The sequence below is a fragment of the Nocardia carnea NBRC 14403 genome, from assembly GCF_000308515.1.
GTDB lineage: Bacteria > Actinomycetota > Actinomycetes > Mycobacteriales > Mycobacteriaceae > Nocardia > Nocardia carnea.
On sequence record NZ_BAFV01000126.1, the window covers coordinates 113217 to 165161 of the forward strand.

57 protein-coding genes and 3 pseudogenes (1 of these 60 cut by a window edge) are annotated in these 51945 nt (G+C 66.0%); 27 read left to right on the forward strand and 33 right to left on the reverse strand.

What is annotated here, in order from left to right:
• The 3 genes from ON22_RS38335 to ON22_RS34035 form a co-directional block, all read left to right on the forward strand.
• On the forward strand, positions 1 to 190 hold the 3' portion of the coding sequence (locus ON22_RS38335; RefSeq protein WP_231508760.1) for a tyrosine-type recombinase/integrase. 113 nt of this gene lie to the left of the window's left edge; only the last 190 of its 303 coding nucleotides appear in the window; its start codon lies off the left edge, out of view; its stop codon occupies positions 188 to 190.
• A complete protein-coding gene (locus ON22_RS34030) occupies positions 187 to 2613 on the forward strand; it encodes a tyrosine-type recombinase/integrase (protein WP_033247105.1) in 2427 nt (808 codons plus the stop codon). Before ON22_RS38335 ends, ON22_RS34030 begins: the two co-directional genes overlap by 4 nt.
• Before the next feature lie 225 nt (positions 2614 to 2838).
• Positions 2839 to 3990, forward strand: a complete 1152-nt coding sequence (locus ON22_RS34035) for an acetyl-CoA C-acetyltransferase (protein WP_033247104.1) — start codon at positions 2839 to 2841, stop codon at positions 3988 to 3990.
• A gap of 71 nt (positions 3991 to 4061) precedes the next feature.
• On the opposite strand, the gene ON22_RS34040 is transcribed toward ON22_RS34035, so the two are convergent.
• Complete coding sequence (locus ON22_RS34040) at positions 4062 to 5225, reverse strand: steroid 3-ketoacyl-CoA thiolase (RefSeq protein ID WP_033247103.1); 1164 nt, start codon at positions 5223 to 5225, stop codon at positions 4062 to 4064.
• Between the two features lie 245 nt (positions 5226 to 5470).
• Here ON22_RS34040 and ON22_RS34045 point away from each other — a divergent pair, with 245 nt between their 5' ends.
• The 5 genes from ON22_RS34045 (at position 5471) to ON22_RS34065 (ending at position 8566) form a co-directional block, all read left to right on the forward strand.
• Complete coding sequence (locus ON22_RS34045) at positions 5471 to 5830, forward strand: ArsR/SmtB family transcription factor (protein ID WP_033247189.1); 360 nt, start codon at positions 5471 to 5473, stop codon at positions 5828 to 5830.
• Between the two features lie 156 nt (positions 5831 to 5986).
• The gene (locus ON22_RS34050) at positions 5987 to 6841 is read left to right on the forward strand and encodes a hypothetical protein (RefSeq protein WP_156052422.1); all 855 of its coding nucleotides are present in this window, start codon (positions 5987 to 5989) and stop codon (positions 6839 to 6841) included.
• A 120-nt stretch (positions 6842 to 6961) separates the two neighbouring features.
• Positions 6962 to 7189 carry a hypothetical protein gene (locus tag ON22_RS34055; protein ID WP_033247102.1) on the forward strand — a complete coding sequence of 76 codons (228 nt, stop codon included), beginning with the start codon at positions 6962 to 6964 and terminating at the stop codon, positions 7187 to 7189.
• Positions 7190 to 7392: 203 nt separating this feature from the next.
• Positions 7393 to 8196 carry an alpha/beta fold hydrolase gene (locus tag ON22_RS34060; protein WP_033247101.1) on the forward strand — a complete coding sequence of 268 codons (804 nt, stop codon included), beginning with the start codon at positions 7393 to 7395 and terminating at the stop codon, positions 8194 to 8196.
• Between the two features lie 25 nt (positions 8197 to 8221).
• Positions 8222 to 8566, forward strand: a complete 345-nt coding sequence (locus ON22_RS34065; protein WP_043740998.1) for a zinc ribbon domain-containing protein YjdM — start codon at positions 8222 to 8224, stop codon at positions 8564 to 8566.
• 172 nt (positions 8567 to 8738) lie between these two features.
• On the opposite strand, the gene ON22_RS34070 is transcribed toward ON22_RS34065, so the two are convergent.
• The 5 genes from ON22_RS34070 to ON22_RS34090 all read right to left on the reverse strand — a co-directional run bounded on the left by ON22_RS34070 (position 8739) and on the right by ON22_RS34090 (position 13508).
• Entirely contained in the window at positions 8739 to 9101 is a 363-nt protein-coding gene (locus ON22_RS34070; RefSeq protein WP_033247100.1) for a YybH family protein, read from the reverse strand.
• 74 nt (positions 9102 to 9175) lie between these two features.
• The gene (locus ON22_RS34075; RefSeq protein ID WP_033247099.1) at positions 9176 to 9556 is read right to left on the reverse strand and encodes a DUF5313 family protein; all 381 of its coding nucleotides are present in this window, start codon (positions 9554 to 9556) and stop codon (positions 9176 to 9178) included.
• Positions 9553 to 11193: a SulP family inorganic anion transporter gene (locus tag ON22_RS34080; protein WP_051158456.1), complete on the reverse strand. Its 1641-nt coding sequence runs from the start codon at positions 11191 to 11193 to the stop codon at positions 9553 to 9555. The genes ON22_RS34075 and ON22_RS34080 overlap by 4 nt, the downstream gene beginning before the upstream one ends.
• Positions 11194 to 11195: 2 nt before the next feature.
• The gene (locus ON22_RS34085; protein WP_255218575.1) at positions 11196 to 13082 is read right to left on the reverse strand and encodes a phosphoenolpyruvate carboxykinase (GTP); all 1887 of its coding nucleotides are present in this window, start codon (positions 13080 to 13082) and stop codon (positions 11196 to 11198) included.
• 93 nt (positions 13083 to 13175) lie between these two features.
• A complete protein-coding gene (locus ON22_RS34090; protein ID WP_033247098.1) occupies positions 13176 to 13508 on the reverse strand; it encodes an ArsR/SmtB family transcription factor in 333 nt (110 codons plus the stop codon).
• Between the two features lie 184 nt (positions 13509 to 13692).
• On the opposite strand from ON22_RS34090, the gene ON22_RS34095 reads away from it, so the two are divergent.
• A complete protein-coding gene (locus ON22_RS34095; RefSeq protein ID WP_033247097.1) occupies positions 13693 to 14361 on the forward strand; it encodes a PAS and ANTAR domain-containing protein in 669 nt (222 codons plus the stop codon).
• A gap of 169 nt (positions 14362 to 14530) precedes the next feature.
• On the opposite strand, the gene ON22_RS34100 is transcribed toward ON22_RS34095, so the two are convergent.
• Positions 14531 to 15142, reverse strand: coding sequence for a TetR/AcrR family transcriptional regulator (locus ON22_RS34100; protein WP_033247096.1), 612 nt, complete (start codon positions 15140 to 15142; stop codon positions 14531 to 14533).
• A gap of 112 nt (positions 15143 to 15254) precedes the next feature.
• Here ON22_RS34100 and ON22_RS34105 point away from each other — a divergent pair, with 112 nt between their 5' ends.
• Complete coding sequence (locus ON22_RS34105; protein WP_033247095.1) at positions 15255 to 16271, forward strand: NADPH:quinone oxidoreductase family protein; 1017 nt, start codon at positions 15255 to 15257, stop codon at positions 16269 to 16271.
• 29 nt (positions 16272 to 16300) lie between these two features.
• Positions 16301 to 16979: pseudogene (locus ON22_RS38340) on the forward strand (helix-turn-helix domain-containing protein); the annotation flags it as partial.
• A gap of 41 nt (positions 16980 to 17020) precedes the next feature.
• Here ON22_RS38340 and ON22_RS34115 read toward each other — a convergent pair.
• Positions 17021 to 17275 carry a hypothetical protein gene (locus tag ON22_RS34115; RefSeq protein WP_051158445.1) on the reverse strand — a complete coding sequence of 85 codons (255 nt, stop codon included), beginning with the start codon at positions 17273 to 17275 and terminating at the stop codon, positions 17021 to 17023.
• Between the two features lie 171 nt (positions 17276 to 17446).
• On the opposite strand from ON22_RS34115, the pseudogene ON22_RS38345 reads away from it, so the two are divergent.
• Positions 17447 to 17764 (forward strand): annotated as a pseudogene (locus ON22_RS38345) (cysteine hydrolase family protein); the annotation flags it as partial.
• On the opposite strand, the gene ON22_RS38350 reads toward ON22_RS38345, so the two are convergent.
• Positions 17700 to 18044, reverse strand: a complete 345-nt coding sequence (locus tag ON22_RS38350) for a transposase (protein ID WP_231508771.1) — start codon at positions 18042 to 18044, stop codon at positions 17700 to 17702. The pseudogene ON22_RS38345 and the gene ON22_RS38350 sit on opposite strands and share 65 nt — an antisense overlap.
• 383 nt (positions 18045 to 18427) lie before the next feature.
• Here ON22_RS38350 and ON22_RS34120 point away from each other — a divergent pair, with 383 nt between their 5' ends.
• Positions 18428 to 18985, forward strand: coding sequence for a hypothetical protein (locus ON22_RS34120; RefSeq protein WP_156052421.1), 558 nt, complete (start codon positions 18428 to 18430; stop codon positions 18983 to 18985).
• 31 nt (positions 18986 to 19016) lie between these two features.
• Here the strand turns inward: ON22_RS34120 and ON22_RS34125 are convergent, their stop codons facing one another.
• From ON22_RS34125 to ON22_RS34135, 3 genes are all read right to left on the reverse strand, one after another.
• Positions 19017 to 19403, reverse strand: coding sequence for a hypothetical protein (locus ON22_RS34125; protein ID WP_033247093.1), 387 nt, complete (start codon positions 19401 to 19403; stop codon positions 19017 to 19019).
• A 318-nt stretch (positions 19404 to 19721) separates the two neighbouring features.
• Complete coding sequence (locus ON22_RS34130) at positions 19722 to 20051, reverse strand: hypothetical protein (RefSeq protein WP_033247092.1); 330 nt, start codon at positions 20049 to 20051, stop codon at positions 19722 to 19724.
• 29 nt (positions 20052 to 20080) lie between these two features.
• Positions 20081 to 20917: an SDR family NAD(P)-dependent oxidoreductase gene (locus tag ON22_RS34135; RefSeq protein ID WP_033247091.1), complete on the reverse strand. Its 837-nt coding sequence runs from the start codon at positions 20915 to 20917 to the stop codon at positions 20081 to 20083.
• Positions 20918 to 21248: 331 nt separating this feature from the next.
• On the opposite strand from ON22_RS34135, the gene purD reads away from it, so the two are divergent.
• The gene (purD, locus tag ON22_RS34140) at positions 21249 to 22493 is read left to right on the forward strand and encodes a phosphoribosylamine--glycine ligase (RefSeq protein ID WP_033247090.1); all 1245 of its coding nucleotides are present in this window, start codon (positions 21249 to 21251) and stop codon (positions 22491 to 22493) included.
• Positions 22494 to 22854: 361 nt separating this feature from the next.
• On the opposite strand, the gene ON22_RS34145 is transcribed toward purD, so the two are convergent.
• From ON22_RS34145 to ON22_RS34185, 9 genes are read right to left on the reverse strand one after another with little or no spacing between them, the layout of a single operon-like run.
• Positions 22855 to 23466 (reverse strand): 3'-5' exonuclease, encoded by a 612-nt coding sequence (locus ON22_RS34145; RefSeq protein ID WP_051158446.1) that lies wholly within the window; start codon positions 23464 to 23466, stop codon positions 22855 to 22857.
• 4 nt (positions 23467 to 23470) lie between these two features.
• Positions 23471 to 24454: a UDP-glucose 4-epimerase GalE gene (gene galE / locus ON22_RS34150; RefSeq protein ID WP_033247089.1), complete on the reverse strand. Its 984-nt coding sequence runs from the start codon at positions 24452 to 24454 to the stop codon at positions 23471 to 23473.
• A 27-nt stretch (positions 24455 to 24481) separates the two neighbouring features.
• Positions 24482 to 25288, reverse strand: coding sequence for a class I SAM-dependent methyltransferase (locus ON22_RS35155; protein WP_051158447.1), 807 nt, complete (start codon positions 25286 to 25288; stop codon positions 24482 to 24484).
• A complete protein-coding gene (locus ON22_RS34160) occupies positions 25285 to 26472 on the reverse strand; it encodes a metal-dependent hydrolase family protein (RefSeq protein WP_033247088.1) in 1188 nt (395 codons plus the stop codon). The genes ON22_RS35155 and ON22_RS34160 overlap by 4 nt, the downstream gene beginning before the upstream one ends.
• A complete protein-coding gene (locus ON22_RS34165; RefSeq protein WP_033247087.1) occupies positions 26469 to 26810 on the reverse strand; it encodes a cupin domain-containing protein in 342 nt (113 codons plus the stop codon). Before ON22_RS34165 ends, ON22_RS34160 begins: the two co-directional genes overlap by 4 nt.
• Positions 26803 to 27963, reverse strand: a complete 1161-nt coding sequence (locus tag ON22_RS34170) for a nucleotidyltransferase domain-containing protein (RefSeq protein ID WP_033247086.1) — start codon at positions 27961 to 27963, stop codon at positions 26803 to 26805. Before ON22_RS34170 ends, ON22_RS34165 begins: the two co-directional genes overlap by 8 nt.
• On the reverse strand, positions 27960 to 28823 hold the full coding sequence (locus tag ON22_RS35160; RefSeq protein WP_081596043.1) for an NAD(P)-dependent oxidoreductase: 864 nt from the start codon (positions 28821 to 28823) through the stop codon (positions 27960 to 27962). The genes ON22_RS34170 and ON22_RS35160 overlap by 4 nt, the downstream gene beginning before the upstream one ends.
• Entirely contained in the window at positions 28816 to 29565 is a 750-nt protein-coding gene (locus ON22_RS34180; RefSeq protein WP_051158449.1) for a ferredoxin, read from the reverse strand. The genes ON22_RS35160 and ON22_RS34180 overlap by 8 nt, the downstream gene beginning before the upstream one ends.
• Positions 29550 to 30734, reverse strand: a complete 1185-nt coding sequence (locus ON22_RS34185; protein WP_051743140.1) for a cytochrome P450 — start codon at positions 30732 to 30734, stop codon at positions 29550 to 29552. Before ON22_RS34185 ends, ON22_RS34180 begins: the two co-directional genes overlap by 16 nt.
• A 200-nt stretch (positions 30735 to 30934) precedes the next feature.
• Between ON22_RS34185 and ON22_RS34190 the strand changes: the two genes are divergently transcribed.
• Together ON22_RS34190 and ON22_RS34195 are read left to right on the forward strand one after the other, a co-directional pair.
• Complete coding sequence (locus tag ON22_RS34190) at positions 30935 to 32050, forward strand: helix-turn-helix transcriptional regulator (protein WP_033247085.1); 1116 nt, start codon at positions 30935 to 30937, stop codon at positions 32048 to 32050.
• Between the two features lie 17 nt (positions 32051 to 32067).
• Positions 32068 to 32643, forward strand: coding sequence for an HD domain-containing protein (locus tag ON22_RS34195; protein WP_033247084.1), 576 nt, complete (start codon positions 32068 to 32070; stop codon positions 32641 to 32643).
• Between the two features lie 30 nt (positions 32644 to 32673).
• Here ON22_RS34195 and ON22_RS34200 read toward each other — a convergent pair whose 3' ends face one another.
• Positions 32674 to 32862 carry a hypothetical protein gene (locus tag ON22_RS34200; protein WP_033247083.1) on the reverse strand — a complete coding sequence of 63 codons (189 nt, stop codon included), beginning with the start codon at positions 32860 to 32862 and terminating at the stop codon, positions 32674 to 32676.
• Between the two features lie 98 nt (positions 32863 to 32960).
• Here ON22_RS34200 and ON22_RS37155 point away from each other — a divergent pair, with 98 nt between their 5' ends.
• Complete coding sequence (locus ON22_RS37155; protein WP_156052420.1) at positions 32961 to 33125, forward strand: hypothetical protein; 165 nt, start codon at positions 32961 to 32963, stop codon at positions 33123 to 33125.
• 62 nt (positions 33126 to 33187) lie between these two features.
• Here ON22_RS37155 and ON22_RS34205 read toward each other — a convergent pair whose 3' ends face one another.
• On the reverse strand, positions 33188 to 33517 hold the full coding sequence (locus tag ON22_RS34205; protein WP_033247082.1) for a hypothetical protein: 330 nt from the start codon (positions 33515 to 33517) through the stop codon (positions 33188 to 33190).
• A 109-nt stretch (positions 33518 to 33626) separates the two neighbouring features.
• Here ON22_RS34205 and ON22_RS35165 point away from each other — a divergent pair, with 109 nt between their 5' ends.
• On the forward strand, positions 33627 to 34739 hold the full coding sequence (locus ON22_RS35165) for a hypothetical protein (RefSeq protein WP_156052419.1): 1113 nt from the start codon (positions 33627 to 33629) through the stop codon (positions 34737 to 34739).
• Between the two features lie 407 nt (positions 34740 to 35146).
• Here the strand turns inward: ON22_RS35165 and ON22_RS34220 are convergent, their stop codons facing one another.
• Together ON22_RS34220 and ON22_RS34225 are read right to left on the reverse strand one after the other, a co-directional pair.
• On the reverse strand, positions 35147 to 35446 hold the full coding sequence (locus tag ON22_RS34220; RefSeq protein WP_156052418.1) for a hypothetical protein: 300 nt from the start codon (positions 35444 to 35446) through the stop codon (positions 35147 to 35149).
• Positions 35447 to 35549: 103 nt separating this feature from the next.
• On the reverse strand, positions 35550 to 36797 hold the full coding sequence (locus ON22_RS34225) for a hypothetical protein (RefSeq protein ID WP_156052417.1): 1248 nt from the start codon (positions 36795 to 36797) through the stop codon (positions 35550 to 35552).
• A gap of 398 nt (positions 36798 to 37195) precedes the next feature.
• Between ON22_RS34225 and ON22_RS35170 the strand changes: the two genes are divergently transcribed.
• Together ON22_RS35170 and ON22_RS34235 are read left to right on the forward strand one after the other, a co-directional pair.
• Positions 37196 to 37813: a DUF6088 family protein gene (locus tag ON22_RS35170; RefSeq protein ID WP_156052416.1), complete on the forward strand. Its 618-nt coding sequence runs from the start codon at positions 37196 to 37198 to the stop codon at positions 37811 to 37813.
• Positions 37813 to 38829, forward strand: coding sequence for a nucleotidyl transferase AbiEii/AbiGii toxin family protein (locus tag ON22_RS34235; protein WP_033247078.1), 1017 nt, complete (start codon positions 37813 to 37815; stop codon positions 38827 to 38829). The genes ON22_RS35170 and ON22_RS34235 overlap by 1 nt, the downstream gene beginning before the upstream one ends.
• 102 nt (positions 38830 to 38931) lie before the next feature.
• Here ON22_RS34235 and ON22_RS34240 read toward each other — a convergent pair whose 3' ends face one another.
• The gene (locus ON22_RS34240; RefSeq protein ID WP_157170464.1) at positions 38932 to 40176 is read right to left on the reverse strand and encodes a DUF1173 family protein; all 1245 of its coding nucleotides are present in this window, start codon (positions 40174 to 40176) and stop codon (positions 38932 to 38934) included.
• Between the two features lie 382 nt (positions 40177 to 40558).
• Between ON22_RS34240 and ON22_RS34245 the strand changes: the two genes are divergently transcribed.
• Positions 40559 to 41518, forward strand: a complete 960-nt coding sequence (locus tag ON22_RS34245; protein WP_156052415.1) for a hypothetical protein — start codon at positions 40559 to 40561, stop codon at positions 41516 to 41518.
• 69 nt (positions 41519 to 41587) lie between these two features.
• Here the strand turns inward: ON22_RS34245 and ON22_RS34250 are convergent, their stop codons facing one another.
• Complete coding sequence (locus tag ON22_RS34250; protein WP_231508770.1) at positions 41588 to 42163, reverse strand: P-loop nucleotide/nucleoside kinase family protein; 576 nt, start codon at positions 42161 to 42163, stop codon at positions 41588 to 41590.
• An 11-nt stretch (positions 42164 to 42174) separates the two neighbouring features.
• On the opposite strand from ON22_RS34250, the gene ON22_RS35175 reads away from it, so the two are divergent.
• Positions 42175 to 43515: a tetratricopeptide repeat protein gene (locus tag ON22_RS35175; protein WP_156052414.1), complete on the forward strand. Its 1341-nt coding sequence runs from the start codon at positions 42175 to 42177 to the stop codon at positions 43513 to 43515.
• A 507-nt stretch (positions 43516 to 44022) separates the two neighbouring features.
• Here the strand turns inward: ON22_RS35175 and ON22_RS34260 are convergent.
• The 3 genes from ON22_RS34260 to ON22_RS34270 all read right to left on the reverse strand — a co-directional run bounded on the left by ON22_RS34260 (position 44023) and on the right by ON22_RS34270 (position 46279).
• On the reverse strand, positions 44023 to 44907 hold the full coding sequence (locus ON22_RS34260; protein ID WP_156052413.1) for a hypothetical protein: 885 nt from the start codon (positions 44905 to 44907) through the stop codon (positions 44023 to 44025).
• A 15-nt stretch (positions 44908 to 44922) separates the two neighbouring features.
• Positions 44923 to 45468 carry a hypothetical protein gene (locus tag ON22_RS34265; protein WP_033247074.1) on the reverse strand — a complete coding sequence of 182 codons (546 nt, stop codon included), beginning with the start codon at positions 45466 to 45468 and terminating at the stop codon, positions 44923 to 44925.
• A gap of 427 nt (positions 45469 to 45895) precedes the next feature.
• Positions 45896 to 46279: a hypothetical protein gene (locus ON22_RS34270; RefSeq protein ID WP_156052412.1), complete on the reverse strand. Its 384-nt coding sequence runs from the start codon at positions 46277 to 46279 to the stop codon at positions 45896 to 45898.
• Positions 46280 to 46523: 244 nt separating this feature from the next.
• Between ON22_RS34270 and ON22_RS34275 the strand changes: the two genes are divergently transcribed.
• From ON22_RS34275 to ON22_RS36225, 3 genes are all read left to right on the forward strand, one after another.
• A complete protein-coding gene (locus ON22_RS34275; RefSeq protein ID WP_033247072.1) occupies positions 46524 to 47216 on the forward strand; it encodes a hypothetical protein in 693 nt (230 codons plus the stop codon).
• A gap of 100 nt (positions 47217 to 47316) precedes the next feature.
• Positions 47317 to 47733, forward strand: a complete 417-nt coding sequence (locus ON22_RS34280) for a hypothetical protein (RefSeq protein ID WP_156052411.1) — start codon at positions 47317 to 47319, stop codon at positions 47731 to 47733.
• A 550-nt stretch (positions 47734 to 48283) separates the two neighbouring features.
• Entirely contained in the window at positions 48284 to 48574 is a 291-nt protein-coding gene (locus ON22_RS36225; protein WP_033247070.1) for a hypothetical protein, read from the forward strand.
• Here the strand turns inward: ON22_RS36225 and ON22_RS37745 are convergent.
• Together ON22_RS37745 and ON22_RS34295 are read right to left on the reverse strand one after the other, a co-directional pair.
• Positions 48513 to 49778 (reverse strand): pentapeptide repeat-containing protein, encoded by a 1266-nt coding sequence (locus ON22_RS37745; RefSeq protein WP_051158454.1) that lies wholly within the window; start codon positions 49776 to 49778, stop codon positions 48513 to 48515. The two genes, ON22_RS36225 and ON22_RS37745, sit on opposite strands and share 62 nt — an antisense overlap.
• The gene (locus tag ON22_RS34295) at positions 49775 to 50320 is read right to left on the reverse strand and encodes an RNA polymerase sigma factor (RefSeq protein WP_255218576.1); all 546 of its coding nucleotides are present in this window, start codon (positions 50318 to 50320) and stop codon (positions 49775 to 49777) included. The genes ON22_RS37745 and ON22_RS34295 overlap by 4 nt, the downstream gene beginning before the upstream one ends.
• On the opposite strand from ON22_RS34295, the gene ON22_RS38355 reads away from it, so the two are divergent.
• Positions 50258 to 50593, forward strand: coding sequence for a hypothetical protein (locus ON22_RS38355; protein ID WP_231508774.1), 336 nt, complete (start codon positions 50258 to 50260; stop codon positions 50591 to 50593). The genes ON22_RS34295 and ON22_RS38355 overlap by 63 nt on opposite strands.
• 634 nt (positions 50594 to 51227) lie before the next feature.
• Here ON22_RS38355 and ON22_RS34300 read toward each other — a convergent pair.
• On the reverse strand, positions 51228 to 51515 hold the full coding sequence (locus ON22_RS34300) for a hypothetical protein (RefSeq protein ID WP_033247068.1): 288 nt from the start codon (positions 51513 to 51515) through the stop codon (positions 51228 to 51230).
• A gap of 85 nt (positions 51516 to 51600) precedes the next feature.
• Here ON22_RS34300 and ON22_RS34305 point away from each other — a divergent pair.
• A pseudogene (locus ON22_RS34305) lies at positions 51601 to 51945 on the forward strand (hypothetical protein); the annotation flags it as partial.

Below are 51945 nucleotides of genomic sequence, written 5' to 3' on the forward strand. Positions count from 1 at the left end.
TCATCAGCACCTGTCAACCACTGCCGATGTGTATCTCGTCGAAGACGAGGCCGCAGTGATCCAGCGCGTGCACGACCATCTCGTCGAACGCGAGCAGTACCCGGCCCAGCGCGCTGTTATGCCCGCTGCGGACTATGACGCTGGGGATCTTGCCATTCTGTTCGGCTCTGGGCGGTGGGTGGCGCGATGACGATTACGGCGAAGGATGTGCAGGCCGGCGGGGAGCGCACCCGCATCAAGCTCAGGCGTTATGACGACCTGGCTGACACCGTCGTGGCTGGTGGTGGCCGCGACCTTTTGCCGGTTGACGCTGTCGTCGATCTGGTCCGTGCGTTGCCGATGCAGGGAAACGATGCGTACCGGATCGGAACTCGGATCCGGACATCCCGCGCGATCCTCGACTGGCTGGCCTCTCATCCCGGTGATGGCTGGCAGGGTCGGTGGATCTCGTCGGGAGCCGACCACGATTCGGACTGGCTCGATCAGCTCGGCGATCCTGGGGATTCCCGGTCGCCGAAAACCCGGCGGGAAGCCCAGAGATCTGGGCTTTCCGCTCTGTTGGCGTGCCGGATCTTCTTCCCGAGCTACCGATTCTTGAGCACATTTCGATCGCCGGGAATGTTGGTGTGGATCCGTGCGACGACACAACCGGCGTTGTTCAACGCGTTGGATGCACGTGGGCACGAGCTTGGGATCGGGGCCGATCGGCGCAGGACCGCCATCTGTCACATCACCAAGATCGTCACGCATACCGGTCGCGATGTGGATCAACTGACCGGAGAGGATTTGCTCGGTTTCCGTGCGTGGCATTTGCGAGAAAACGATTCGATCGACGGTCTGACCGTGGCGTGGACGCTGCTGCGTGGCATTGCGGATCTCGGTGAGGCTGCGACGCTGGCCGAGGCGTTGCGGATCGGACAGCGGCCGACGCGCGAGCTGGTCGACTCATACGGAGTTCGCAGCACCAATGTCCGTGAGGTACTGGTTCGATATCTCGATGAACGCCGCCCAGCCATGGATTACAACAGCCTGTGCAACATGACTTCCACGCTGGTGAAGCTTTTCTGGTGCGATATCGAGAGACATCACCCCGGCATCGATTCACTGGATCTTCCCGATGAGATTGCCGACGGCTGGAAACAGCGGATGCGTACCGTGCCGCTGAAGAGTGGTCGCCCGCGTTCTGACAACTCGTATTTCGGTGCCTTGAATACTGTGCGGTGCTTCTACCTCGATCTGCAGGAATGGGCTCGACAAGATCCGTCGTGGGCGCAGTGGGCATTTCCGAGCCCGGTACGCCGGCGCGACACCGCGGGCTACGGCAAGTCAGTCCAGAGGACCTCGGCTGCGATGCATCAGCGGGTCCGTGAGCGCCTGCCCCACCTTCCTCTGCTGGTCGATACCGCCGAACGCCACAAGACCGACCAGGAGGCTCTACTCGCCGCGACCAAAGCCGCACCGGTCGGTGCGGTATTCGAACATGCAGGCAAACGGTATCGGCGGGTAGTGCCCAAGAGCCGGCTCACCGGCGTCTACCGCGAGGTGCCGCTGCCCAATCGGGCTACGGATATGACCTCCGGCCTCGTTATCGACGTCGACAAGACCGAGCACGATGCGTTCTGGGCGTGGGCGGTCATCGAAACGTTGCGCCACACCGGGATCAGGCTCGAAGAGTTGATGGAACTGACACATCTCGGACTGGTCTCCTATCAGCTTCCCGCCACAGGCGAGATCGTGCCCATGCTTCAGATAGTCCCATCCAAAGGCAACGAGGAGCGACTTCTGCTGGTCAGCCCCGAACTCGCCGATGTCCTGGCCGCGATCATCAGCCGCCTCCGCGCCCGCAATGGCGGAGTCGTTCCGCTGACGGCGCGATACGACCCTCACGAGAAGATCACCAGCCCGCCTTTGCCCTATCTCTTCCAGCACCGCCAGGGATTTCAATGGAAAGTACCGGGTAACAAAGTGTTCCAGAATTGGCTGACGGCCGCATTGGAGCGTACTGGACTCACCGACGCTACCGGTCAGCCGCTGCATTGTACGCCGCACGATTTTCGACGGATGTTCGCTACCGGCGCCGTCCAAGGCGGGCTGCCCATACACATTTTGGCACGAATACTCGGCCATAAAAGTATTAGTACCACGCAAGCCTATGCCGCGGTCTTCGACGAAGATTTGGTCAATTCCTATCGCGCATTTCTGCGCAGCCGCCGTGCGGTGCGGCCCGAGGCCGAGTACCGGGAGCCCACCGAGCACGAGTGGCAAGAATTCCAGCAGCACTTCGAATTGCGCAAGCTGGAACTCGGCACCTGCGGGCGCCCATACAACGTCCCGTGCAGCCATGAGCACGCATGTATCAGGTGTCCGAGCCTGCGAGTGGACCTCCGGTCCCGCAACCGGCTCGCGGACATCATCGGTAACCTGCGCGATCGCATCACCGAAGCGCAATCCTATGGCTGGACCGGTGAGGTTGAAGGCCTGCGCGTAAGCCTCAATGCCGCGGCCGCCAAACTGGCCAGCCTGGACCGGATGCGTGACCGTACAGGCCGCACCGCCTCACTCACCGACCTCGGTATGCCCATCATCACCGAAGGGCAGCGGATCGGCCGGTAGCCCGGGTCCCGGACGGAACATCCACGAGACAAGGTCACGCAAAGAGCCACCACGGATAGTGACCAATTTGTAGTTCTGTTCACCGGGGCCAGTAGGAGCAGTACCTGTGCAGGTGTCGAGGCGCCGGAAATCGACGGTTCGATCGGAGCAGCCGATACCATCCTGGTAGCAACCAAGCATTTGCTTGATTGGCAGGCTCGAAAGCGCCGGATATGGGAGTGCTCTGTGGGACAGGCTTATGTTGTGGACGCGGTCCGTACCGCGGTCGGTCGCCGAGGTGGCGCCTTGTCCGGGGTTCATCCGGCCGATCTGGGTGCTGAGGTGATCACCGCGGTGGTGGACCGCGCGGGTATCGACCCGGCGTTGATCGATGACGTGGTGTTCGGTTGTGTGGATGCGATTGGTCCTCAGGCAGGCAATATTGCTCGTACTGCGTGGCTGGCGGCGGGGTATCCCGAGCAGGTTCCGGGGGTGACTGTGGATCGGCAGTGTGGGTCCAGTCAGCAGGCGATTCATTTCGCCGCGCAGGCGATCATGAGTGGCACTGCGGATCTGGTGATCGCCGGCGGAGTGCAGAACATGAGCATGATTCCGATTGCCGCGGCGATGGCGGTGGGGGAGCAATTCGGTCATTCGACCCCGTTCGCGGGGTCGCAGCGGTGGCGGGATCGTTACGGCGATCAGGAGGTTTCCCAGTTCCGTGGTGCGGAGTTGATCGCCCGGGAATGGGGTATCAGCCGGGAGGAGATGGAGGGTTGGGCCCTGCGCAGTCATGAACGTGCGGCCGCTTCCATCGAGCGGGGTGCTTTCGTCGACGAGATCGTCGCTGTCGGCGGTTTCGCGGTCGATGAATGCCCGCGCCGGACCAGTCTGGAGAAAATGGCGCAGTTACCACCTTTGGTGGAGGGCGGTCGCCTGACCGCTGCCCTGGCGAGTCAGATCTGCGATGGCGCGGCGGCGACATTGCTGGCTTCTCGAACGGCGGTCGAAACCCATCGTCTTCGCCCCCGCGCCCGTATCCATCATCTTTCCGCTCGCGGTGCCGATCCGATTTTCATGCTGAGCGCGCCTATTCCGGCCACGCGATACGCATTGGAGAAGGCGGGTATGGATATCGCGGACATCGACGTGATCGAGATCAACGAAGCCTTCGCGCCGGTGGTGCTGTCCTGGATTCGGGAGATCGGCGCTGATCCGGGCAAGGTCAATGTCAACGGCGGCGCCATCGCTCTCGGGCATCCGCTCGGGGCGACCGGCGCCAAATTGTTCACCACGATGCTCGGTGAACTCGAACGTGGCGGCGGACGCTACGGATTGCAGACCATCTGCGAAGGAGGCGGCACCGCGAACGTCACCATCATCGAGCGCCTCGGCTGACCACTGGGTCAGAGTGCATATCGCGCCCGCGGGCGGCGGGCGCGATATGCGTCGGATTCGGCGGATGTGGGTTAGATTCGTTCGATGATGGTGGCTGTGGCCATGGCCCCGCCGTTACACATGGTGATCAGGGCTGTGGAGGCGTCGCGGCGTTCGAGTTCGTGCAGGGCGGTGGCGATCAGCCGTGATCCGGAGCTGCCGACCGGGTGTCCGAGGGCGATGGCGCCGCCGTTGACATTGACCCTGGCCATATCCGGGTCGTGGACCTGCGCCCAGGACAGCACGACCGAGGCGAATGCTTCGTTGATCTCGAAAAGGTCGAGGTCGCCGATCTTCATGCCGGCTTTTCGGAGCACCTCGGTGGTGGCTTGAACGGGGCCGTCGAGGTGGAAATACGGTTCGGCGCCGACGAGGACCTGTGACACGATCCGCGCGCGTGGTGTGAGTCCGAGCGCGTGTGCGCGAGCGGAATCGGCCAGCAGTATCGCGGCGGCGCCATCGGAGATCTGCGATGCGGTTCCGGCCGTGTGGATTCCGCCCTCGATCACCGGTGTGAGTCGCGCCAGCGAGTCGCTGGTGGTGTCGCGCAGTCCTTGGTCACGGTCGACGACCTGGTTTTGCCCGGTAGCGTTGCCTTCGGTATCGAGGATCGGCGCTGCTATCGGGAGCACCTCCCGAGCGAATCGGCCCTCTTCCCACGCCTGTTTGGCCAGATGCTGTGAGCGCACGCCGAGGGCCTCGATGTCGCTGCGGGTGATTCCGCGGCGTTGGGCGATGCGTTCGGCTGCCTCGAATTGGTTGGGCATATCGAGGTTCCACGACGCCGGGCGGCGGGGGCCCGCGCTGGTTCCGACGTTGGCGCCCAGGGGTACCTGACTCATCGCCTCGACTCCGCAGGCGATACCGATATCGATCGCGTCGGTGGCGATCAGCCCCGCGATCAGGTGCGCAGCGTGCTGAGCCGAACCGCATTGAGCATCGATCGTGGTAGCGCCGGTCTGCCACGGCAGGCCCGCGGCCAGCCAGGCTGTGCGGGTGACGTTGTTGGATTGGGCGCCTGCCTGAGTGACGCAGCCCCCGATCACCTGCTCCACCGACGCGGCCTCGATCCCCGATCGGTGCACCAGCCCGGCCTGTACGGCACCGAGAATCTCCGCGGCATGCAAACCCGACAGCCAGCCGCCGCGTTTGCCGATCGGCGTCCGCACTGCTTCCACGATCACCGGATTGCCCACAGCACTCTCGCTCCCACTCGAAAATAGAACACGTTCTTCTTAGCATCAGGCCTCGGGGAAGTCGATTCAACTGGCGTTCTGCACCCGGGAGGCAGCGCGAGTTGAAACGGTCCGGCATCGCATCCCAGCGCCGGAGCCCGCGGGAGGGTCTGCTGCTGATCGCCCCACCTTCGCTGGTTTCACCTTCCATTGACTCCAATTGCTAAGATTAGAAATTAATAACAACAGTGCGGATGGAGGTCGAGATGGCAGACGCAAGCCAGCCGCTCTACCGGATGAAGGCGGACTTCTTCAAAACACTGGGCCACCCTGCGCGGATACGGGTGCTGGAGTTGCTCAGCCAGCGCGAGTACGCGGTATCGGAGATGCTGCCGGAGGTCGGTATCGAGCCGGCCAATCTGTCTCAGCAATTGGCGATCTTGCGTCGCACCGGGCTGGTGACCGCCCGGCGTGAGGGATTATCGGTTTCGTATGCGTTGACCTCACCGCAGGTCGCGGACCTGCTTGCGGTCGCACGGGCGATCTTGACCGGCGTCGTCGCGGGACAGGCCGAGTTGCTGGAAGAGTTACCGGCGCCCGCCCTGGTCGGCGACACACCCGGCTGATCGACACCGCCTGCGGGACGGGCGGTGCACAGGCTCTACCCTGATTGCATAATTTCGAAACTTCCGTTCTACGCAGATAGGATCGGTACGGCAGTGATCGACGATTTCGCTTCCGCGGTTCACGCGATGCGGGCCGAGTGCCCGAATCCGAGGGCCATGAGCGTCGGGGTGATGGCGGTCGCGGAACCCGATCGCGGCCGCGACGTTGCCGACCGCTTGGCGAGCTGGGCGGCGATGGATGACTACACCGAGTTGTTGAGCGCATATACCGTGCTGCGGGCAAGGCCGTTGCCGATGACCTGTGGCGATCCGAGGGTGGTCGCCGAACGAGTCTGTGAGCTGGCGCCGGCGGTGGCCGTGGTGTTGCTGGTCGGTGTGAGCCCGGTGGATTCGGTCGCGGTGCAGAAGCTGGTGGCCGGGCAGGACTGCGGACCGGTCGTCGTACCCGAGAGTGATCTCCTGACTGCCGCGTTGGCGGCGGCTGCGGTGACGATGCTTCGCCGGCGGGCGGTCGCGCCGCGGCACGGCCGGGTGGCGGTGACCGGCGCGGACCGCCTGCCACGGCTCGAGCAGGTGCTCTACCGTGCCGGTGCGGGCAGTGTCGCGACCTTCTATCAACCGGACGCGTCGGCACTGCCGATCGGGCGTCTGCTGACCTATCACGACATCCTGATCGACTTGACCGGGACGGTGTCGCCGCAGGCGGCGCCGGGGCGCGTGCTTCCGATGCCACGGGCTGTCTCCGATTACGCCGCCGTGGCCCTTCCCGGAGTATTGAGCGCTGTGTGCGGGCACGACCGAGCGGTGCCGACTGTCGATGTGCTCGCCGCGGCGGCCCGGGCTATCGCACTGATCACCACGACCGATCGCCTGCTACCTGCCCTCGGCGATCACCCGCTGGTATCGACGGTGGCCCGTCATGTCGGCAGAGTTCTCGCCGACCGGCCGATACCTGTCCCGCCGTATCCCGACACCACCGATACGGCCCGCACCGGAGAGCGACCCTCATGACACAGCGTCTGCCGCAGCCGGCGGCATGCCGCTCACCCGCACGAACCCGCAGTGATACCAACGCCGACCACCCACGATCTTCGTGGGCTTCCCGCCCCTTCACACAGAAAGTCCAAACCGATGAGCATCATCGAACTCGAGCGCAACATCCATGACCTCGAACTCGACGAGTTGGGTCACAGCACAGTGGCCGCGCACGCCGCCCTGCAGGTCATCGATCCGCATACGCTGGCGATCGTCGTGTACTGCGGTCACAACGCACAGCTCATCGAACAAGCCATCCGCGGCCAGCATTACCAGACCAAAGAGATCACCAGCGCGCACGAGATCATCACGATCACCATCTGAGTCACCGCCGACATCGGGATCATCCAGGTGACCGACTCCTCGCTGCTCGGTGATGGCTGACGCGCAGGGCAGCCTGTGGATTCACGGTGCTGTCACTGCGAGGTGCTCACCGGCCCGGCAGAAGCCCGGGTGCCGGTGGAGGACGCCGCCCTCACCGCAGCTAAAGTAGTTGCTAACTTTAGCAATCAGACACCTGGAGAAGAATGCCTGTCACCGCACTCAACGGCGTCCAGATCAGTTACGAGGTCACCGGCTCGGGTCCGCTGGTCCTGTTGATCATGGGCAACGGCAGCCCCGGTCGGGTCTGGCGTACCCATCAGGCGCCCGCGCTGGTGAAAGCGGGGTTCCGTGTCGCCACGGTCGACAACCGAGGTATCGCGCCGTCGTCGGAATCGGCGTCCGGGATCACGATGCCCGATCTCGTCGGCGACACCGCCGCACTGATCGAGCACCTGGGTGCGCCTGCGCATGTGGTCGGCACGTCGATGGGGTCACGCGTGGTGGCCGAACTCTGCCTGGCCCGACCCGAATTGCTGGGCAAGGCCGTCATGTTCGCCGCCACGGCCCGGCCGGACCCGGTGGCGGCCACCCTCAACCGCGGCGAGCAGGCCCTCTACGACAAGGGTATCGAGCTTCCCCCGGAATATGGCGCCGCGATCAAAGCCATGCTCAACCTCTCCCCGCACACCCTGGACGACCCGGGGAAAGCACAGGAGTGGCTCGACATCTTCGAATTCACCTCGGGCAAGGGCACTGCCGGCATCCGCGCCCAGCTCGGCATGGACCGCAGCCAGGACCGCCGCGCCGCCTACGCCGCGATCCGAGTGCCGAGCCTGGTCGTCGGATTCGCCGATGACCGGATGGTGGCTCCGCGGTTGTGCCGCGAAGTCGCCGAGGCGATCCCCGCCGCGCGGTATCACGAAATCGAGCGCTGCGGGCACTACGGATATCTCGAGCGCCCCGAGGAAGTGAACCGCGTCCTGATCGACTTCCTCACCGCCGCCTGACCTTCCGCCGAAACGAGATCCTCCCATGAGCCACACACTGCCGCCGTGCCCCGCGTGCGCTTCGGTGTACACCTACGAGCTCGGGGCACTGCTGGTGTGCCCGGAGTGCGCCCACGAATGGGAACCAGCTGAGGCCACCGGCGACGATACCGAGGAGGTCCGCGATGCCGTCGGTAACCTGCTCACCGATGGTGACACCGTCACCGTGATCAAATCCCTCAAGGTCAAAGGCAGCTCCACCGGGATCAAGGCCGGCACCAAGGTCCGCAACATTCGCCTGGTCGCCGGGGTGGGCGATCACGACATCGATTGCAAGGTCGACGGCATCGGGCCGATGCAGCTGAAATCCAGCGTGGTGAAGAAGCTCTGATCCACGACCGGCACCGAACACACGGCCGGGTCGCCTACGCGGCCGCGTGTTCGGTGCCGGTCGGCGAAGCTATGCGGTGTGGAGTCCGGTGGCCTGTGGTCACATCCACTGCAAGTGGCACGCACCGCCAGGCCATCGAGAACAGTTGATCACCAGCACTTTCTGACTGGACCTACCCGAGCAGGCTGGGCTGATCGATCATCCACAGCCACGTGCCATCGGCCTGACGCCGAGCGACTTCGACGGTGACGCCGCCATCGCCCAATCGGACCGAAGTCAGTGCCACATCTCCATTGCGGACCGTCGGCAACTGCCTCCCGGGCGTGAACGCCGGCGCGCCGGCGACGAAATGCTCATAGGCCTCGCGGATCTCACTGCTGCCGGCCGCAACACCGCCGCCGGGTATGGCCAAGACCGCATCAGGCTCATACAACGCCACCAGACCCTCGACGTCACCCGCGTTCAGACGCTCCACCACGAGCCGACTGAGGTCCTCCGGTTGCCACGCCTGCTCACGCGCCTGACCGCCGTTCATCGTTCACCCTCCTCATGGGCCGGACCCCGCGGCCAGACCTGGCAGGGACTATGTCAGAAGGCGCCGACATCGTTTCAGCGCCCGTGACGTCGTTCGTAGGCGTCGCGTTCGGCGGCGTGTTTCTGGCGTTCTCGCGCATCGGCCAGTGCCGGGTCGAGTCCGTGCTTGGCGAGGCGGTGGCGGCGGTAGACGTACATGAGCGCGACCGTGAAATAGATCAGGGGCAGGTACAGCAGCGCCATCATCGCCAGCCCCATCCACAGCGGTCCGGGAATGAGCAGGAACACGCACAGCGGTGCGATGATCGGCAGCAAGATCCGCAGATGGTAGCGGCGGGCCGCGCCCGGACCGGTGAGATCGTCGATCACCCACTGGTGCATCGACGGCGGCAGGGTCGCACCGGCGATGTAGCGCACGCGCTGGGTGAAGGTCGGCGTGGCCCGGGCACCGCTCATCGAATTCCTCCGACCGGCTCGGGAAGGTCACCGCGAGCGTGCGAGATCGCGGCGACCGTGTTCTCGAAGATCGCCTCCTGGCCCGCAGCGGGCAGCGCACCGATCGCGGTGAGGCGGCGGAGGTGATCGGCGCGCAACCCGGACATGAGCACGGTGATGTGGTGGTGTTCGAGCTTGCGTATCGCGTCTTTGAGCACGAGCGCGCCGGTGGTGTCGAGGGCGGTGATGCGCGACATCCGCAGGATGATGACCTTCACGTCGGAGACGTCGGCCAGTTCGAGCAGGAACCGGTGCGCAGCAGCGAAGAACAGCGGTCCCTCGATCCGGTAGGCGACGATATGGTCGCGCAGCAGGTCGTGTTCTTCGATGAGGTGGTCACCCTCGTCGAGGGGAACCTGGTCCAGGCGGGCTTCGCGGGCCACCGAGCGCAGGGCGAGCAGGACCGCGATCCCGACGCCGATGGCGACGGCGGTGACGAGGTCGAAGGCGACGGTGGCGGCGAAGGTGATCACCATGATTGCGGTGTCACCGCGGGAGGCGCGGGCGATCGCGGCCAGGGAGGCGGTTTCGACCATCCGCACGGTGGTGGCCAGCAGGACACCGGCCAGGGCCGCCAGCGGTATCTGGGCGACCAGGGGTGCGGCGAGGTAGAGCAGGGCGGCCAGCACGCCCGCGTGGGTGAGGGCCGCGAGGCGGGTGCGGGCGCCGGAGCGGACGCTGACCGCGGTGCGGGCGATCGCGCCGGTGGCGGGGACGCCACCGAACAGCGGTGCGGCGATATTGGCCAGGCCTTGCCCGAACAGTTCACGGTCGGGGTTGTGGCGGGTGCCCACCGACATCGAATCCGCGGCGGTGGCCGACAGCAGCGATTCCAACGCGGCGAGCGCGGCCACGGCCAGCGCGGGCGCGATCAGCGAGCCGAGCTGGCCGGGGTCGAGGAAACCGAGAGAAGGGGCGGGCAGCCCCGCGGGCAGTGCCCCGATTCGGGTGAGGTCGAGCTCGGCGAGTCCGGCCACCGCGGTGGCGACCGCGACCGCCACGAGCGCGAACGGCAGCTTGGGCAGGTAGCGGCCCCCGATCAGCACCGCGGCGGCGACCAGCAGCGCGGTGACCGGCGGGGCGGGGTCGGGGTGGTCGAGGTAGCGGGAGACGGCGTCGGAAGCCAGCTGCCACATCTTCTCGCCCTCGGCCTCGCCGACGCCGAGGGCGGACGGGAACTGCTGCAACGCAATCACCACGGCGATACCCGCGGTGAATCCCTCGATCACCGGCGCCGGCATGAAGCGGACCGCGCGCCCGACACCGGCCGCAGCGAGCACGACCAGCACCACACCGGCCATCAACCCGACGGCGAGCACGCCCGGGCCGCCGTGTTCGGCCACGATCGGCAGCAGCACCACGGTCATCGCGCCGGTAGGGCCCGAAACCTGGAAGCGGGAGCCACCGAACACCGCGGCCACGACACCGGCGATGATCGCGGTGGCCAGGCCCGCCGCGGCGCCGAGACCGGAACTGATCCCGAAACCGAGTGCCAACGGCAACGCCACCAGCGCAACGATGACACCGGCGAGCAGATCGGGCCCTGGGCGGCGCAGCGCCGGCGTCCAGTCCGCCCGGGTGGGCAGCAGCGCGCGCAGGGTCACGACGCCCCGGCGGCGGTGTCGGCGGGCCGAGCCGGGGTGTGGGCCAGGCGGTTCTTCAGCGCAGCGAGCTGATCACACAACGGTTCGGGTAGCGCGGCGGCGCCGATGCTGGCGTACCAGTCCTCGATGGAGGCGACCTCGGCGGCCCATTCGTCGTGGTGGACTTCAAGCGCGGCCCGTGCCGAGCGTTTGTCGGCCTCGGAGAATCCGGACAGATCCAGCGAGCTCGGCACCGGGACATAGCCGACGGCGGTGGCATCCGCTGCCGCGGTGCCCTCGATCCGTTCCAGCGCCCATTTCAGCACGCGCACGTTGTCACCGAACCCGGGCCACAGGAACCCGCCATCAGCGTCGCGGCGGAACCAGTTGACCTGGAAAATCTTGGGGAGCTTGGCCGAGTCTGCGGTGTTGCCCAGGCGCAGCCAGTGCGCGAAGTAGTCACCGACGTGATACCCCAAAAACGGCAGCATCGCCATCGGATCCCGGCGCACCACACCGACCTGACCCGCGGCGGCGGCGGTGGTTTCCGAGGACAGCACCGAGGCGGTGAACACGCCGTGGGTCCAGTCGAAGGATTCGGCGATCAGCGGGATCGTGGTGGCGCGGCGGCCGCCGAAGAAGATCGCCGAGATCGGAACCCCGGCCGGGTCGTTCCATTCCGGCGCCACCGACGGGCACTGTTCGATCGGGGTGCAATACCGCGAGTTCGGGTGCGCCGCCGGGCCGGTCGCGGTATCAGGGGTCCAGTCGTTTCCGCGCCAATCGGTCAGATGCTGCGGTGGGGTGTCGGTGAGTCCTTCCCACCACACGTCACCGTCATCGGTCAGGGCGGTGTTGGTGAATATCGAGTTGCCGTGGGAGATGGTGGCGATCGCGTTCGGGTTGGTCTTCGCCCCGGTGCCCGGGGCGACACCGAAGAACCCGGCTTCCGGATTCACCGCATACAGCCGGCCGTCGGGACCGTACCGCAACCAGGCGATATCGTCGCCGACGGTTTCGGCCTGCCATCCCTCCAGGGCGGGTTCGAGCATGGCGAGGTTGGTTTTGCCGCAGGAGGACGGAAACGCCGCCGCCACATAATGGGTGCGGCCCTGCGGGGAGGTGAGTTTGAGGATCAGCATGTGTTCGGCCAGCCACCCCTCGTCGCGGGCCAGAACCGAAGCGATCCGCAGGGCGAAGCACTTCTTACCGAGCAGGGCGTTGCCGCCGTAGCCGGAGCCGTAACTCCAGATGACGCGGTCTTCTGGGAAATGCGCAATATATTTCGTCCGGTCACACGGCCACGCCACATCCGACTGCCCCGGGCTCAGGGGTGCGCCGACCGAATGCAGGCATTCGACGAACTCCGCGTCGCCGCCGAGCTGATTCCATACCGGGGCTCCGGAGCGGGTCATGATCTGCATCGATACCGCCACGTACTCCGAATCGGTGATCTGCACACCGTATTTCGGGTCCTCCGCATCGAGTGGGCCCATGCAGAACGCGATCACATACATGGTGCGCCCGGCCATCGCGCCGCGATAGTGCTCGGTCATCACCGTGCGCATATCAACCGGATCCACCCAGTTGTTCGTCGGCCCCGCATCCCGCTTGTCTCGTGAGCAGATGAACGTACGGTCCTCCACCCGCGCCACATCCTCGGGATCGGAGACACACCAGAACGAGTTCGGCTTCCCCGACAACTCGACAAAGGTGCCCTTCTCCACCAAGCGGGCAGTCAAGCGGTCCCACTCCTGCCGCGACCCGTCGCACCACACCACATCCTCGGGCGCGGTCAGATCGGCGACCTCGGCCACCCACGCCAGGACCCGCGCATGACCGGTGGGCGCCGCCATCGACTCGACTCCGGGCACGTGATCGATCTCCACCAACATCTCCTCCATCAACAACTAGATGACTATGTAGGAAAACATGCAAACAATCGGCGGCATCGCCACGACCAAACGAGAAGACGAGGCCGCAGGCGATCCGGGCCGTCAGGCGGGCTGTTCTTCCAAAGCCTCCACCTGCCCCGCCACAACCCCGGTCAAGATGGCACGCGCCGCGGTCAGCAACTGCGCTACCTGCGGTGAGGTGAGCTCATAGGTCACCGACAAACCTTCCCGGCGACTGGTGATCAACCCGGCCCGCCGCAGCACCGCCAACTGCTGGGACAAATTCGCCGGCTCGATATCGATATCGTTGAGCATCTCCGACACCGCATGCTCGCGCTGACTGAGCAACTCCAACACCCGGATCCGCACCGGATGCCCCAGCGTCTTGAAGAACTCCGCCTTCATCTGATACAAGGGCCCACTCGAACCCGGCATCGTTTCCGCCTTCCGCCGACGCACCCCACCGCACCTAACCACGCTACTTGCACACATTAACAAACAGAAAACTTAGCGATGAGCCCTGCGCCCTCATCGAGGCGCATCTCACATCCTGGACACCCTCGCTGCCCAGCCCGGCCGATGCGGCGCCCACGGCCAGGACATGCCGCACAATCGGAGCATGACGGGCATCGACGAGCCGGCCGCCACCACCCCACTGGAGGCAATCACAGCAACACCACAACAGGTGGGAAGCTTCCGGTTCTGGTTCGCCGACCAACGCTGGGAGTGGTCGCAGGAAGTCGCCGAGCTCTACGGCTACGACCCCACCGTCGAACCCACCACCGAACTACTGCTCGCACACAAACACCCCGACGACCGCGAACACGTCGCGCAAGGTATCGCCGACACCCTCGCCACCGGTGCACCGTTCTCCAGCCGCCACCGCCTCATCGACACCACCGGCCGACAGCACTGGGTAATCGTCGTCGGCGACACCCTCACCGACAAAGCAGGCACGGTCGTGGGCACCACCGGCTACTGCGTAGACGTCACCGACTCCCTGCAACAGCAACGCCGGCAAGCACTCGACGAGACCCTGCCCGAAATCGTCGAATCACGCGCAGTGATCGAACAAGCCAAAGGCATGCTGATGCAAACCTATGGCCTCAACGCCGACCAAGCCTTCCGCGTACTGCAATGGCGATCACAAGAAACCAACATCAAACTACGCGAAGTAGCCCACCGCCTCGTCACCGCGATCACCGCCGCCGGCGGCGGCCCCGTCACCCAACGCACCTTCATCGACCACCTACTACTCACCCTCCACCACACCCCGCCAGCGCCGTGACACCCGAACCCACAGGTAACAGCCCACCATCTTGTGGGTTCGGGTGTCGGCTAGCTGCTGCTGGCCAGGAGGTTGTTGACGTTGGAACTGCGTAAGCCTGGCAGATGATCGGATCATGCTGGAAGCCTCGACGGAGCGGTCGGCACCCAAGCGCGCACAGGACGAGTGTCTACGGAGTTCTTGTGAGCGCGGACCATCCGGCCATCGCGCCTGTGACGACGTCTTCCAATTCGGCGCGCGTCGCACGATCGCGAGCTTGGACCGACAGACCCTGCACGATAGTGGCGTAATAGCGTGCGACCGCGTCGATGTTGACCCCGCTCGCTGTGAGCTCGCCCTCGTCGACCCCGCGTTGCAGCCGGTCCCTTATCGCCGTGAACTGGGACCGCCGGATGTCAGCCAGGAACTCGCGGATGGGCTCGTTCTCGATCGCGCCTGTAGGGGCGGCAAGGATGAGCATGCAGTAATGCGGAGCGTCTGACCGCGTGATCTGGTCGACGGTCGCGCGCAGCATGGCGTGGATCGCTTCTCGCACGGCCGAGTGCTCGTCGAGTGCGTTGCGTGGCGGTGCGCCGGCGGTCGCGCCGTAGTGGTCCATGACCTGGCGGAAGAGGGTCTCTTTGCTTCCGAAGTAGGAGTAGATGCTCGCCGAGGCGATGCCCATCGCCCGGGTCAGGTCGCTGAGGGAGGTGCCCTCGTAGCCGCGCTCCCAGAACACTTCGAGCGCCCGCTGCAAGGCGGTGTCAGGGTCGAATGTGAGCGGCCTCCCGCGACTGGCCATACCGGTGCGCCTCCATGCTTTGTTTGTCGTTCGATCAACATTAGCTTGACCAGCTCCGAACCTCGTGACAAGGTTTGTTTGTCAATCAGTAAACAAACCTGATCGGATGGTCATGAGCATTCCTGCAACGATGCGCGCCCTGCAGCAGTCGTCCCTGGACGGGCCCAAGAGTCTTCACCTGATACCTGATGCGCCGGTTCCGGCTCCCGGCCCGGGCGAGGTGCTGATCCGGGTCGGCGCAGCGGGCGTCAACTTCGTCGACATCTCGCAGTCCTATGGCGTGTTCGCCGGTGGCCCACAACCTCCATACGTGGCGGGCATCGAGGCGGCCGGCGAGGTTGTCGCGCTCGGCGAAGGCGTTTCCGGCGTCGAGCTCGGCACCCACGTCATCGGCGCCACGATCATGGGTGGGGCCTTCGCGGAGTACGCCGTGCTGATGGCGGCTGGGACAGTGTCGTTGCCACCAGGTTGGACCGACGAGCAGGCGTTGGGTCTGGTCGTGTCCTGGCCGACCGCATTGGCCGCGCTGAAACCGTTGGGGCAGCTCGAATCGGGGCAGACGGTTCTGATCCACGCGGCCGCCGGAGGGACCGGTCAAGTGGCCGTGAAGCTGGCCAAGCACTACGGTGCAACGGTGATCGCCGTGGCGTCCTCCGACAAGCACGAGGTGGTCAAGAAGCTTGGCGCGGACTACCTCCTGGACTCACGCAGCAGCGAACTTGCTACCGAGGTCCTTCGCCTGACCGACGGCGCGGGCGTCGACCTCGTGTTGGAGTCGGTCGGCGGCTCCACATTCGAGGCGAGCCTAGCCGCCGCCAAACGGATCACTGGCCGCGTCGTCACGTTCGGTCTCGCCGACGGCGAGGCTTCGATCACCAACTGGGACCTCGTCTACAGGCACCAAGTCCACCTCATCGGCCTGAACATCGGCATTCTGATCCAGTCCGTACCGCACATCTTCGGCCAGGTGATGGTAGAGATGTTCGGCCTGATCGCGAGCGGGGTCCTCGGCCCAGGCACTCCTACAACCCGCGAATTGTCGGACGGCCCGCAAGCACTCCAGGACCTCGAAGCACGCACCACAGTGGGAAAACTCGCGCTCGTGCCTTCAACATCACTCTCGGCGTAGGCCTCCCTCCTGGGTCGAAGAACCAATCCATGACTCACCAGAACGCACCGCTGACCCCGGAGGGCCGACGGCGGCTTGTGGAGCGCTGCGCATGCGCCTGGTCGCTCATGTAGCGGCCGAGATGGGAATCTCCCGCGCCACCGCGTCAAAGTGGGTAAATCGCTACAAGCAGTTCGGCGACCTGGGGCTGCTGGACCGGTCATCCGCCCAGCACGTCAGCCCACGGCCACGCCCGGACGCATCGTGGAATGCATCGAAGCAATGCGGCGCGAGCACAAATGGTCAGCCTCCCGCATCGCGTTCGAGCTACACCAGGACGGCACCCCGGTCAGCCGCCACACGGTCACACGGCTGCTTGCACAGCTCGGCCTAAACCGGCGGAAGTTCATCGACCCCAACGGTGCGAACAACCGCGCGCCACGGAAGATCATCGCCGAACGACCTGGCCACATGGTGCATCTCGATGTGAGGAAGGCTGGCCGTATCCCTGGCGGCGGCGGTTGGCGGGTGCACGGCAAGAACAGTGCCCAGGCCAAGGCTGTCGCTCGCACAAAGACGCGAGGCGCGAAGACCGGATACGTCTTCTTTCACTCCGCGATCGACGGATACTCCCGGCTGGCCGATACCGAAGCGCTGCCGGACGAGAAGGCTGCCACTGCGATCGCGTTCCTCGAACGCGCACGCACCTGGTTCGCCGCTCACGGCATCACCACCAGAACGCATCAAGGACTAGGAACATGACAGTCCGGTTAAGACATCAAATGCATGTCGGGGCCCTCGTCGAGGGCCCCGACGGTTCCTACCGCGGCGCCGGCAGCGGTGGCCACGAACTGGGCGCGCCGTGTGAGCAGGCCACGCCAGTCGTGTTCACTGCGCTGCTGGGCCGCCTGAAGGGTGGCGCCGAACGCGTGGGGCGCGTCGGTCAACGCGGCCAGGCGGATCTGCCGGAACACCTGCCAGTCGTCGGGGGCCAGACGCCGCAGCTCCGTCGAAGCGAAGTCCATCCCTTCATTGTGATGTCCGGGCGGGCGCCCCTTCCACCGGAAACCCCGGCGGGCTGATCCCTGCGCGGATTCGGCCGGCGGCTCGTACTGTGTTCTCATCGCTGCCGGCGTTGGGATAGAGCAGGTTTCGGGGACAGAGGTGTGACTGTGGGGTCGTTGGCGTTGCTCGTCGTGGACATGCAGAACTCGTATCTCAAGCAAGACGTCCGCGACGCATACGGGTGGCCGCCGCTGTGGAGGCTGGAGGAGACGGTGTCCCAATGCCGGGACTTGATCGGTGAAGCGAGGGCGCACAAGGTCCCGGTGATCTATTCGCGCCAGGTGTCGTCGCAGGCGATGACGCCGCGGTCTGCTCGGCATCGGGCCCGCCGCGCGGATCGGCTGCCAGTGTTGTCCGAGGCGGAGCAACTGTGGCGATCGCAGATCATGGACGCCGTCGCACCGCAACCCGAGGATTGGGTGCTGGATAAGACGCGGCACAGTTTCTTCGCCTACACCGAAGCGGCACCGACACCAGCGCCCGCCGAAGCCGGGCGATATCGATCCGTCCACGGTCCAGACCCGCATAGATGCTGCCGTGTCCTCGGCGATGCTCACCGATCAACGACAGCTCCGGCAGTGACCGCACCGGCCCGTCCGCGCACAACACCGCATCCACCAGCTCGAACACCGCATCCGCCCGCCGGGACAGGCACCGATACAACTCCCGCCGAAACGCCGAAAGGTCCCCGACCGTGCCGGCGGCGCCGGTGTCGTGCACACTGTTCATTGAAGCCCTTGTTTGCTGAAAGTCTTTCTGTCGCAAGAAGACATGATCAACCAAGGGCTTCACCCATGACCACCCGGGGCCACAAAACACCAGCTCAGAGGTTAAAACTCAAGCTAGCACTGGACACCGGCCGGCCAGGGGAGAAGGCCCTGAATACCCTGCACCCGAACCTGCCCGGGTGCCGCGACCGAAATCGCCACGCCGGCGACCTTGTGCCCGTGGTCGACGGCGGGCAACTCGACTCGCGCCAGGGGCCGTCGGAGACGGTCGCTCAGCCCAGGGCTTGGTATAGCATCATGCGCTGATCAGCGCATCGGTCTACGCCTGTGGTACAGGTGGTTCACTGGAGGCGACACAACCAGCTGGCAGAAGGGTGTCCGACAGTGGCCAAGCGCTATTCCGATCATGAAAAGAAAAAGCACCTGAGGACAGTCCAGACTTTGCGCGGACAAGGGTTGTCCCTCAGCGAAGCACGCCAGAAGGTTGCAGACTCCAAAGATGGCCCATCGGTGGCGAGCTTGGCGAACTGGGAAAAAGACGTAGCACTGGAGGACGGTGTCGGCACCGCCACATCCGCCGACCTGACGGACGACACCGAACAGCAGGACAAACCGGTGGCCTCCGAGCCCCTGCTCGATCACTCCGACGTGGAGGAAGCAGACGAGCCCTCGACATCGGAGCCTGCGGGTGACGACGACACCATCCTGGACGACACACCACCCAGTGTCAGCGAGGCCGTAGCGACCTCCGAACCAGGTTCGGCGCAGTTCGCTGGTTCGGTATCGGGGAACGGCCACCGTGCGGCGACGCTGGTGCATGTGCCGTCGGCCGACGTCGAGGTACTGGTCGACGAAAATCGACACCTGCGCCGTGAATTGGACCAGGCGAACCGCGAGATCCGCGCATTGCGTGATCTGCTGGTCGTGTACGCATCGCGGTGAATTCAGTCGGTGCCAGGTTGTGCGAGGCCGGTCAGTCCGGACCGCTGTCGCCCAGGGTGATTGCACGCAGGGCGGCAATCACGGGGTTGATATCGCGGACCAGCTCGCCGCCTGCGACCAGTTGAAACGCGTCGATACCTGTCTGTTCGTCGATGCTCCGTACTTCGAGCCACCACCGCACGGGCCCCTTCTCGGCGTTGAAGGACAGCTGTGCGACGTCGAAAATTATGACTGCCGCGTCGCGGTCTACGGACTCGGTGGCGTGCGTGGGGATGTCGTCGGGCGATGCGATTGAGCCGGTCGTGTCGGGTCGGGGGGACGTGTCGCCTTGTCCGAGGAGGGTGAGGCCGTCGATTGGCTGATGGCTGATGTGCTCGATGATGCGGGCGGCGATGGTAGAGGCATGGTGAGTGACCATGGGATGATCCTGCCGGGTCGATGAAGTGTGGATGTCGGCGGCTACCGTGTCCAGAATCTCGGCACGGGGCCGGCTTTCGACATCGGTTCCCTGCGGGGGATACGGGTGACGCCATGTCGGGGGCAGATACGAGGCTCAACGGGGCGTTGGTCAGCTCGGTCCAGGTGTAGAGGTCGTTGATTCTGGTGACCAGCTCGCCGTCATCGAAGTTTTCGGAGCGGTCCGACATTTTCGCAGAGTGTTTCCCAGTCCCGCTGACGCAGGCCGGGCGTTCCGCCCGTCCCGCTGGCCAGCAGTATCGTGGCCCAGGTGCCAGACTCATGGCTCGATCGGCGCGGCGTCGATCACAAGGCGTATCAGGATCTGCGTGGCGTGTTCGAGGTAAGCGTCGACAGCCGCGGCTCCGACGGGGTCGAGATCCAGCTCAGCGGGAAGGGCATCGAAAATACTGTGCACCACCTCGACGACATCGTCGGCAGTGGGCACATGGCCTGGCTCGGCGAGTATCTCGGCCAACCAATCCAGACCGGCTTCGAATTCTGCATCGATGTCGGCCAGCAATGCGGGATCGCCGACTGCCCGGACGAGATCACGCAGGACCAGGTCGTCGTCGAGCCGTAGCAGCGCGAGAGTTTCTCCGACCTCCATCAGCCGGTTACTGAACTGCAGGTAGCGCTCTACCGCGTCTCGACTTTTGCGCCTGCGGCCAGGGTTTGGATACGACGGGTTTCGGTGTCGTTGCGCCAGCCGGCCGTTGCGCCGCCATCGACACTCAGGTTCTGTCCGGTCACCCATGAGGATTCGTCGGATGCCAGATATAAGGCAGCGCCGGCGACGTCGAGCCCGGTTCCGGGCCTCTGCAGGAGGTGGCGCGACAACTGCCAGGCGCGTAGTTCGCCGTCTACGACGGCGTCTGTCGCCGGTGTCGACACGAACCCGGGCGAGATCGCATTGACTCTCACCCCGAACTCTGCGCCTTCTGCAGCCAATGCTTTGGTCATAGCGACCACACCACCCTTGGCCGTCGAATGCGCAACCGAACCGAGCGGACCGATCCCGAGGATGGCGCCCAGCGACGCAGTGTTGATCACCGAGCCGCCGCCCTCGCACAGCCACCGCCACGCGGGGCTTGTCGTGTGAAAAAGGATGTCCAACTCGACTTTCATAACGTGGCGCCACAGCGAGAGGTCCATCTGGGAGAACGGCGCGAACCCGAAGCCCGCCGCATTGTTGTACAGGACATCGATCCCGCCCAACGTTTTCGCCGATTCCTCGATCCAGTTTCTGGCAGCAACAGCGTCGCTGAGGTCGACTTCGCTCCCGTACACCTCGAATCCTTCACGCGACAATATCGCGGCGGTGTCTACTGCTCCACCACTGCGAATATCGCAACCACATACCCGAGCGCCTTCTCTGGCGAACAACTGCTGCGCTGCCTGACCTTGGCCACCGGCTGTGCCCGTGATGAGAACACGTTTACCGGCGAGTCGCCCCGGCAAGTTGGGCTGCTGCATATTTAATTCCAATCACGTGAGCTGAATAAACCAACCGTCGGTCCGACACAATCTCGAGTTCATTGCTGGCATCTATCTCTTAAGCATTGAATCTCGATCCTCGGCTGTCAATCTCTCAATCCCACATGGTTATTGGGAGGTTGATCACCGCCGTCCCAATGCCCTGGGGAAATTCTGAATTCATTTCCTATCCGGAGGGTGAACTATCAATTTGCGGCACCGCCGCTTCTGCGGTTCGTGCCAACGGGGGCTCTCTATCTGACCGATAAGCACTTGACCAGGGCAGCGCTACCCTTCATGCAGTTCTTCACCACCACACCGAAGGAGCCTTGTGAAGATTCTCGTCATCGGGAGCGGCGGCCGCGAGCATGCCATCGTCGCGGCCTTGTCCCGGGATCCGGACGTCACGGCGCTGCACGCGGGCCCCGGCAACCCGGGCATCGCCGCGATAGCGGCATGCCATCCGGTCGACCCCTGCGACGGCGCCGCGGTCGCAGCGCTCGCCACCGCTCTCGGTGTCGATCTCGTCATCATCGGGCCGGAAGCGCCGCTCATCGCCGGGGTCGCCGACGCGGTGCGTGCAGCCGACATCGCCTGCTTCGGCCCGACGCAGGATGCGGCGCGGATCGAGGGATCCAAGGGTTTCGCCAAAGACGTGATGAACGCGGCCGGAATCCCTACTGCCCGGGCACGCACCTGCACGACCAGCAGCGAGGTCGACGACGCCCTCACCGAGTTCGGCGCGCCCTATGTGGTCAAGGACGACGGGCTGGCCGCAGGCAAAGGCGTTATGGTCACCGACAATATCCACGGGGCCCGCGCGCACGCCGCCGGCTGCGACCGGGTGGTCATCGAGGAATACCTCGACGGCAGAGAATTCTCGATGTTCGCGCTGTGTGATGGGACCCGGTCGGTCGCGATGGCCCTCGCCCGTGATTACAAACGTGTCGGCGACGGAGACCTCGGCCCGAACACCGGCGGGATGGGCGCCTACTCTCCCGTGCCCTGGATTTTCGCCGACCTCGAAGCCGAGCTGACCGCCACGGTCGTCACTCCGGTCCTGGAAGAACTCCAGCGCCGCGGCGCACCCTTCGCTGGTGTGTTGTTTCCCGGCCTCATCCTCACCGACGACGGCGTCAAAGTTATCGAATACAACGCCCGCTTCGGCGATCCCGAAATCCAGGTTGTCCTGGAGCGGCTCAACACCCCGCTGTCCGGGTTGTTGTATGCCTGCGCCACCGGCACCCTCAAACCCGATCTCGAACTCGACTGGAGCCCTGACACCGCGGTCAATGTGGTGATCGCCAGCGACGGATACCCCGCACAGCCGGTCACCGGAGACCCCATCGGCGGCCTCGACCACGCCGCCGCCATCGATGGCGTGCACGTCCTGCACGCCGGCACCGCCCTCGACGACTCCGGCGCGGTGATCACCGCGGGCGGGCGTGTGATCAACGTCGTGGCGCGTGCCGCCGACCCGTCCGCGGCACGCGCCGCCGCCTATGAGGTGGTCGATCGGATCGAGTTGCGGGGGAAGGTCGTCCGCACCGATATTGCCACGGACCTGATGAGGTGACCGACCAGTGGCCGCTGCTCGAACGTGAGTACCCCCTACGCCTACAAACTCGGCCGAATCCGCCGAGACACGGTCCGCGGGCGAGACGGCGGCCACCACACCTTGACTGTGCTGGAAACGGCCGCAGCGGTCTACGTCGTACCGCTGACCACCGACCATCAGATCCTCATGCTGCGCCAATACCGGCAAACCCTGTGCCAGTGGGGTTGGGAACTGCCCGCCGGATCGATGTTCGACCACACCGGAGACCCCGAAGATCTCGCCGCGCAGGGGCTCCGCGAAGAGGCCGGCGCAATAGCTTCTCGGTTCGAACACGGTCGGAGTCATCGCTATTGTGGCCGGCGCACGGAATCGGTGGTGCTCACCACAACCCGCCGTCCGGCTCTGCCTGCGGGACGAACTCGATCGGTGCCGCGACCTGCACAAGCTCGTCCCAGTCCAGCGCGCTCTCGTCGAGCAGCCGTGTGAGAAGCTGCCACGCCGCCCAGGTATCCCACGCGGCGCGGTGCCGGTGGCCGGTGACGGCAGTGATGTCGAGCTGAGCATGGGTCACCAGTTTGTCCAGCGCGTAGCCGCCGGCCAGTTGGGGCCATATCGCCTTTGCGAGCTTGAGGGTGTCGAGCACCATCGGCGGAGCCCATCTCGGCAGATGGTCACCGATCACCCGTCGTTCCACGATTGCGTTGTGCGCGACCAGGACCCGTCCGGCAAGGACGGGTTCGATCGCGTCGGATACCTCTGGCCAGGTGGGGCTGTGGGCGACATCGCTGTTTCTGATCCTGTGAACCTTGCGCGTCACGATCGGGGTAATCGGCTGTTTGGGCCGGATCAACCACGATCGCATCTGGTCGACATGCACGCTGTCGCCGGCGACGGGCAGGATCGCGATCTCGATGATCTCAGGTGGGGTCTGGCCGTTGCCCTCGACGTCGACGACGGCAAGCTCTTTGCCTCGCAGTACGTTCGGAACCACCGGGTCAGACCTTGTATCGCGAGCGGTGGAATTCCCAGGCGCTGGCGACGATGTCTGAGAGGTCGGTGTGCTGCGGTTTCCATCCGAGTTCGTGGTGTGCTTTGTCGCTGGAGGCGATGCATACGGCGGGGTCGCCGGGGCGGCGGACTTCGATCCGAACGGGGAAGTCTGTGCTGGTGACGTGGCGGACGGTGTCGAGGACTTGCCGGTTGGAAAAGCCTGTGCCGTTGCCGAGGTTGTAGATTTCGTGGCGGCCCGGTTGCACGGTGTCGAGAGCGAGCAGGTGTGCGGCGGCGAGGTCGGCGACGTGGATGTAGTCGCGGATGCAGGTGCCGTCGGCGGTCGGGTAGTCCTCGCCGTAGAGGGTGAATTCGTTGCGCTGGCCGCCGGCGGCTTGGAGCAGGATCGGGATCAGGTGTGATTCCGGGTCGTGGCGTTCGCCGAGGTGTACGCCGTCGTCGGTGAGTACGGCGCCGGCGGCGTTGAAGTAGCGCAGTGACGCGGCGCCGAGGGTTGTGGAGGCGCCGCATTCTCCGGCGATGAGCTGGTCGACGGTGGCTTTGGTCACGGCGTAGGGGTTTTTCGGGCGGACTTCGGCGGTTTCGTCGAATGCTGTGGTGCCGTCGCCGGTGTACATCGATCCGGTGGAGGAGAAGATCAGGCGTGGGGTGTGTGCGACGCGGATGGCGCGTAGCAGGGCCAGGGAGCCTTCGATGTTGTTGTGCCAGTATTTCTCCGGGTTGCGCACCGATTCGGCGACTTCGATGCTGGCGGCGAAGTGCAGGACTCCGTCGAATCCGGCCTTCGGGGTGAGTATGTCGGCGACCTGGTGGATCGACATTTGGTGGAACCTCGCCGCGGCGGGCAGGTTGCCGGCGTGACCGGTGGACAGGTTGTCGATGATGTTGACGTCGTGGCCGGCGGCGACGAGTTGGTGGGCGACGACCGATCCGATGTATCCGGCGCCGCCGGTGACGAGAAGTTTCACTGGGACGAATGCCTTTCGGGGGAGCGACTATTGGATGGTTGCGGTGGCGACGATATAGCCCTTGGGGTCGCGCCATGCCTCGCCGGGGTGCGTGCGGAACCAGTCGTGGATATCGGCGGCCACCGCATCCAGAACCTCGCCACGGTGCGGGCTTTCGGCGTCGATGCCGCAGAAGGAGAACAGGGCTTCGGCGAACCGGATCAGTGGGGCGGGGGTATCGAAGGCTAGGGCGTTGTCGTTTTGGTGGATCCGGATATCGCCGAATACGTCGTTCATCAGGGTCGGCAGGGTGCCCGAGTGCACGGTGTTGACCATGTCGGCTACCGGGGTGAGACCGTGTTCGGTGGCGCGGTCGCAGACCAGTTGGCGGGTCCGCGCGCAGGTGGCGGGATGGTTGACGGTGACGGCGACTCGCCCGCCGGGGCGGGTGATGCGCCGGAACTCGCGCAAGGCGCGGGCGGGATCGGGGACGTGGTAGAGCATGTGGCGGGCGGTGGTGGCCTCGAATTCGTTGTCGGCGAATGGTAGGGCTTCGGCGGTGCCGAGCACGCCGTCGACGCCGGACAGCTGTGCCGCGGCCGCGACCATCGCGGCGGAGGTGTCGAGGCCGACGAGGCGGCCGCGGTGGCCGTGGGCGGTGAGGTGGGCCAGGAATCGGCCGTCGCCGCAGCCGATGTCGGCCAGTGCTTCGGTGCCGGTCAGCGCCAGCGCGTCGAGGACCGCGGCGATCGGGTCGTCGTCGCGTTCGCTGTGCTGGGCGTGGGTGTCGATCCTCACCTGCAACGGGCTGGTCGAGGCGTATTCCGATGACAGGCTGGGTCCGGGACTGGTCACGTTTTCTCCTCGTCGTCGGGTGTGGCGGTGGTGTAGTGCAGCCGACCTGCTGCGGCGATGAGGGTCGGTGCGGTGAGCAGGTCGAGATCGCGGGTGGGGTCGCCGGGTACCGCCAGCAGGTCGGCGCTGTGCCCGGCGGCGAGCGTACCGGTGAGGTGGCCGATCCGGAGCGCGTCGGCTGCCTGGCGGGTGGCCAGGTCGATCACTTCGGCTGGGGTGAGGCCGAGGTCGGTGTAGGCGGGCAGGGAGTCGGGGTAGCGCCCGGGTGGGGTGTGGGGGATGCCTGCGTCGCTGCCGGGGATGAGTCGCACGCCGGTATCGAGCATGATCTGGAGGTGGTGGCGGCGCACCGGCCATGGCAGCCGGCCGGTGGCGGATCTGGCCAGGTGGTTCAGCGTCGGGCAGACCGGGATGCGGCGGTCGGCGATCTCGCGAACCAGGCCGGGGTCGAGGTCGAACCCGTCGCGGGTCATCCAGGTGCAGTGCTCGATCGAGTCGACGCCTGCGGTGACGGCCTGCCGGATTCCGGCGGTGCCGTGGGCATGGGCTGCGACGGGTAGACCGTGTTCGTGCGCGGCGGTGACGGCCGCGGTGATCTGGGTATCGGTGAATTGGGGTTCGTAGGGTGAGCTGGCGCCGCCGGTGGTGAACCCGCCGGTGACCATGATCTTGATCCAGTCCGCGTCTCGTGCGGCATTGGCGGCGACGAGTTCGTGGATGCCGGCGACGGTGTCGGTAGCGCCGCCGAGCTGGTGGCAATGACCACCGGGCACCGTGAGCGGGATGGTGGCGGTCAACACCCTGGGCCCCGTGTAGGGCCGGGCGAGGGTGTCGGTGTCGGTGTAGTGGGGTGCGCCGAGATCGCGCACCGTGGTGATACCCGCATCGAGCACCTCGCAGAGCCCGGCGCGGACGATCGCGGGTATCTCGTCGCGGTCGGTGTCCTGGCCGGCTCGTGCGGCGCCGCCGAATGCGAGGTGAACGTGGGTGTCGATGAGGCCGGGCAGCAGGGTGGCATCCGGTAGCTCGATCCGGTCGATGCCCGGACCGCGCCATTCGGTGGGCAGCTCGTGCGCTGGTCCGATCCAGGCGATGTGTCGGTCGTCGATCACGACCGTCCCGGGGGCCAGGGCTGTGCCGAGACCGGTGAGTACCCGTGCCGCCTCGATGATCTGGCCGGTCATGTCGACGGTTGTCCTGGTGTGTGCCGGTCGGGGTCGGCGAAGACTTCGATCACCAGTGTTCCCGGCGCGACGACCGCCGCGTGTGGCTCCTGATCGGCGAGGCTGAAATGTTCTCCGGCGCACACGGTGCGGGTGCCGGCGCCGGTGTCGAGTTCGACGTGTCCGGCGAGGACGACGCCGAGCTGGGGTCCGTGCCGGTGAGAGGGCACCCGGGCGCCGGTGGGGAAGGTCCAGAACACGACCTGGCCGTGCGGGCCGGCCAGCAGGTATCCGCGGCCGTGCGGGAACGGCGGGACGATGACGGGAAGTCGCTGGATCCAGTCCGGCCACTCATCCATGCGCGGGCCTCCTCGGTGTCGGGCCCGTCGCGGTGGTGGGGCCGGTGTAGGTTGTCGCGGGTTGTGCTCCGAAGTTGTGCGCGCTCAGGTGCTGGTAGTAGTCGCGGCGCAAGCCCTGAAGGTGCTGGCGCAGCACACGGTTCGGGTGGTCGATACCGCGACCGAATTCCACCGGCGAGATCCGCCTCAACGCCTCGAGCGACGACAGCCCGGCAGGAACGGTGGCGTCCTCGATCGCGGTGAGGGTGACGTGCAGCGCCGATCCGGCCGCGCAGCGGAACCGGGTCGGGCCGTAGCCGATGATCGTGGCCGCCAGCACCGCCCGCTGGAACCCGTCGAGCAGGTGCACTCCGTCTGGGATGCTGTGCAGGGCTGCGAGGAGATCGTCGTGGGTGGACGCGACGTCGAACAGGTAGCAGGCGGCGGTAATGACCAGGTCGTAGGCGATCGCATCGGTGATCGGCATGCGTGTGCTGCGTTCGCGGGCGCGCACCAGCTCGGCGACGACCCCTGGGCGAAGGGCCGTGCACACCAGCGGGTTGTCGACCAGGTCGCTGTAGCGTTGCGGGCCGCCGGCCAGGCCGGAGACTGTGGCGACAGCGCGCAATGCTTCGAGGGCGGTTTTGACCCGCCACGGTGTCGCCGCCGGTGGGCTGTCGGGGCAGTAGATCGTCGCCAGCTGGTGGGTGAGCCCTTCCAATCCTTCTCGCCGGCCGATCCGTGGTTCCGCCACACCGGCCGGTGTCGGGCCGGCCAGGGGCCGGTCGGCGGCGTGATGCAGGTCGGCGCCGAACCGGCCCGCGACCGAGCCGAGATCAGCGCGGTGCACGGTGAATACGGTGGTGTCGATGTCGGGATGTGTCTCGAGCAGCGCCCGGGTGAACTTCTCCACCGCCGGCTCCGCGTTCTCCAGGTGGTCGACGACAGCGACCAGGTCCACGTCCGACCCCAGGGTGTAACCGGTGCGGCCGCGGCGCACCGCGGGTTCTCCGCGGGCCAGCGATCCCGACAAGCAGATGCTGGTGTCCTCGCCGAGGTGCGTGCGCGCGTGGTCTCCGACCGTGCGCGTGTAGGCAGCGAGGTGCTGGTTGACCCGCCGGCACGCTGATGCGGGGGCGGTCGCGGTGTGGGAGAACCAATCAGGGGTGGTCATGGCCGGTCCCCGGTCGCGCCGACGATTGCCGACATCTCCTGCTCACCCAGCCCGAGTTTCAGTGCCCGCTGAAACCGCTCGGCGGCTGCGGTGATCAACGGCGCGGGCAGGTCGCCCAGCGCGGCGGTCGTGTAACGCAGGTCCTTGGCGATAACTGCCAGTGAGCAGTCGGTCAGGCCGTGCTCGCCGGCGATCATCGCCTCGCCGTAGGCGCTGGCGACCGGTCGAGCCCACCCGTATCGCGACCACACCGCCATCACCTGTCCGGTGTCGAGTCCGAATGCGGCGGCGGTGGTGAAGGTTTCGGCGAGTCCCGTCAGGATCACCGCCGCCAGCGCGTTGTTCAGCAACTTGACGGTCGCCGCGGCCGCGGCGTTCTCGCCGATATGTACCTGGTCTTGGGCGATGACCCGCAGCAGCGGGGCGGCTGCCGCGAGGTGGGTGGCGGTGCCTGCGGTGAAGGCCACCAGGGTGCCGTTGTCGGCGCCGGGCCGGCTGCCGGTGACCGGGGCCAGCACCGGCCGGGCGCCCATGGCGCGCGCTTGGCGCATCCAGTGGTCGGCGTAGTCGGGGGAGAGCGTGGAGGATTCGAGCACGAGGGCGCCGTCGGCTGTGGTGAGCGCGCCCTCGTTGCCGAACCATATCGCCCGGCTGGCCGTGTCGTCGTGTACGAACGACCACACCGCCTGTGCGCCGTCGGCGGCCTGCGCCGGGGACGCGCATACGATGGCGGGGCCCTCGATGTGGGCGGTGGTGCGGTTGTAGCGGCGCAGTGTGAACCCGCAGGCAGTCAGGCGGGCTGCGACCGCGTTGGCCATGATTCCGGCGCCGAGCAGCGCCACTGTTATCGGTTCACTCATCGCCGCCGCCGGTGCTGTAGAGCAGCCACACCATCGTCGGCTGCCACTCGTATCGCACGTCGAGCTGGGGGTAGCGGGCGGCGACGTCGACCGAGGCGATACAGGCGTCGACCTCGCCGCGTGCGGCCGCGCGTGCGGCCAGCGGTTTGGCGTTCACGGTCACCAGCCGTGCGCCGGGCGCGTACCGGGTGGCGAAGATCCTGGTGGCGGGATGGGTGGCCACGGTCTGCACCGGTGTCCGCCCGGGTAGGTCACGGTGGACTGCCAGGCACATCGGCTTGGTGGGGCTTTCCCAGCAGCGTTGCAACCGCAGGACTCCGGTGTGGCCGAAGTGCTGATCGACCCAGGAATCGGTGGTCCGGCCTTCGGCATCCAAGGCGAGGTATCCGGCGGCGACCAGCGCGCACAGGTCCTGGTCGGCGGCGAGTGTCATCGCGTCGGCGAACGAATCGACCAGCCGCACCAGCGTGGTGTGTTTGCGTGCTTCAGCGTCGGCGTCGGTTCCGGCCGGCCCCAACGTCACGATCGGAGCGTCCAGGTGAAACGCCGCAGGGTTGGTTTCGCACACCGTGATCGCGGTATTGGGGCAGCACGCTGCGGCGGTGCGGGCCTGGTCGACTCCGATCGTGGCACCACCGACGGTGGCGATGCCGTCGACCAGCTGTAGGTTCTGTCCGGCGATCGGCAGGCACACCCCGGTGCCCGCACAGCGGTCGCGGTCGATGATCAGTCTCGCGTCCATGCCACGTCCAATCGCTCGAGGGATCGCACCACCCGGCCCGACCGCCAGATTCCGGCGTCGTCGGGATCGGCCAGCCGAAGCCCCGGCAGCCGGGTGGTCAGGGTTTCCACTGCTATGCGTGCTTGCAGCCGCGCGACGCCGGCGCCGACGCAGTAGTGGGTGCCGTGCCCGAACGCCAGATGCGGCAGGCGCGCACCGCGATCGAAGGTGAGGGTGTCCGGTACGTCGAATACTTTCGGGTCGCGGCCCGCGGCGTGCATCGCCGGAATGATCGCGTCGCCGGCACGCACCCGTACGGGCCCGAGCTGCATGTCCTCGGTGGCGACGCGGGTGAAGCCGCCGCCGACACCGACCGGGACGAACCGCAACAGTTCCTCGACCGCGACGGTGATCGTTTCGGGTCGGGCGACCAGGTGCCGGTAGTGCTGCGGGTCGCGCAGCAGGGCGAACAAGGCGCTGGACAGAAAGACCGTCGGTGATCCGCGGCCGCCGATCAGGCAGGCGATGATCAGGTTCAATACGTCCTCATCGCGGTTGGCGGACTCGCCGAGCAGTGCGAACAACCCGGTGGGCTGCTCGGCGGCCATCTCGCGGGCCAGCTCTTCGCATTCGGCCCGTGCCGCCGCCAGCGACTCGGGCGTCGCGTCCCGGGCGGTGAGCGCATCACCGAGTTCGAATACCTGGGTGCGGAAACGCTCGGGCACACCGAACATTTCGCAGACCACCGCGGCGGCGAATGGTTCGGTGAATCCGGCCACGATGTCGGCCGGCTCTCCGCGGTCCTCCAACTCGCTGACCAGCCGTTCCGCCAAGGCGGTGACCGCCGGTGTCATCGCGGTGACCTGCCGTGGCGCGAACATCGGGGCGATCACCGACCGCAGCGCGGAATGACGTGGAGGATCGGTCGCCAGAATTGCCGCCGCCGGAAGCACCTCGGTCGACAGCCGCGCCACATGCGGGGAGTTGGCCCGCTCCCGCGAGAACCGGGGATCGGCCAGCACCCGCCGCACCAGCGCGTGATCGGTGACCAGCCAGCCCCGCGCGCCGCTGGGTAGCTCCACTGCCGTGACCGGCCCGCACCGGCGGTAGTCCGCCTCGAGGTCCACCGTGTGGTGCTCTCCGAACGGATACCGCAGCGGACACGACATCCTCGGATTCTCGGGATTCATTCGGGCACGCTCCTTCGCTGAGGCCACGAGTGAGACGCCATTCGCGCCACCGTGTTTCACGGGCCGCGCGCTGGTCGCCGATACGATCGATCCGGTCAGTGAATCGATGTCATCGACGGTATGCTGAGCTGGCCGATGCCTGAACTGACCGGCAGTACGAGTACGCCCGGCACTCATCGCGAAAACGTCAAGGACGATCCATGGGCACGCCCCGCGAAACCCCGACCCCCAGTCAGGGTTCGGCGCGCGGCGCGGTCGCGGGCTTCCTGTTGAAGCTGATGCGCGAGTCGGCGCAGCTGACACAGGCCGATTTCGCCGAGCTCGCCGGAGTCGACACCACCACCGTCTACGGGTGGGAATCCGGCCGCCGTCCCGTGGCAGGTCTGCGGGCCGGGGATCTGACGCGGCTGCGCATGCTGCTCACCCGCCACGGCGCGCCCCCGCACGCCATCGCACTGTTGAGCGACGCGCTGGAAGCGGACCTGATCATCAGCGAAACCGCCTACACCGACCCCACCGCGGTCGCAGCCAGCCAGCATCCCCTGGCCGTCAGTGTCCACCAGCGCACGTTGGCCAACCTGATCACGTGGCCGGTCACCGGGCGGCCACCCGCACAGCTGGCCGACCTCAGCAGTCCTCGCCGGCGGGGCCCGCGGCCGTCGAGCCCGGTCATTTCCGCCGCCGACCGGCACCGGTTCTTCGACAACCTGCTCCTGGCCGCGGACCGCTGCCGCTGGCCCGAGGACGCGCTGCTGCGACGCCAGGCCGCCTACCTACTGGGATTCGACGACCGGCCCGAATCAGCCGATTGGCTCGCTGGTGAACACTCCCGAGCCCTGCATTCGACCGTCAGCACCCAGGGCCCCGGCTGGCTGCGAGTACGGTCCTCGGCGATCGCGCTCGCCGCCGCCGGAGACCGCGATCCGCTACGCGCCTACCTGTCCCGGCTCCACGACGACCACCCGCAGGAACAAGCCAACCTCAGCTACTACGCCTACTGGGTCGGCGAACTCGGCGCAGGCCCGGTCACCACCGACACCGCGATGATGCGCGCCGAGGTCAACACCTGGTCTGGTGAGCGTCTGCTGCGCCACCTGCTCGACCGGCTGCACCCGGGCAGCGGGCAAGCCGATCTCTACGCTCACACCCTGGCCGACCTGATCGCCAGCCACCCGCACCTGCTCGCCGCCAACCCCGCACTGCGGGAGGCCACCCGTGCGGCACTCGAACGGATGAGCGGAGACCCCGAGCTGATGCCGCAGGCCCGCCACGATCTGGCTAACGTGGCCTACGCACTACGTCTTTCCAGCCGATGACGCGGAGGAACACCACCATGGATGCACAGCAGCTGGGCCCCGACGCCGCAGCCGAAATCGCTGCCTTCGCCTATGAGCTGGGAAACCTCAAACGCGAACCCCGCAAAGGGTGGCGCCAAGCCCACGTCCCGAACCCGGAATCCGTCGCCGACCACACCTGCCGAGTCGCCCAACTCGCCTCCATCATCGCCGCCGTCGAAGGCGCCGACCCCGCCACCGCCGCCCACATGGCAATCTGGCACGACAGCCAGGAAACCCGCACCGGCGACAACAACAAAACCTCCACACCATTCATGACCGTCGCCAGCCACGAAGAGGTCACCGCCGCTCAAATCGCCGGCCTCCCACCCGCAGCACAGCAGGCATTGCGGCGCACCGTCGCCGAATTCGAAGCCCAAACCACCCCCGAAGCAATCTGCGCCCGCGACGCCGACCGGCTCGAATGCCTCATCCAAGCCCTCGAATACCAAGCCGCGGGAAACACTCTGATGGAGGAATGGATCACCGACTCCTACCGGAAGCTGAAAACAACCACCGCGCAACAGATCGCCGACGCCGCCCAGAAGATCTCACCGCTGAAGTGGCGCCAGTAACAAGCAGCTCAGCTCGCCGAACCGGGCAGGTCAGTATTCGCTGAGGAGAAGGTAGGCGTCGCCCGCCAGTCGGGTAGCAGCGATGGAGACCGGCTCCATCGGCTCGGTCACCTGCTCCCCGTGCTGGTGCCGGACAATGGTGCAGCCCACTCGGCAGTACCAGCGGCGGTCGCGGTGGCGCTGCACATCGAGGTGGTCCACGCGAAGGGTGCCCGCCACACCACCGGTCGCGATACCGGGCCCGGTGATGTCGTTGGTGACACTGGTCGATCCCTCGCTCTGGGGGCAAGGCCTTTCCCGCGGGGGTCAAAGCCATCGTGAAATCGCATCCCGCGGCCGCGGATGTGGCCAGCTTCCACGCCGGCATCCGAGCTGACAACCAGCGCAGTGTCGCTGCGATCCTCAAGGTCGCCGGAGTCGAATTCGTCGGCACCGCCGCCAAGGACGTATATCTCTGGCGTCACTACCGCTGGCCCCGCTGACGACGGCGACCACGATCCACCCCTGCCGCCAGCCAGCACGCATCGTGGCCGGATACCGGGTCTCAGGGCTCGATCGGCGCGGCGTCGATCACGAGGCGGATCAGAATTTGCGTGGCGTGTTCGAGGTAGGCGTCAACCGCGGCGGCCGCCACCGGATCCAGATCCAGCTCGGCGGGCAGGGCATCGAAGATCTCAAGTACCACCTCGACGACATCGTCGGCCGTGGGCACATAGCCGGGCTCGGAGATTATCTCGCTCAGCCAATCCAGACCGGCCTCGAACTCGGCATCGACAGCGGCCAGTAGCGCGGGGTCGCCGACGGCCCGGACGAGATCACGCAGGACCAGATCGTCATCGAGTCGCAGCAACGCGAGGGTGTACCCGACCTCCATACCCCAGTGTGCCGCAATCTCTCGATTCGGACCGGGGGCGGTTTGACACGATCTGCACACTCATGAGGTGAGTGAATGTGGCGGTCTCGGCGGATTCGGTCCGGGCGCGTTGGTCGATGTGCTCTCCGGGTTCGATTACGGCTACCGGATGCGTTGTGTGTGCGGGGCGACGATCTGGCTGTCCGCACAGCAGTACTGGGATCAGTCCCTCGGCGATCCCACCGTGTGTGAGCGCTGTGGTGAAACCACGCATTTCGGCCCCTACACTGCGCTGCTGCGCGACGAGGACGATCGGGCGCTGGCCGATGAGATGGTAGGGCGGCTGGCGTGGTATCACACCAGCACATACCCGGATTGGCCCTCCTCATCGTTCGCTGCCGATGCCACCAGATTTCTCGATGAGCACCCGATGCGCGACGCGGTCGCGTTGGATGACCTGGCCGAGTACTCGCTGACCAAGGCCTTGCATGTGGGCACGTATGAGTGCGCGATTGAGAACATGTTGCGCCGGATGGACACCCAGACGCAGGTGGGTGTGCCGTTCTACCTGCACCGAGTGCAACTATGCGTGGCCGCGGGCGAGGTCAACGAGGGATACCGGGACGAGAACTACGACAGTGTCTCTCAGGTCCTGCTCAAGACGTTGGAAGCCGAGAACCTGTGGGCCCTGCGTTACCTCAATGTCCAGGAATCAGGCGGATCGCTGTCGTTGGCCATCGATCCCGCCGTGATCGTCAGCGTTCAGTCCATCGCCCTCCCGGTCCCCGCATTGGCGCCGGACCCGGATCCCGAACACCTCCAGACCTTGCGAACTCTCGATCACGCGGAGGCGGAGGAAGATGCGGCACGATCAGCGCAGTTTTCGAGCTGGTTCAAGGAGATCACCGGGAAATCCGATAGAGCGCTTGGGCGCAGTAGTGCGCGCCAGCGGCCGCCGCGGTACAGGCCCAGCAATACGGGCGTGGAATTCTTGTGTGAGAGGTATCTGGCCGGTGTCGGCTTGCCCGTGGGTGATGCTCTCGGGCAGGGCCTGGCCAACTGGTTCGACAGTGCTGGTTCGGCCGACGGTGCGCAGGATTTCTATCGTCAGTTCCTCGCTCACGCTGCCTTGTTGACCCGCCCGGAGGCGGTGGTGGCTGCGGTCAAGAAAGCTCCGGTGTGCGCCAGCCGAGACATCGATGTCGTTCGCGAGCGCAGGGCATTGCGTCACCGTGTCCCTTGAGGGCCCGGGTGATTCCAGACCTCGCTTCGCGCGAGGTGGCTACGATCATCGGTCATGAGCCTGCACGTGCCCGTGGCTGCCCGAATCGAATTCGCCGAGCTCATGGGTAGACACCACCCGAGCTATCCACCGACACATGCCTACGCCGGAACCAACCCCGAACGCGGCCGAGTAGGCGATCCGGGCCACTGCGAGGTCTGCGCGGTCGTCGGCCACGTCCGAGCGCATCCGAGTTACGGGTGCGGTGATATCGGGCTGCACCCGCAGTCATTGAACCGAGCGGCCCGCTGCGGCCCTCGCTGCGGCCGGTAACCCCGCACTACCGTTGTCCATCACCACCACACCGGCAGGCCGGCTGATCAAGTTCCGCTGAGCCGCGGTCACTGCTCTACACCGTGCATGGGGGGCTAGTTCGACGTTCCGCTCTGTCGGCTGTGATGCCGTTGGGTCCAATGCTGTATGCGGGCGGCGAGACGCTGTGTGGTGGTCGGTGGCGGGTCGGTGAGGGCTGCACGAATGCGGCGCACGATCTCGTCGGGGCCGAGGAGGGCGGCGAGGGTGGATTGCAGGATCGTCGCGACGTCGATTCCGGCGGTTCGGCACTCACCGGCAGCCGCCTGTAGCGCCTGCATGTGTTCGGGGCTGCGGTGGGTGTCGTAGGCGATGATTTCGGCTTGCAGGGCCATCACCAACTGGTCGTGACTCATCGCGGTAGCTCCGATCTTCGCTGTACGAGGACGTCCACCTCGGCCGCGGTTGGCGATGTGGGCCATGAATTCCAGTGTGCCTTCCTTGACCGACTCCTCGGGATCATGAGCGTGCACGCTGTTCGACCGATCCCACCGTGCGGGGCCGGCGACCGCGTGGTCCTCGCGTGAGCGTTGCGTGGATCCGCTCCGCAAGTAGCGACCACCACCGCGGCCCTCGCCGTGACCGTGCCGGTCGGGAGCCGATGAGCGCGCGGGCCCATTGCTCGGGGTCGAACAACTGGTCGTCGGTCAGGCCGGTGGCGTGGTGCAGGGCCCGCGGGTATACCCGGTCGTAGGCCCGGTTCAGCGCGGCGGCCTTCTCGGGGCGCATCAGCATCCACTCCGCGCACATCCACGTCGGTGTCCACGATGCCATCCCGGGCCCGGGATGCTCGGTGAGGTCGAGCAGGCCGCGCTTCTGTAGGCCACGCCAGAGCGAAGCCCACTGCCCGAACGGTGCGCCCTCGACCGGGGGCCGGTCGAACGCCTTGAGTGGCCGGGGCAGGTTGCTGGTGCGGACCACTGCCAGCAGCGGAAGGCCGAAAACCCGGGCGAAGTGGGCCCGGTGGGTGCCGTCGCCCCGGACGGCATACACCGGCCCGGCCGGTCCTTCGACCCGTTCCAGTGGCACCGGGTGTCGCAACTCGCCGACCACGAGCCGATCGATCCACGCCTCCAACGCTTCCGGGGTCGTGGCCGCGTGCAACGTGACGCAGAAACCCGCCAGCGAGCGCCGCGCCGGCTCGGAGCGGTCGAACTCACCCCACTGTTCGGGATCCGGCGTGGTCACGATCCGCTCCGGATCCACCCAGTCCAGGTAATACGCTCGCGCCTCAGGGCCGTCGCGCTCCTGCGGCACCGCCCGGGAACCGAAAACCGTGTTGTCCTGTCCGACCTGTGGTGCGGCCGCGTTCACTCGTGCCACCCGCTCGCCCAGCCAGGCCAGCAGTTCGGCACCCGGGTCCGGATCGCGGACCCAGAACATCTGCGCGGCGCGGAGGCCCGGCGCCGGCATATCGGCGCGCAGCGCAACCAGAGCCTCGCGCAGCACTGCACGCTCCGGCCGGTCGGCCGCCGCCCACAGAGCCTGTACCCAGTGGTCGTAAGAATGGTCGAGCTGGGCCTGTCGAATCCCGTCGGTTTCCTCAGCCGCGACTGCCGGCGATACCGACGGACCGGACACGGCCGCCCCGTCGAACCCGAGACGGCGCACAATCGCCTCCATCTCGTCCACGGTCGCTGACCAGCCCCGCAGGTCCAACCCACCCACCCGCGCGGTGAACACGCCCGACTCCGCTCGTTCGATCATCGGAACACCCACCCCCTACAGCAGTATTCGATTGGCCGCTGTCGAGTATCACCCGGGCCGGTGACAAGATCGGTAGGTTTCGTGGAAGTCGTCCGGACCGCCCGAATCCGCAGAGCCCCGGTGGACAACGGGTGGTGGACGCGCTGGCGGTACTCGCACAGCGGCAGGTCGGTGGAGAAGCCGGCCCACAGCGGTGAACCCCGTGGAGGCCACGGAGAGGGCGGTTCGGGCCGCGCCGTCGCCGCGGCCGCGCGCACCGGTCCGGCACCGGAGAAGTGTCACGGCCTGAGCTGATCAGGCCTGATCACGCGCATTTTCCCAGGTGACACGCGTGTCGTGGCGGCGGTCACGGTGCGCAGCCTCGCGTTCGTGACAGGTTTTCGATACAATTTCCTGTCATGAGGGCAGTAGTAGGTGACGCCAGCAAGGCGCTGGCGACCGTTCCGGTGGGTGGGTTCGTACACACGAACCGCCTGCCAGGATCTGCTGCTGCCGCGACCTCAGCGGTCAAACGCGCGCACCAGCGCGGGGAGGTAGTGCGTATCCGCAAGGGCCTCTACTTCAAGGGCGCCCAGACCCGCTACGGCACGACCCGGCCCTCGGCCGAAGCGATCGCGGCCGAGGTGCTCGGCGACACCGGTGCCGGGCCGACCGGGTTTTCCGCCGCCCGCGCGCTCGGTTTGACCACCCAGGTGCCGGCCAAACCGACCATGGTGGTGACCGGTCCGGTGCCCACGGGCGTGCCTGGGGTGAAGATCTCCAAGCGCAACAACCTCCGACGGCTGGCGTTGAACGCGCTCGAGATAGCCGTGCTCGAATTGCTGCGCGGTGACTGGGAGACCGCCGTCGACGGCGGATGGTCGGCGCTCGCTTCCACGGTCGGTGCATCGGTGGAGCGCGGCAAGCTGCGCTGGAGTGAACTCACAGCTGCGGCCGAAGCCGAGCATTCCCCGGCGCTGCGCCGTAATCTACGGCGCCTGAGTGAGGATTTGCGGGTATCGGGCATGCTGGCCTGATGGCCCCTCTGCTGCGTGAGCATCCCGACGAGCTGGCCGCGCTGATCGGCGCCGCCGCTTCCCAGCTCGACATCGACTTGACCTATGTGGAAAAGGACTTCTGGGCCCTAGAAGTGCTCAGGGCCACTACATTCCCGGTCGAGGTCAACGGTCAGTCCGGCACCGGCCCGGTGACGGTGATCTTCAAGGGCGGCACCAGTTTGTCTCGGGTCTACGGGTTGATCGAGCGGTTCTCCGAAGACATCGACCTCCTCGTGGTGTTCCCGGCAGAGGTGGAGGCCGGCGCCGGCGCGAAGGACAAGGCACTCAAGCAGGTGCGTGATGCCGTGACCGCGCACTTGGGCCTGCCCGCCGACGCGGTCGTGCCGAAGGAATCGACCAAGGGGGTCAAGCGCAACGTCAGCTACATCTACCCCGCACGCACCACGGCCGCACCGGCCGCGGAGGACTCGATCAAAGAAGGTGTGCTGCTCGAGATGGGCACCCGCGGCGGTACCTTCCCGACCGCCCGTCACGAGATCCGCTCGCTGGTGGCCGATTTCGCTATCAGCCATTTCGGGGATACCGCCGACACTTGGGCCGAATTCGCCGCGTTCGGCATCGACGTTCTCGCACCTGAACGCACCCTGTTCGAGAAGCTCTCAGCCCTACACGATGGTGCCACCCGTGCGCCCGACCCGAAGGCCACCGCCGCGCTGCGGCGAAACGCCCGTCACCTCTACGACATTCATTGCCTTCTCAGCGATACACAGGTCCGGGCCTCGCTGGAAGCACTTGGCACCGACGGTATCGCGCGATTGTGCGCGGACGTCGACGAGCACAGCGCGGCCGCAGGATTCAGCTACACCCCGCGGCCGGCCAGCGGGTTCTCCGACGGCCCGCTGCTGTCCGACAACACACCAGCACGTGAGGTCCTGGAAGCTGGATACCGCGACGCGATGGCACTGGTCTACGGCAACCAGCCCTCGATCACGGAGTGCCTGGCCTCGATCCGGTCGAATGCACACCTGCTGTGAACCGGCCACGAACCGGCCCGGCCACTGCTCACACGCCGTTGCAGATGAGTACAGCCGCGACGATCACGCTGAGCTGACGGATGGAAAACCCGGGGCCAAGCCCTATTCAAGGTGAAGATCAGGGAGAGGATCGGCGACGTTCCATTCAATCAGAGCGGTAGAGGACTGCTGGTAGATAGCCTGCTTTGCGGCTTTACGCTCTTCATACTCATGGCGACCAGGCAGTCCCCACACCTCTACCACGGTCCGATCTGGCGTGTCGGTCAGCACGAAATCCGGAAACACCGCGTCGGTGGTGTCGTAGCGCAGCGGTTTGACGAATGTACGTCCGGCAGCGATCAGGGCATCGGCCATCTGGACCTCATACGAGGAGTCGGCCGGTAGGTAGGCGCGGTTAGTCAGCATGACCGCGGCATCGGCGGCGGTGGCGAACCCGTTGCGGGAGCGCTCGATATAGAACAGCGCGATTCGGCGGCCGCCTGCGGAGTGCGCGGCCGCGGCAAAGGGGTGCCGGTAGCGGCGGCGGAGCGCGGCCTCGAGCCGCGCACTGAGGTAGATCCCTCGGTGTGGGCTCTGGTGGGCGAGCTGAACGCGGAACCCGAATTTGGATTCATGGATCGCCTTGATCTCACCGAGGATGAACCCGCGCCGGATCTGGTGGGTGTCGGTACGCAGCGAGGAGAGGAACTGATCGAGGGCGGCAAGGTTTGCCTCAGCAGAGGCCGGGCTGTAGGGCGGGACCACATGCAGCACCGATTCGGCGGGTTGACCGCTGATCGTGATGCCCGCGAGCTGCTCGGTCAACGCAGCGGACACCTCAGCCCAGCCGCGGCCCCGTGAGCCCCTGATCCACACCGGCAGTTTCGCCTCCTCCCACAGGTAGTGCATCAACCCCAGCAGTCCCACCGAGTGGCGGCCAAGACCGGGGCAGGTTTGCTGATTCACCGATAGTGGGAGATCCTCGCTTGGTTTGCTGGTCAGTGGTGCGCCGAACCTGACCGCGGTCGTACCGTCGACGGTTTCGCGGATCGCGGCCGATTCGTAGACTCCGCGACCGCTCATCGTGCGGTCGAGGCGGTGGAACGGGCATTCGGGTGCGTGCTTCGGTCCTTGGCCCGGCCAGACAGCGAGGTGGTGCCGTCCGGTGGTCTGGCTGCAACGCGTCACCAACGGCAATGCCGGTTTCCGGCACAGACAGGCCGCGGATTTGTGCGTTCGTGCAGCCGAGAGCAGCCGTGAGTAGCGGTCCGGTTCGGTCCGCACCGCAGCCAACCGCACTCGTCGCCCGACAAGTTCGACCCAGTCAGCCTGCCCCACTGCAATTTTCCTTGCGGCCGTGTAGTCCACGTTTTCAACGGTAGCGAGATCCGGTGGCCTACGCCCGAGCCGACGAGGCGCGGAAATGCGCTAGCTCGCCGATCGCGTTCCGGCGTTCGCTGTGACCCCCGAGACGCTGGTCGCCGAGCTGGGCACCCGTGCACGCCGGCCCCCTCGGGCCGGAGCTGCGCTAGTTTGGGCGTAGATGATCTGATCGAGATCGAAGCGAGGGGAGACGGGGGAGCGCATGCTTTTCGGTGGGGTCTGTGGTCGGCTGTCCGTGGTGGCGGCTGCGCTGATGGTGAGTGTCGGGGTGGGGGCGTGTGCTCCGCAGTCGTCTCCGAGTTCCGGTGTGCAGCCCACGCCGGTGGTTCTTCCGTATCCGGATTTCCTCAGCGCCGATCAGCGGCAGATGCTGGATTACCGGACACAGTTGCAGGCGGTAGATCTCTGCGGCTACCTCGATACCGAGGTTGTCGCCGGTATCGGGCCGGCCGACTATATCGGTGCAGGGGGCACCTATGACCAGTGCAGCACCAGTTTCTCCCCGCTGGCCGGTCCGTTGCAGATCAGAGAGATCACTGTCCGGTTCGGAACAACCAGCGGCAGTTACGGGACGCCGGTGGCGGGCACACCCATTCGGATCAGCGCTACCCCGGACCTGTGCAGTGCCTACATCCCGTTCGATGAAACCCACAAGCTGGCGTTGTCCTACACAGTGACCGCCCGCAGTGAGCTCACCGCCGTCTCCACAGGGCTCCGTGATGATCTCTGTCCGGTCGCGCAAACCGTCGCCGCTGCCGGGCTGGACCTGGTGGGGAAGCGGCCGCAACGCGCTGAGGCGCCACCGTTCACCGACCAGCCGGCGTTTCCCGCACACGCTCAGGTCAACCACCCGCTGGCCACTCTGGACGCCTGCGCGGTCTTGTCCACCGTTGCCGCCGACGCACCCGGCCTGCGTTTTTACCCCGGACCTGTGGGGTGGGGCTGCAATTTCAATCTCGTGCCCGCCAACCACGCCGATGGCCACCACATCACCTACACCTACGACTATCTTTCCAAGGCGCTCGTGCCCAGGAAATACAGCGACGAGGAAGAACGCATCACCGTCGCAGGTCATCCCGCGCTGCAAATCCGTGGCGACAAGTACACCAGCCCCGGCAGTTGCATCATCACCCTCGCCACCGACCCCGATGCCCGCGCCGAGGACAGCGATGGAGAGAGCTTGGAAGGCCACATGATTCAGGTCAGCGTGGACTACAGCGGGTGCGATGCCGCACGCAAGACAGCTGAAGCTATCGCAGTGCTCTACAACGACCACTGCGAAGCGAACCGGCACCGCTACCCAGCGATGACCCGCTGCCGCAGCTGACCGACCGCGGGTTGGATGCACTAATCGACCAGCGAAAGTCCGATCGACCGGCATCGCGGCCGAACCGTGCTATGCCCTTACACCCGTGGCGAACCGCGTGATTGTGTCGAGGTCGGGGTGGTAGCCGTTGCTGGTATCGACGGTCATGGCCGGTACGTCGAGCCGGACCGGATCGAAGGCGTCGATGGGTGATTCGCCTCCGGTGGTGATCGCGGTGACGAGGCCGCTGTCGTGGTGGGCCTGCCGGTGCGGGTCGGTGGCGGCACGGGCGGTGATGCGCTGGTGGATCAGCGCCGTGGGTGCCGTGCAGTGGATGACGCGGAGGTCGGCGATCTCGGCCAAGGGCAGCAGGTTCGGCTGCCAGCGCTCGTTTTGGAAGGCCGCTTCGGCTACCACGGTGACCCCGGCGCGGGCGAGGGTGGTGAGGATGGCGAAGAACACGTCGAGGGTGGGGGTGTTGAGGTCGTCGTATCCGTCGGTGGGGCTGCCGTGTCCGGAGAGCACCATGCCCTGTTTGATTTCATCGCGGAGGAGGGCCGGGACACCGAGGCGGTGGGCGAGTGCGTGCGCCAGAGTTGACTTTCCGCTGCCAGGCGGACCGGAAACGATCACGGTGATGGATTGGCCCATGCCGCATTCTGGCATCTCGTTCACGGTTGGTTCCTGCGCTAACGGTCGGTGTGGGTTTGGGCGAGGTGAACGCGCAGCCGGCAACAGTGTTGACCGAGCTGGGACGGCGGCCGGGAACCTTCGCCCAACGGTTGAACGAGCACGCCGCATTGCAAGGGCTCAGCAACCGGATGCACCCGAAAACCCCATACAGGTGGCTCGCCGGCGCTCGCCCCCGCGCCCCCTGGCCGGCCCTGGCCGCCGCGCTGTGCAGTGCCGAACTCGCCCGCGCGTGCACTCCCGCCGGGCTCGGATGGACCGTATCCTGTGCCGAACCGCTGGTTTTCGCCGATTCAGGGCTGGACGAACTGTGGACGGCTGAAGGGGCCTTGCGCGCCATCGCGGCCGTGACCGAGGCTGATCCCATGCAGCGACGGCACTTTCTCACCCTCGCCGGTACCGCGATCACTGCCCCCGCCCATCAGTGGCTCCTCGCCGCCCACGTCGGTGAGCTCACCAACGCTTCGGGAACCCGGATCCAGCCGGCCACGGTCGACGAGATCGACACCATGACTGCGAGCCTGCGCCGCATGGACGACCAACTCGGCGGCGGCACCCTGCTGACCATGGTCCGCGCACACCTACGCCACGTCCTGCACCTACTGCGCCACGCCAGCTACGACGACACCACCGGCCGCCGCCTGCACGCCTCAGCCGCCGAACTGCTCAGGCTCGCCGGCTGGCTGTGCTTCGACACCAGCCAACATGCCCGCGCACAACGGTATTGGGTCACCGCCCTGCGTACCGCCCACACCGCCGGAGACCGAGCGCTGGCCGCGAACATCCTCGGGTTCATGAGCTGCCAAACCAAAGACATCGGACAACCCCGCGAAGCCGCACTCCTCGCCGAAACAGCGATCACCGGCTACCCCGGTGCCAGCGGCCGGGTTTCGGCGATCCTGCACCTGCGCGCCGCCGAAGCCCACGCCGTCGCAGGCTCAGCCTTCGACACCCGACGCGCGATCGATGCGGCCTTCACCTACCTCGACAGCCCCGCAGACGGGGCACCGGATTGGAGCTACTGGCTCGACACCACCCACGCCCACGGCCAAGCCGGATACTGCTACCTGCGCCTCGGCGAACACGCCGACGCCCGCCGACACCTCCGCGCCGCCCTCCACGGCCAAGACCACAACGATTCCCGCGAAGGCGCACTGCGCTACACCCTGCTCGCCACCACCTACACCCGCCAACCAGACCCCGATATCGACCAAACCCTGCACCACGCCGGACATGCCGTGGACCTGCTCACCGACCAGGTCACCTCCACCCGGGTCACCGGCCACCTATCCCAGCTGCTGAGCGACCTCACCCCCTACCGACGCTGACCCGCCGTCCGCGAACTCGCCGGCCGCGTCCGCTCTCTCCAGGTTGCTACCAGCAGCAGAAGTAACTGATGTGCATCTGGGTCAGATTCGAGGCCGTGGCGTTCTGGGCGCGGATCTCAAGACCATCTGCGCGGCAAAGATGGTCGTGACCGCTCGGGGTGCCGATACTGAGTGAGGGAGGCGCGGTCGCGATAATCCTGGTCGGTGCGTCGCTCTGGTCCCGGCTGCGCCGGCCGCGGCGCTGGGCACGACCAGCGGCGAGGCGGCCGTGCCACCGGCCGGAAGTGACCACGCGACCGACGGCTGTACCTGGACCGGTCAGGATCGGTGCCGATCCGGGAACCACCGACACTGCGCATGCCTGAAGTACTACTCGATGACGACCGGGCGATCGTCCCCCAGGAAACCGGCTGGTGGCGCGGCCAGCGAGCACTCAGGTCGTGCTGAACAACCGCGGCATCTACAAAGTCTCACAGAGGCGCTGACTCTGATTCTGGAGAGGATCGGCTAACGCCCTCGCTCCAATCCTCGATCCCGCTCGCGCCCTCGGGTACGGCTGGACCTCATTTGCCCCGGTTGAGGGTGCCGATGGTGGGGAGCTTCTTGCCCCGGTGTCGGTTGGGAGAGACGTAGCATGTCCGCTGCTTCCCGGGCCGATATTGGAGTCCTCTCTCCCTCGCGTCGCAGACGGGCATTCTCTGCCAGGCGTTCCGCAGCTTCACGCTGTTTGCGTTCCCGCTCGGCCAGCTCCTGGCGTTCTCGCTGTTCTCGCTCCCGGGCCTCGTCGGCTTGTTTGACTGCTTCTTGTGTGCGCTGCCTCTGCTGAGCCTTCTCGCGGAGCTCCCTCGCCCTTTCCTGCCCGCGCAGCTTCGAGGAGTCGATCAGCTCCAATTGGTTGCGGTTCCGCTCCAGGTCCTTGCCGAGATCGCGGGCTTCGATCGCCTTCTGTTTGCTGACCTCCTCAACGCGGAATCGGCCGGGGAAGTCGCGGACCAGGGCCTCGAGTTCCTTGCGGACGAGCGAGTCGGCAGCCCCGCGCTGCATCACCCAGGACCCGCGCGCATTGGGGTCCATCCGGAGGAATTCTCGCTCCTTGGCGATCTGCTCCATCGTCAGCTCACCGCCGACCCGGTCACCCCATTTGTATTCGGTGAAGTCCCGGCCGCCGAGTTCGTTGACGCGGGCGGTGTCGTGCTTGCGCTCGCGGCCGGATGGCAGCTTTACGGACTGCTCGTGTTTCCACCCGTTCGCGCGTGTTTCGCCCCGGAGCTCGGCCATGCCCCGGTGGAACCAGCGTCCGAGGTCTTGGGATTTGCGGCCTCGATCGGAGGCTTCGCGCTGTCTACGACGGGCCTCTTCAGCGTCGCGCCGACGGATCTCGTCACTGGACATCCCCCCACGCCCTGGTCATCCGTGGTTCCGTCGCCTCTCGACACCTGGATGCGGTAGCCCGTGGGCTTCGGCGTAATCGACTGTCCGCGAGTACCAATCGGTAGCAACAGCTCCGAAACCCGCCTCGGCCGCATCGAACAGCAGATTTACCGGGTAGTCGACCTCGGAAGTCCAGTCGTAGCAGATCATCGGCCCGAACTCGTGCAGCACCTTGGCCTCGGGATCGTTCACCCACCGGCCACCGCAGTGCTTCACGAAGTAATCGCCGATGTAGCAGGTGAATTGGTTGACCAGGTCGACCTTGTCGTAGACCGAGTCCTCGTCTGGAAAGAAGTAGGGGAAGACGTCGTAGACCCAGTCCAGCGCCATCTCGTCGCTGTAGATGTCGACTCCCACCGGCATGGGCCCCACTACGTCACCAGCAGGGTTTTTCCAGTCGGCCGGCACCGTCGGCAAGGTCTCGGTGAACAGGTTGGCTATTTCATTCGCGATATGCGCCTCTGCCGACCACACCACCCATTCCGGATTGTCCTGCGCTGCTGCGTCGATCTCGAGGTCCATGGCCTGCCCCTATCCCCTCGCTGCCTGAGTCCTGTGCAGCGTACCCAACCCCCACCGACAGATACGAGGAGATCTATGGACGCACGCACACTTTCCGCGGCCAGTGGGCAAACGGCTCAGCCTGGCCCGGGACCGAACAGCTCAACCACGCGTGGAACGAGGCGCTTGTTCCAGGTCAGGTATACAACAGTCATTCGTGTGGCTACGTGGTGCACGCAGCTCGGGCACGAATCGGGCGGCCTCCAGTGGATGGGGGAGCTGGCCGACGGCTCCGTCTACGAATGGCGCCAGGATCTCGGCAACGTCTACGCCGGCGACAGCAAGCGCTACAAGTGCCGCGGCCCCATCCCAGATCAGATCATCTGCTCTGCTTCGAGATCGGCGGACAGCGAGCAGGACCCGACGACCCGGCCACCGTCGGCTGTGTTCAGCGATACGGGGCGTCGGCGGCCTGCACGTGCGCCGACACGATAGCGGCCAAGGTTTCGGGTTCGGTGTCGCGGAAGGTCAGCTCGATGCATTGGCTGTCGACATCGATCCGGATCAGACCTGAGCCCCATACCGAGGCGTTGTCGATCGAACTGCTGTCCGGCTGGTCGATCAGTGAATCTCTGGCCCATGAAGCGCGCATATGTAGCGGTGCGTCCTCGCTGATGGCCTCGAACCCGAACGGTCCACGCTCGAATCCGTGCCGGAGTAGACAGTCGTCGATGGCGGTGATGACTGCGGCGAGCTGTTCATAGGTGGGCGGGTGGAGGTCGAACCACGGCTGCCACGACAGACGGTCGCCACGAAAGTTACGGTCTCGCACGAGTATGAGGATTCCAGCCGGCCCGAAAGCATGGTCGCGCACGGGTGCCTATGGTGGTGTGGGATGGTCCGACGACTATGTAGTGCCAATCCTGCCCGCAGTATTCTTCGACCGCGGCAGGTCGGCTCCGGTAGTCACCCCAAGTCCACCGAGGGGTCAGTGGGTCGGCGCTGACCGGCGATGAGAAGTATCGGTTAGTGGCGAAATCGGTGAGTCCTGGGCACCGAATCGCGATGATGCCCGCATGGACTCGACGATGGCGGATATGACGGCGACTCATCCCCCGACGGCGCTGGAGATTTTGCATTCCACCGTGGATCGGCTCACAGCTACCGACCCGGCGGATTCCGCCGGTGCCGTGGGGATCATCTATGAGGCACTGGCTCTCACCGCAACCGCGAACAGTCTGATCGACAAGGCACTGATGGAATTCGAGTTCGAGGTGTATTGGCCGGGTCAAGACTTCCTCATCGGCGCGCGAGAGCAGTACTTGACCCTGGCCGTGGACCGGCTCACTTCCGCGCTTCCCACTCCGATATCCGCACTCGTCCACGACCAAGTGACTGTGCTGACAGGCCCCGAAGTAGCGCCGCAGCAGTACCAGCCACACCAGCCCGACGGCTATGCCGGGGTGGTCTGTGATCCCGACGCGCCGGAGCGGGCTCGCCAGTTGCTTCTGCACCGCACACAGTCCGTCGCATCGGCGAACAAGGAGGTATGGACCCAGGTGCAGAACCTCCTCGTCCGCTTCGTCGATCAGGCTTCGGACCCACAGCACCGCACAGCATGCCGGGTAACAGCCCTGCTCGTCGATGCGATTCTGAATCCAGATCCGGATGAGGACCCTGAGGCCATCCACCGGCGAGTCCTCACCATCGAAGCCACCGGCAAGACTGTCGGCGAGTCTCGCTCACACCCGAGACCATCGACGCGGTAGTCGCACTCGCTACCCGGGGCCGGTCGTTGCACTCTGCACGTCGTGCGGCCCCGGGGTTCTGGAGTTGGCGCTAGGTCTTCGGCCGGGGATGCTGGGGGATGTGGCTTCGCCGACTGTGTATGTCGATGTTCTCGGTTACCCGCATGTCTGTCGCAGGTGCAGCGTCCAGCAGGACTGGGTGTGGGCGGTGCAGGCCCGAGCGATTCCTCGAGACGGGTTCCGGGAGGCGTTCGCCACCGATCAGGAATACCCGGTTCAGATCGCCCGGGACTTGCTGATCGCCGCCGGACACCCCGACCGGGCAGCGTTGCTGGGACAACGGCGCGAACGCGGCCGGAGTTTCAATCCGAACATCTGTGGCTCGTGCCGCCACCAGGAGGATTGGTATTCCTTCGAAGGTGTGCTCACCGCCGGGTATCATGAGGTCAGGCGCGCTATTGCCTCCGCGACGTGTCCGGTCGCCAGGTGGCGCGAACTGGTCGACCTCGCCCGCGACAACGGAGCCCACTGGGTCTGACCTCAGCAGGCCCGACGAGACAAACCGGGCGGCCCCTCGCTCCGCACCAGCGCCGCATCTCGCTACGCCAGGCTGAGCAGTCCGTGAGGAGGACTCCACGGTCGGGGGCTGGCTTCGACGTGCGACCCGGACTCGACTCGCCTCACTGAACGGTGACCGATATCCAGAGACCGCAAGCACCACTAGCCAGCGTCCCTCGTTTCCGGCTCCAGCCAGGCAAAATTCGATTCCTCGTGTCGCTGGGACATCGCATAATCGCGGGATGGCAACGATGTCCCTTCGCACGATCACGCGGCGGGGCGCGTACGCGGTGGGCAGTATCCCTGCGGTTTGTGCACCACAGTGGGCACCTTGACCCGGACGCATGTCCCGCCTCAGTCGGCGGGTAACAACGCGGCCGTCGGCCGGGCGTACCTGGTGGAGCGGAACCAGAAGATGCAGCGCGGCCGGGAAACCCGCGGTGGCCTATATGTTTCGGGCTGTGCGAGCAGTGCAACAATCTGCCGCGCCTGCATCCGATCGTCACAGTTGTCCATCTCGTGGGCAGTCCATGCGCACCGACACGACCGCCCAGGTGCTGCGCACGCTCACCGAGTACCGCGACGACCTGATCCGGACCCGTACCCAGACCGCCAACCGGTTGCACCGCCTGTTGGTCCAACTGGTGCCCGCGGGTCTGCCCAAACGGCTCACCGCCGAGGCTGCGGCCCAGCTGCTGCGTCCGGCGCCCGTAAGGGGAGAGGGCCTGGTCGATCGTTGGCCCGGTTGTTCGGTGCTGCTCAGACCACCGGTATACGGGGAAGTAGGACGGGGCCTGGTGATGTTCCTTCGGCGGGGTTGAGTCGGTAGCAGCCGCGGCCGAGTGGGGTTGATCGTTTGATGACGTCGTTGCGGTATCGGCCCCAGATGGTGGCTTCTGACCATGTCACTTCTTCGAGGGCGGTCAGGTCGAGCAGTTTCGCGTCGGTGAGGTCGGCGCCGATCAGTATGGCGCGTCGCAGGTCGGTGTGGGTGAGGTCGGCGGCGGCGAGGTTCGCTCGGGTCAGATTGGCGCCATACAGGTGCGAGCCGCGGAGGTTCGCTCGCCCCAGGTCTGCGCCTTCGAGGTTCGCGCCGGCCAGGTATGCCCTGGTGATGTAGGCGCTGGGTAGTGCTGCACCGGAGAGGTCCGCGTTGTTGAAGTCCGCTCCGGACAGGACTGCGCCGGCGAGGTCTGCTCCGGACAGGTGCGCTGCGGCCAGGACGGCTCCGGACAGGATGGCCCCGGTCAGGTGGGCGTTGGTCAGTGTTGTGCCCGCGAGTCGGGTGCCGATGAGACGGGCGGTGGTGAGGTCCGCGCGGGTGAGGTCGGCGCCGGATAGTTCTGCTCGGGAGAGTTCGGCCCCGAACAGGCTGGCGTCGGCGAGGTTTGTGCCGTAGAGGTTGCCGCCGCGCAGGTTCTTGCCGTCGAGGGTCGCGCCGGCGAGGTTTGCGCCGACCAGGTTCACCTCGGTGAGGTCGGTTTCGGTGAGGTCGGCGCCGGCGAGGTCGACAATGCCTGAGCTGTCCATTCTTCCGATGTCCTGGACTGCCTTCTGCCTGGCCAGGGCGGCTTTACGCACGGCTTTTCGCCGGGACTTTTGCGCGCGAATCTCTTCGCGGTGTTCGCGGGCGAGTCGGGTGGCCTCGATTTTGGCTATTTGACGCCGATTTGTCTCCAGCAGTGCTGCGACACCGATGGTCAAGGCCACGAGCATGGCTACAGTCGCTACGCCCGCCACCAGGGGGCCGGCGTAGAAGGTGACCAGGGAACCGGCGCTCATCAGTACGCCTGCTACCCAGTACTTGACGAGTGGACGCTTCCACCACGAGATGGTCGACCGGTCGGGCTGGTCGGGTGCGGGGTCATCGGCGGGCTCGTCGTCGTCCAATGCGCGCTGGAGCCGATCCCAGCCCTGCTCTGCCGAGCCGGGGCCGTGCTGTTCGGTGTAGTAGTCGCCGAGCTTGTCGAAGGCCTCGGAGATGGTTACCGAACGATCCGGATTTCTGCTGTCGTGCGCAGTCATATTCTCACTCCGTCGATCCCTGGAGCCGTGGTGTCGTCGGCGTCGTAGAAGGTGATCTCGCCCCCGTCTTTGCAGGCGAACAACTTGATCTTCTTTCGCGCGGACCAGCGGTGGGTCTTCACCGTTTTAGTGGTCGTACCCAGCGCTTCGGCGATTTCGCTGTCGGTGTAGCCCATGACCCAGCCCATGAACGCGACGCGGTACTCGCCGTCGGTCAATCGTTTGACCGCTACTCGGGCGAAACGGGCTACGAGTTCATCGTCGATGATCCGGTCGAAAGGGGCTGCGGCAGCGCCGGCGGCGGTGTCGAGAGGTAGGTGGGTGTCGTCGAACCCGGCGAAGAAGACGAGTTTGCTGTCTTTGCGCCACAGGTCGATCAGCCGATTCTTCGCTGTGGTGATCAGGACTCTTTGGACGTCCTCGTCGTCCATCACTGCCAGCCGAGGGGCGTAGGTGCGCCACACTTGCAGGAACACCTCATGAGTCAGATCGTCGGCATGCCCACCTTCGCCGCGCACCGCGTTCAGCAGGTACCGCCGCACGTGGGCATGCTCGCGTCGATACAGCTGCTCGAACAGTGCCCGATTCTCGCCAGCGGCCTGTTTTTTCGGCTCGTGGCGCTGTTTCGTCGACCGGAACCTCATGTCGCCCGTATCTCCTGCACTGTTCGCACCGCCGGTGGGGTACCCCATCCGGCGGTGCCGGTATCGACGACGATGGCCGATACCGAACTGCCTCGGCGAGTAACGGATACGGCCCTGCTGCCTGATTCCGCCAACCGAAGGATCGTTCGTATCTCCAGCAGCCGCTGGTAGCGGCGCACACAACCAACGACACCCAACCAGACACCGCCGATCCCCGTGGACAGCGCTAAACCCAAAGTGATGGCGTCCCACTGGACGAGGAGCCACGGAAGTATCGTCATACCCGGTAAACGGATAACGCTTTCATAACGTCAAGATCCGCTGTTGAGAGCGTGTTTCGCTCGCGATGAATCCGTCAGTGGTGGACCGTGGACACGGCGGCCTCTCGGGTAGGGAGATCGATAGTTCTCTGGGTGTCCGGTAGCAATCGCCCGGAAATCCGCCGAGGAATGCGGTTCGCCGGGGCCTGATACCGCGGCGACCATGAGCCCGCCACCACACTGTTCGCCGACCTCAAACGCCTCTACGGGCTGCGATCTCTGACCGTGCACGGCGGCCAGGTCACGCTCAACCGGCTCGACAGCAACCTGGCCGCCATAGACTGTGTCCCCGTAGCCCAGAGGACCAATAAGCAATAGCGATTCACGATGCATCACCGATCGCCACGCGACGGGATCGACCAGCGCGGTCGATGGCGGCCGCCTACTCAATACGTAACCTCACGGTGGGCACCACCCACCACAACTGAAGGGCCTCCCCGATCAGGAATGGGTGGTGTCGTTTCGTCCTCGGGCGAGTTCAGGCACTACGACGGTCGGGGCAGTATCACCTTCCAGCGGGCCCACAGATCGGCAGTAATCGAGTTGTCCTCGCGGTCGGTCCGGTCCACCGCGCGCTCCAGCGCCGGTGGTGTCGGATCATGGAAGGTCAACGCGTGCAGCAGGCGTTGTCCGGCAGCGGTAGCTTTGGCCAGGATCGGCAAGATCGATTCGAAGTCGTGGGCGCACACCGTTGCGCTCTGCACGGTGTTCGGTCCGAGCAGGTCGGCGGGACAGGAGCACAGCGGAATCCGGTCCGGACATTTCGCCGCCACTGCGGATCTACCTCGGGGACACAGTGGTCGGCTACGGTGGACGCCAACCGAGATCTTCCGTTCCATCCGAGGTAGGGAGACGCTTATGCGCGGGCATGCTCTGGCTGTCGCCGCGGTGGTGGTGTCCGCGGCCGCCGCCGTGCTGGTTCGGCCGCCGGCCGCGGCAGCCGAACCACCGGGCATCCCGGTCGCCGCGGCCGCGCGAACGCTACTGGATGGTCTGACGGTGGCCGAAGAATCCTCGGCCCGTGGGTATTCGCGCGACAAGTTCCCGCACTGGAACAGTGTGGGGGAGTGCACGACCCGCGAGACCGTGCTGCAGCGTGATGGAATCGATGTGACGGTGGATGGGGAATGCCGGCCCGTCACCGGCACGTGGGTTTCGCCCTACGACGGCCAGGCCGTGACCGACCCCGGTGACATCGATATT

What these genes read in the sequence shown, in the direction of transcription:
- ON22_RS34105 (WP_033247095.1), top strand. Translation starts at nt 15,255, where the DNA reads ATGAGCATTCCTGCAACGATGCGCGCCCTGCAGCAGTCGTCCCTGGAC.
- ON22_RS34190 (WP_033247085.1), top strand. Translation starts at nt 30,935, where the DNA reads ATGGGCACGCCCCGCGAAACCCCGACCCCCAGTCAGGGTTCGGCGCGC.
- ON22_RS34100 (WP_033247096.1), bottom strand. Translation starts at nt 15,142, where the DNA reads ATGGCCAGTCGCGGGAGGCCGCTCACATTCGACCCTGACACCGCCTTG.
- ON22_RS34235 (WP_033247078.1), top strand. Translation starts at nt 37,813, where the DNA reads ATGGCCCCTCTGCTGCGTGAGCATCCCGACGAGCTGGCCGCGCTGATC.
- ON22_RS34275 (WP_033247072.1), top strand. Translation starts at nt 46,524, where the DNA reads ATGGACTCGACGATGGCGGATATGACGGCGACTCATCCCCCGACGGCG.
- ON22_RS34045 (WP_033247189.1), top strand. Translation starts at nt 5,471, where the DNA reads ATGGCAGACGCAAGCCAGCCGCTCTACCGGATGAAGGCGGACTTCTTC.
- ON22_RS34205 (WP_033247082.1), bottom strand. Translation starts at nt 33,517, where the DNA reads ATGGAGGTCGGGTACACCCTCGCGTTGCTGCGACTCGATGACGATCTG.
- ON22_RS34185 (WP_051743140.1), bottom strand. Translation starts at nt 30,734, where the DNA reads ATGAATCCCGAGAATCCGAGGATGTCGTGTCCGCTGCGGTATCCGTTC.
- ON22_RS34260 (WP_156052413.1), bottom strand. Translation starts at nt 44,907, where the DNA reads ATGTCCAGTGACGAGATCCGTCGGCGCGACGCTGAAGAGGCCCGTCGT.
- ON22_RS34225 (WP_156052417.1), bottom strand. Translation starts at nt 36,797, where the DNA reads ATGATCGAACGAGCGGAGTCGGGCGTGTTCACCGCGCGGGTGGGTGGG.
- ON22_RS34135 (WP_033247091.1), bottom strand. Translation starts at nt 20,917, where the DNA reads ATGCAGCAGCCCAACTTGCCGGGGCGACTCGCCGGTAAACGTGTTCTC.
- ON22_RS34160 (WP_033247088.1), bottom strand. Translation starts at nt 26,472, where the DNA reads ATGACCGGCCAGATCATCGAGGCGGCACGGGTACTCACCGGTCTCGGC.
- ON22_RS34065 (WP_043740998.1), top strand. Translation starts at nt 8,222, where the DNA reads ATGAGCCACACACTGCCGCCGTGCCCCGCGTGCGCTTCGGTGTACACC.
- ON22_RS35170 (WP_156052416.1), top strand. Translation starts at nt 37,196, where the DNA reads ATGAGGGCAGTAGTAGGTGACGCCAGCAAGGCGCTGGCGACCGTTCCG.
- ON22_RS34055 (WP_033247102.1), top strand. Translation starts at nt 6,962, where the DNA reads ATGAGCATCATCGAACTCGAGCGCAACATCCATGACCTCGAACTCGAC.
- ON22_RS38355 (WP_231508774.1), top strand. Translation starts at nt 50,258, where the DNA reads ATGAGTCAGATCGTCGGCATGCCCACCTTCGCCGCGCACCGCGTTCAG.
- ON22_RS34220 (WP_156052418.1), bottom strand. Translation starts at nt 35,446, where the DNA reads ATGAGTCACGACCAGTTGGTGATGGCCCTGCAAGCCGAAATCATCGCC.
- ON22_RS34195 (WP_033247084.1), top strand. Translation starts at nt 32,068, where the DNA reads ATGGATGCACAGCAGCTGGGCCCCGACGCCGCAGCCGAAATCGCTGCC.
- ON22_RS34085 (WP_255218575.1), bottom strand. Translation starts at nt 13,082, where the DNA reads ATGGAGGAGATGTTGGTGGAGATCGATCACGTGCCCGGAGTCGAGTCG.
- ON22_RS34265 (WP_033247074.1), bottom strand. Translation starts at nt 45,468, where the DNA reads ATGGACCTCGAGATCGACGCAGCAGCGCAGGACAATCCGGAATGGGTG.
- ON22_RS34075 (WP_033247099.1), bottom strand. Translation starts at nt 9,556, where the DNA reads ATGAGCGGTGCCCGGGCCACGCCGACCTTCACCCAGCGCGTGCGCTAC.
- ON22_RS34130 (WP_033247092.1), bottom strand. Translation starts at nt 20,051, where the DNA reads ATGGAGGTCGGAGAAACTCTCGCGCTGCTACGGCTCGACGACGACCTG.
- ON22_RS34250 (WP_231508770.1), bottom strand. Translation starts at nt 42,163, where the DNA reads ATGCCAGAATGCGGCATGGGCCAATCCATCACCGTGATCGTTTCCGGT.
- ON22_RS37745 (WP_051158454.1), bottom strand. Translation starts at nt 49,778, where the DNA reads ATGACTGCGCACGACAGCAGAAATCCGGATCGTTCGGTAACCATCTCC.
- ON22_RS34125 (WP_033247093.1), bottom strand. Translation starts at nt 19,403, where the DNA reads ATGGTCACTCACCATGCCTCTACCATCGCCGCCCGCATCATCGAGCAC.
- ON22_RS38350 (WP_231508771.1), bottom strand. Translation starts at nt 18,044, where the DNA reads ATGAACAGTGTGCACGACACCGGCGCCGCCGGCACGGTCGGGGACCTT.
- ON22_RS34245 (WP_156052415.1), top strand. Translation starts at nt 40,559, where the DNA reads ATGCTGGATTACCGGACACAGTTGCAGGCGGTAGATCTCTGCGGCTAC.
- ON22_RS34050 (WP_156052422.1), top strand. Translation starts at nt 5,987, where the DNA reads ATGAGCGTCGGGGTGATGGCGGTCGCGGAACCCGATCGCGGCCGCGAC.
- ON22_RS34180 (WP_051158449.1), bottom strand. Translation starts at nt 29,565, where the DNA reads ATGGACGCGAGACTGATCATCGACCGCGACCGCTGTGCGGGCACCGGG.
- ON22_RS34090 (WP_033247098.1), bottom strand. Translation starts at nt 13,508, where the DNA reads ATGCCGGGTTCGAGTGGGCCCTTGTATCAGATGAAGGCGGAGTTCTTC.
- ON22_RS36225 (WP_033247070.1), top strand. Translation starts at nt 48,284, where the DNA reads ATGCGCACCGACACGACCGCCCAGGTGCTGCGCACGCTCACCGAGTAC.
- ON22_RS34095 (WP_033247097.1), top strand. Translation starts at nt 13,693, where the DNA reads ATGACGGGCATCGACGAGCCGGCCGCCACCACCCCACTGGAGGCAATC.
- ON22_RS34030 (WP_033247105.1), top strand. Translation starts at nt 187, where the DNA reads ATGACGATTACGGCGAAGGATGTGCAGGCCGGCGGGGAGCGCACCCGC.
- ON22_RS35160 (WP_081596043.1), bottom strand. Translation starts at nt 28,823, where the DNA reads ATGAGTGAACCGATAACAGTGGCGCTGCTCGGCGCCGGAATCATGGCC.
- ON22_RS34070 (WP_033247100.1), bottom strand. Translation starts at nt 9,101, where the DNA reads ATGAACGGCGGTCAGGCGCGTGAGCAGGCGTGGCAACCGGAGGACCTC.
- ON22_RS34060 (WP_033247101.1), top strand. Translation starts at nt 7,393, where the DNA reads ATGCCTGTCACCGCACTCAACGGCGTCCAGATCAGTTACGAGGTCACC.
- ON22_RS34165 (WP_033247087.1), bottom strand. Translation starts at nt 26,810, where the DNA reads ATGGATGAGTGGCCGGACTGGATCCAGCGACTTCCCGTCATCGTCCCG.
- ON22_RS34170 (WP_033247086.1), bottom strand. Translation starts at nt 27,963, where the DNA reads ATGACCACCCCTGATTGGTTCTCCCACACCGCGACCGCCCCCGCATCA.
- ON22_RS34115 (WP_051158445.1), bottom strand. Translation starts at nt 17,275, where the DNA reads ATGGACTTCGCTTCGACGGAGCTGCGGCGTCTGGCCCCCGACGACTGG.